The organism is Lentibacillus sp. JNUCC-1, from assembly GCF_009741735.1.
Classification (GTDB): domain Bacteria; phylum Bacillota; class Bacilli; order Bacillales; family Amphibacillaceae; genus Lentibacillus_B.
Genome location: NZ_WHOH01000003.1, coordinates 514,116 through 571,786 on the forward strand (window position 1 = coordinate 514,116; position 57,671 = coordinate 571,786).

At 44.5% G+C, this 57,671-nt stretch carries 52 protein-coding genes and 3 pseudogenes (1 of these 55 only partly in view); 41 read left to right on the forward strand and 14 right to left on the reverse strand.

Going from position 1 to position 57,671, the window contains the following annotated elements; genetic code table 11:
• Positions 1-19 precede the first annotated feature (19 nt).
• The 6 genes and pseudogenes from JNUCC1_RS13105 (at position 20) to JNUCC1_RS13130 (ending at position 4,662) form a co-directional block, all read left to right on the forward strand.
• Positions 20-733 carry a hypothetical protein gene (locus JNUCC1_RS13105; protein WP_156645901.1) on the forward strand — a complete coding sequence of 238 codons (714 nt, stop codon included), beginning with the start codon at positions 20-22 and terminating at the stop codon, positions 731-733.
• A 117-nt stretch (positions 734-850) separates the two neighbouring features.
• Positions 851-1,054 (forward strand): alpha/beta-type small acid-soluble spore protein, encoded by a 204-nt coding sequence (locus JNUCC1_RS13110; RefSeq protein WP_156645902.1) that lies wholly within the window; start codon positions 851-853, stop codon positions 1,052-1,054.
• A 237-nt stretch (positions 1,055-1,291) separates the two neighbouring features.
• A complete protein-coding gene (locus tag JNUCC1_RS13115) occupies positions 1,292-2,359 on the forward strand; it encodes an RNA-guided endonuclease InsQ/TnpB family protein (RefSeq protein WP_331713889.1) in 1,068 nt (355 codons plus the stop codon).
• A 297-nt stretch (positions 2,360-2,656) separates the two neighbouring features.
• Positions 2,657-3,342 (forward strand): annotated as a pseudogene (locus tag JNUCC1_RS13120) (gamma-glutamyl-gamma-aminobutyrate hydrolase family protein).
• A 23-nt stretch (positions 3,343-3,365) separates the two neighbouring features.
• Positions 3,366-4,313, forward strand: a complete 948-nt coding sequence (locus tag JNUCC1_RS13125; RefSeq protein ID WP_156645904.1) for a dipeptidase — start codon at positions 3,366-3,368, stop codon at positions 4,311-4,313.
• A 10-nt stretch (positions 4,314-4,323) separates the two neighbouring features.
• Positions 4,324-4,662, forward strand: coding sequence for a DnaJ family domain-containing protein (locus JNUCC1_RS13130; protein ID WP_156645905.1), 339 nt, complete (start codon positions 4,324-4,326; stop codon positions 4,660-4,662).
• Positions 4,663-4,713: 51 nt separating this feature from the next.
• Here JNUCC1_RS13130 and JNUCC1_RS13135 read toward each other — a convergent pair whose 3' ends face one another.
• Positions 4,714-5,721, reverse strand: coding sequence for a hypothetical protein (locus tag JNUCC1_RS13135; RefSeq protein ID WP_442915477.1), 1,008 nt, complete (start codon positions 5,719-5,721; stop codon positions 4,714-4,716).
• A 186-nt stretch (positions 5,722-5,907) separates the two neighbouring features.
• Between JNUCC1_RS13135 and JNUCC1_RS13140 the strand changes: the two are divergent.
• The 4 genes and pseudogenes from JNUCC1_RS13140 to JNUCC1_RS13155 all read left to right on the forward strand — a co-directional run bounded on the left by JNUCC1_RS13140 (position 5,908) and on the right by JNUCC1_RS13155 (position 12,500).
• Positions 5,908-7,523: pseudogene (locus JNUCC1_RS13140) on the forward strand (FMN-binding glutamate synthase family protein).
• A 1,217-nt stretch (positions 7,524-8,740) separates the two neighbouring features.
• Positions 8,741-10,246, forward strand: coding sequence for a sodium/proline symporter PutP (gene putP / locus JNUCC1_RS13145; RefSeq protein ID WP_331713779.1), 1,506 nt, complete (start codon positions 8,741-8,743; stop codon positions 10,244-10,246).
• Positions 10,247-10,282: 36 nt separating this feature from the next.
• Positions 10,283-11,263, forward strand: coding sequence for an agmatinase family protein (locus tag JNUCC1_RS13150; protein ID WP_156645907.1), 981 nt, complete (start codon positions 10,283-10,285; stop codon positions 11,261-11,263).
• A gap of 214 nt (positions 11,264-11,477) precedes the next feature.
• Positions 11,478-12,500, forward strand: coding sequence for an asparaginase (locus JNUCC1_RS13155; protein ID WP_156647119.1), 1,023 nt, complete (start codon positions 11,478-11,480; stop codon positions 12,498-12,500).
• Between the two features lie 247 nt (positions 12,501-12,747).
• On the opposite strand, the gene JNUCC1_RS13160 is transcribed toward JNUCC1_RS13155, so the two are convergent.
• Together JNUCC1_RS13160 and JNUCC1_RS13165 are read right to left on the reverse strand one after the other, a co-directional pair.
• Positions 12,748-13,638, reverse strand: coding sequence for a S1C family serine protease (locus JNUCC1_RS13160; RefSeq protein ID WP_197431742.1), 891 nt, complete (start codon positions 13,636-13,638; stop codon positions 12,748-12,750).
• Positions 13,639-13,811: 173 nt separating this feature from the next.
• The gene (locus JNUCC1_RS13165) at positions 13,812-14,594 is read right to left on the reverse strand and encodes an HAD family hydrolase (protein ID WP_156645909.1); all 783 of its coding nucleotides are present in this window, start codon (positions 14,592-14,594) and stop codon (positions 13,812-13,814) included.
• Between the two features lie 178 nt (positions 14,595-14,772).
• Here JNUCC1_RS13165 and JNUCC1_RS13170 point away from each other — a divergent pair, with 178 nt between their 5' ends.
• On the forward strand, positions 14,773-16,323 hold the full coding sequence (locus JNUCC1_RS13170; RefSeq protein ID WP_156645910.1) for a Na+/H+ antiporter NhaC family protein: 1,551 nt from the start codon (positions 14,773-14,775) through the stop codon (positions 16,321-16,323).
• A 114-nt stretch (positions 16,324-16,437) separates the two neighbouring features.
• On the opposite strand, the gene JNUCC1_RS13175 is transcribed toward JNUCC1_RS13170, so the two are convergent.
• Positions 16,438-16,782 carry a 2Fe-2S iron-sulfur cluster-binding protein gene (locus JNUCC1_RS13175; RefSeq protein WP_156645911.1) on the reverse strand — a complete coding sequence of 115 codons (345 nt, stop codon included), beginning with the start codon at positions 16,780-16,782 and terminating at the stop codon, positions 16,438-16,440.
• Between the two features lie 101 nt (positions 16,783-16,883).
• Positions 16,884-18,086, reverse strand: coding sequence for a dicarboxylate/amino acid:cation symporter (locus JNUCC1_RS13180; RefSeq protein WP_156645912.1), 1,203 nt, complete (start codon positions 18,084-18,086; stop codon positions 16,884-16,886).
• A 746-nt stretch (positions 18,087-18,832) separates the two neighbouring features.
• On the opposite strand from JNUCC1_RS13180, the gene JNUCC1_RS13185 reads away from it, so the two are divergent.
• Positions 18,833-19,111, forward strand: coding sequence for a hypothetical protein (locus JNUCC1_RS13185; protein WP_156645913.1), 279 nt, complete (start codon positions 18,833-18,835; stop codon positions 19,109-19,111).
• A 174-nt stretch (positions 19,112-19,285) separates the two neighbouring features.
• On the opposite strand, the gene JNUCC1_RS13190 is transcribed toward JNUCC1_RS13185, so the two are convergent.
• The 5 genes from JNUCC1_RS13190 to JNUCC1_RS13210 form a co-directional block, all read right to left on the reverse strand.
• Complete coding sequence (locus JNUCC1_RS13190) at positions 19,286-20,140, reverse strand: CvfB family protein (protein WP_156645914.1); 855 nt, start codon at positions 20,138-20,140, stop codon at positions 19,286-19,288.
• A gap of 408 nt (positions 20,141-20,548) precedes the next feature.
• Positions 20,549-21,418 (reverse strand): DMT family transporter, encoded by an 870-nt coding sequence (locus tag JNUCC1_RS13195; protein ID WP_156645915.1) that lies wholly within the window; start codon positions 21,416-21,418, stop codon positions 20,549-20,551.
• Positions 21,419-21,650: 232 nt separating this feature from the next.
• The gene (locus JNUCC1_RS13200; RefSeq protein ID WP_156645916.1) at positions 21,651-22,316 is read right to left on the reverse strand and encodes an ABC-2 transporter permease; all 666 of its coding nucleotides are present in this window, start codon (positions 22,314-22,316) and stop codon (positions 21,651-21,653) included.
• Positions 22,294-23,181: an ABC transporter ATP-binding protein gene (locus JNUCC1_RS13205; protein WP_331713780.1), complete on the reverse strand. Its 888-nt coding sequence runs from the start codon at positions 23,179-23,181 to the stop codon at positions 22,294-22,296. The genes JNUCC1_RS13200 and JNUCC1_RS13205 overlap by 23 nt, the downstream gene beginning before the upstream one ends.
• 1 nt (position 23,182) lies before the next feature.
• A complete protein-coding gene (locus JNUCC1_RS13210) occupies positions 23,183-23,560 on the reverse strand; it encodes a GntR family transcriptional regulator (RefSeq protein ID WP_156645918.1) in 378 nt (125 codons plus the stop codon).
• Positions 23,561-23,710: 150 nt separating this feature from the next.
• Between JNUCC1_RS13210 and JNUCC1_RS13215 the strand changes: the two genes are divergently transcribed.
• The 7 genes from JNUCC1_RS13215 to hpaD all read left to right on the forward strand — a co-directional run bounded on the left by JNUCC1_RS13215 (position 23,711) and on the right by hpaD (position 31,482).
• Complete coding sequence (locus tag JNUCC1_RS13215) at positions 23,711-24,217, forward strand: GNAT family N-acetyltransferase (RefSeq protein ID WP_156645919.1); 507 nt, start codon at positions 23,711-23,713, stop codon at positions 24,215-24,217.
• Positions 24,218-24,291: 74 nt separating this feature from the next.
• Positions 24,292-25,188, forward strand: a complete 897-nt coding sequence (locus tag JNUCC1_RS13220) for an AEC family transporter (RefSeq protein WP_156645920.1) — start codon at positions 24,292-24,294, stop codon at positions 25,186-25,188.
• 43 nt (positions 25,189-25,231) lie between these two features.
• Entirely contained in the window at positions 25,232-25,918 is a 687-nt protein-coding gene (locus JNUCC1_RS13225; RefSeq protein WP_156645921.1) for a GntR family transcriptional regulator, read from the forward strand.
• A gap of 159 nt (positions 25,919-26,077) precedes the next feature.
• Complete coding sequence (gene hpaI, locus JNUCC1_RS13230; RefSeq protein WP_156645922.1) at positions 26,078-27,007, forward strand: 2,4-dihydroxyhept-2-ene-1,7-dioic acid aldolase; 930 nt, start codon at positions 26,078-26,080, stop codon at positions 27,005-27,007.
• Between the two features lie 52 nt (positions 27,008-27,059).
• A complete protein-coding gene (gene hpaE, locus JNUCC1_RS13235) occupies positions 27,060-28,535 on the forward strand; it encodes a 5-carboxymethyl-2-hydroxymuconate semialdehyde dehydrogenase (protein WP_156647120.1) in 1,476 nt (491 codons plus the stop codon).
• A gap of 40 nt (positions 28,536-28,575) precedes the next feature.
• Positions 28,576-30,042, forward strand: a complete 1,467-nt coding sequence (gene hpaB / locus JNUCC1_RS13240; protein ID WP_156645923.1) for a 4-hydroxyphenylacetate 3-monooxygenase, oxygenase component — start codon at positions 28,576-28,578, stop codon at positions 30,040-30,042.
• Between the two features lie 456 nt (positions 30,043-30,498).
• A complete protein-coding gene (gene hpaD, locus JNUCC1_RS13245; RefSeq protein ID WP_156645924.1) occupies positions 30,499-31,482 on the forward strand; it encodes a 3,4-dihydroxyphenylacetate 2,3-dioxygenase in 984 nt (327 codons plus the stop codon).
• Between the two features lie 315 nt (positions 31,483-31,797).
• Here hpaD and JNUCC1_RS13250 read toward each other — a convergent pair whose 3' ends face one another.
• On the reverse strand, positions 31,798-33,282 hold the full coding sequence (locus JNUCC1_RS13250; protein WP_156643873.1) for an IS1182 family transposase: 1,485 nt from the start codon (positions 33,280-33,282) through the stop codon (positions 31,798-31,800).
• Positions 33,283-33,750: 468 nt separating this feature from the next.
• Here JNUCC1_RS13250 and JNUCC1_RS13255 point away from each other — a divergent pair, with 468 nt between their 5' ends.
• The 6 genes and pseudogenes from JNUCC1_RS13255 (at position 33,751) to JNUCC1_RS13280 (ending at position 38,307) form a co-directional block, all read left to right on the forward strand.
• Entirely contained in the window at positions 33,751-34,230 is a 480-nt protein-coding gene (locus tag JNUCC1_RS13255; RefSeq protein ID WP_331713781.1) for a flavin reductase family protein, read from the forward strand.
• A gap of 8 nt (positions 34,231-34,238) precedes the next feature.
• Positions 34,239-35,389, forward strand: a pseudogene (locus JNUCC1_RS13260) (Leu/Phe/Val dehydrogenase).
• A gap of 18 nt (positions 35,390-35,407) precedes the next feature.
• Entirely contained in the window at positions 35,408-36,091 is a 684-nt protein-coding gene (locus tag JNUCC1_RS13265; RefSeq protein ID WP_156645926.1) for a fumarylacetoacetate hydrolase family protein, read from the forward strand.
• Between the two features lie 97 nt (positions 36,092-36,188).
• Complete coding sequence (locus JNUCC1_RS13270; RefSeq protein WP_156645927.1) at positions 36,189-36,947, forward strand: fumarylacetoacetate hydrolase family protein; 759 nt, start codon at positions 36,189-36,191, stop codon at positions 36,945-36,947.
• A 20-nt stretch (positions 36,948-36,967) separates the two neighbouring features.
• Positions 36,968-37,354, forward strand: a complete 387-nt coding sequence (locus JNUCC1_RS13275; RefSeq protein ID WP_331713782.1) for a 5-carboxymethyl-2-hydroxymuconate Delta-isomerase — start codon at positions 36,968-36,970, stop codon at positions 37,352-37,354.
• 137 nt (positions 37,355-37,491) lie between these two features.
• Positions 37,492-38,307 (forward strand): ZIP family metal transporter, encoded by an 816-nt coding sequence (locus JNUCC1_RS13280; protein ID WP_156645928.1) that lies wholly within the window; start codon positions 37,492-37,494, stop codon positions 38,305-38,307.
• A gap of 45 nt (positions 38,308-38,352) precedes the next feature.
• On the opposite strand, the gene ytaF is transcribed toward JNUCC1_RS13280, so the two are convergent.
• A complete protein-coding gene (ytaF, locus tag JNUCC1_RS13285) occupies positions 38,353-38,961 on the reverse strand; it encodes a sporulation membrane protein YtaF (protein WP_156645929.1) in 609 nt (202 codons plus the stop codon).
• A gap of 129 nt (positions 38,962-39,090) precedes the next feature.
• Here ytaF and JNUCC1_RS13290 point away from each other — a divergent pair, with 129 nt between their 5' ends.
• The 4 genes from JNUCC1_RS13290 to JNUCC1_RS13305 all read left to right on the forward strand — a co-directional run bounded on the left by JNUCC1_RS13290 (position 39,091) and on the right by JNUCC1_RS13305 (position 46,341).
• Positions 39,091-41,259, forward strand: a complete 2,169-nt coding sequence (locus JNUCC1_RS13290) for a DNA topoisomerase III (RefSeq protein ID WP_156645930.1) — start codon at positions 39,091-39,093, stop codon at positions 41,257-41,259.
• A gap of 1,196 nt (positions 41,260-42,455) precedes the next feature.
• Complete coding sequence (gene ltrA, locus JNUCC1_RS13295) at positions 42,456-43,775, forward strand: group II intron reverse transcriptase/maturase (protein ID WP_442915421.1); 1,320 nt, start codon at positions 42,456-42,458, stop codon at positions 43,773-43,775.
• A gap of 648 nt (positions 43,776-44,423) precedes the next feature.
• On the forward strand, positions 44,424-45,986 hold the full coding sequence (abc-f, locus tag JNUCC1_RS13300) for a ribosomal protection-like ABC-F family protein (RefSeq protein WP_156645931.1): 1,563 nt from the start codon (positions 44,424-44,426) through the stop codon (positions 45,984-45,986).
• Positions 45,987-46,101: 115 nt separating this feature from the next.
• Positions 46,102-46,341, forward strand: a complete 240-nt coding sequence (locus JNUCC1_RS13305; RefSeq protein WP_156645932.1) for an indolepyruvate ferredoxin oxidoreductase subunit alpha — start codon at positions 46,102-46,104, stop codon at positions 46,339-46,341.
• 69 nt (positions 46,342-46,410) lie between these two features.
• Here the strand turns inward: JNUCC1_RS13305 and JNUCC1_RS18310 are convergent, their stop codons facing one another.
• On the reverse strand, positions 46,411-46,554 hold the full coding sequence (locus tag JNUCC1_RS18310) for a hypothetical protein (protein ID WP_197431743.1): 144 nt from the start codon (positions 46,552-46,554) through the stop codon (positions 46,411-46,413).
• 159 nt (positions 46,555-46,713) lie between these two features.
• On the opposite strand from JNUCC1_RS18310, the gene JNUCC1_RS13310 reads away from it, so the two are divergent.
• Positions 46,714-47,172, forward strand: coding sequence for a flavodoxin (locus JNUCC1_RS13310; protein WP_156645933.1), 459 nt, complete (start codon positions 46,714-46,716; stop codon positions 47,170-47,172).
• Positions 47,173-47,292: 120 nt separating this feature from the next.
• Here JNUCC1_RS13310 and JNUCC1_RS13315 read toward each other — a convergent pair whose 3' ends face one another.
• The gene (locus tag JNUCC1_RS13315) at positions 47,293-47,559 is read right to left on the reverse strand and encodes a hypothetical protein (RefSeq protein WP_156645934.1); all 267 of its coding nucleotides are present in this window, start codon (positions 47,557-47,559) and stop codon (positions 47,293-47,295) included.
• A 315-nt stretch (positions 47,560-47,874) separates the two neighbouring features.
• Here JNUCC1_RS13315 and JNUCC1_RS13320 point away from each other — a divergent pair, with 315 nt between their 5' ends.
• From JNUCC1_RS13320 to JNUCC1_RS13365, 11 genes are all read left to right on the forward strand, one after another.
• On the forward strand, positions 47,875-49,191 hold the full coding sequence (locus tag JNUCC1_RS13320) for an ABC transporter substrate-binding protein (RefSeq protein ID WP_156645935.1): 1,317 nt from the start codon (positions 47,875-47,877) through the stop codon (positions 49,189-49,191).
• Between the two features lie 93 nt (positions 49,192-49,284).
• Entirely contained in the window at positions 49,285-49,791 is a 507-nt protein-coding gene (locus JNUCC1_RS18770; protein ID WP_231784216.1) for a carbohydrate ABC transporter permease, read from the forward strand.
• On the forward strand, positions 49,788-50,150 hold the full coding sequence (locus JNUCC1_RS18775; protein ID WP_231784217.1) for a carbohydrate ABC transporter permease: 363 nt from the start codon (positions 49,788-49,790) through the stop codon (positions 50,148-50,150). The genes JNUCC1_RS18770 and JNUCC1_RS18775 overlap by 4 nt, the downstream gene beginning before the upstream one ends.
• Before the next feature lie 107 nt (positions 50,151-50,257).
• Entirely contained in the window at positions 50,258-51,004 is a 747-nt protein-coding gene (locus JNUCC1_RS13330) for a carbohydrate ABC transporter permease (protein WP_231784218.1), read from the forward strand.
• Positions 51,005-51,018: 14 nt separating this feature from the next.
• Positions 51,019-52,587, forward strand: a complete 1,569-nt coding sequence (locus JNUCC1_RS13335) for a glycoside hydrolase family 3 protein (protein ID WP_156645936.1) — start codon at positions 51,019-51,021, stop codon at positions 52,585-52,587.
• A gap of 12 nt (positions 52,588-52,599) precedes the next feature.
• On the forward strand, positions 52,600-53,748 hold the full coding sequence (locus JNUCC1_RS13340; protein ID WP_156645937.1) for an exo-beta-N-acetylmuramidase NamZ family protein: 1,149 nt from the start codon (positions 52,600-52,602) through the stop codon (positions 53,746-53,748).
• Between the two features lie 13 nt (positions 53,749-53,761).
• On the forward strand, positions 53,762-54,664 hold the full coding sequence (murQ, locus tag JNUCC1_RS13345; protein ID WP_156645938.1) for an N-acetylmuramic acid 6-phosphate etherase: 903 nt from the start codon (positions 53,762-53,764) through the stop codon (positions 54,662-54,664).
• Between the two features lie 47 nt (positions 54,665-54,711).
• Positions 54,712-55,581: a MurR/RpiR family transcriptional regulator gene (locus JNUCC1_RS13350; RefSeq protein WP_156645939.1), complete on the forward strand. Its 870-nt coding sequence runs from the start codon at positions 54,712-54,714 to the stop codon at positions 55,579-55,581.
• Positions 55,582-55,641: 60 nt separating this feature from the next.
• Positions 55,642-56,628, forward strand: coding sequence for an N-acetylglucosamine kinase (locus JNUCC1_RS13355; protein ID WP_197431744.1), 987 nt, complete (start codon positions 55,642-55,644; stop codon positions 56,626-56,628).
• Between the two features lie 2 nt (positions 56,629-56,630).
• Complete coding sequence (locus JNUCC1_RS13360) at positions 56,631-57,605, forward strand: GNAT family N-acetyltransferase (RefSeq protein ID WP_197431745.1); 975 nt, start codon at positions 56,631-56,633, stop codon at positions 57,603-57,605.
• Positions 57,602-57,671 carry the 5' end (the start) of a serine hydrolase domain-containing protein gene (locus tag JNUCC1_RS13365; RefSeq protein WP_156645941.1) on the forward strand. 980 nt of this gene lie beyond the right edge of the window, so only the first 70 of its 1,050 coding nucleotides appear in the window; it begins with the start codon at positions 57,602-57,604; the stop codon falls past the right edge of the window. The genes JNUCC1_RS13360 and JNUCC1_RS13365 overlap by 4 nt, the downstream gene beginning before the upstream one ends.

Consider the following 57,671-nt stretch of genomic DNA (forward strand, 5'->3'; position numbering starts at 1 on the left):
AAGAAACAGAGGTGAAACCATGGACGTAAAAAAAGAAGCCATTGGCATTGCGGCTACGCTTTTACTGCTGATTCCACTCGGAGTAGGCGGTTTTTGGATTTTTAAAAGCCTGACATCCGCACCAGTCAGTTCCGTGACGACTGATGACGCACAGATCCGTGCAGTAGCACTGCATCATGAGCACTTATCTTATTTACATATGAAACCTGATGCAGGGGAAAACTTTTATCAAACCAAAGAAGCGATGGAACTGGCGGAAATAGAAGATGAGATTGCAGCGGAAGAGGACATGCTGTCGGACGATTCGGATGTTGAAGAGGTCACAGAGCAGAAGACTTATGAGACAACAGAACGTACAGAGACGACACAGCCCTCCTATTCATCTGGTTCAAGCACAAGCAAAAAACCAGTCAATAAGACCGGAAATCAAAACTCAGGTGTATCTGTGGAAACTGGAGGAAGCAACAACCAGAAAGTCGAGTCAGACAAACCTCAAAAAGAAAAGCCTGACAAAGATAAACAAGATCCTAAGCCACCTAAAAAAGAGGAAGACCAACAGGATCCACCTGATGCGGACAAACCTGAAAAGCCAAAACCAAAGCCAGAGAAGCCACCAAAAGAGGATCCGCCATCAGAGGAACAGCCTAAAGATCCTAAGCCTGAGAACCCGGGCGAGGGTGAAGGTAATGACAATTCCAATGGCAACGATAATGCCAACAACAATGCTTCATGAAAGCATATGACATGATTTCCGTTTTTTACAAGGGCTAAGACGATCCGTTTGGGTAAAAGCTAAGCAAGAACAGATGGGAATCTGTTTGCTTTTCAATAACCCAAGGAGTGATCAGTCATGGGCGACAACAGAAACAGACGTAATGATTTGTTGGTGCCAGGTGCAGACAATGCCGTCGACAAAATGAAGACGGAAATCGCAAACGAGTTCAACGTTGAGCTCGGAGCCGATACAACTGCACGAGAGAACGGATCAGTGGGCGGCGAAATGGTCAAACGCATGATCAAAATCGCTGAGGAAAGCATGAACAATAGAAAATAATTGAAGTACATGGAGGGTCTCGTTTTTGAGGCCCTTTTTTTGAATGGGGAAAAACCCCCGCCCAGTCTGCACATCCACATCATTTCCTTACCGTACTAATGAGCGGGGAAGCCCATTCCTTCAGGTGTGGGATGAGAGCGAATATATTAAAACATGAACTTAAAAGGTCTAAACAATTAAAGTAAAAATAGAACTTATGTTCCCTTTGTGATATAATATATATGAGGAGGTGAAATGGTGCCAACAATTTCTCTGAAAGTAGAATTGCTAAAGCCGACAATAGAAAAACAAAATGTGTATCAAACAATGACACAAACAAACACGGATTTCGCTAATTGGCTTTTGACTTATGACGATCTGAACAAAGCGACATCCAAAGTTTTCAAGCTGTTCTCATCCAACAAACAACTGCCCTCAGCAGTTGTTAATCAAACGATTCGGGACGTGAAAAGTCAAAAGAGACACCAAAAAGTGAAAAAATATAAAAGACTTTGGTGTGCTTTCAATAACCAAAACGCCAAAATAGAATATGATAGGCTTTATAAAATCAGCTTCCCGACACTTGAAAAACGTATCGGCGTGCCTTTGGTCGTCCGACCGTTTCAGCAAAAATGGCTCGATAAGATTTTAAACGGTGAAGCCAAACAAGGTACGGTTGACCTTTTTAAAAAGAGAGGACGCTGGTTTGTGACAATTGCCATTTCCTATGACGTAGAAAAAACGACCAATGAGAAGGTATTGGGTATTGACCTTGGGTTGAAAAACATCGCCACATGCAGTGTCGGCACGAAAAGTTTATTTTTTAAAGGCAATCAAATAGCCTTCAAAAGAAGAAGATTTTCTTCAAGAAGACGTAAGCTGGGCAAGCTGAAAAAACTTCAAGCTATCAAAAAGTCAAAAGATAAAGAGTCGCTTTGGATGAGAGAAATGAATCATACTATATCCCGTCGAATCATACGCTTTGCCAGGTCCAACGGTGTTGGACTGATCAGAATGGAAGATTTGACAGGTATTCGCATGGCTAAATCAAAAAAAGAGGCAGGCAGAAACCTGAACAATTGGAGTTTCCATCAGCTTCAGACATTCATTCAGTATAAAGCAGAAATGGCAGGCATCACGGTTGAATATGTCGTGCCAAATTATACATCGCAAACATGTAAATGCGGAAATTGTGACAAGAAAAACCGCAATGGTTTGAGGTTCAAATGTAAAAAGTGCAGCTATAAAAACCACGCGGATTTAAATGCAAGCATCAATATCGCAAAAGCCCTGTCAGGCATCTCCAAACATAAACAAGTTATATAACTCGTGTACCGGTAACAGGTATACCGCCAATTGCGGTACAATTCATAACGCAGTTGGACGGGGCCATGGCAGCCCCCTTAACTTGAGGCTAGTTCAAAACCGAAAGGGACTGCGAACGTCTTAGCACTCGAGAATCCCACTGCTTTAGCTGTGGGAGTGTCAAAGCCAATATAATTCACTTCAAAAATCCGCCGCGTTTCTATATAGTTGTTGTAAGACATATACATGAAACCAAACGGCATCAATTAGATGGACAGGGGGAGACGCATGAAACCGATTATTGGAATTACGACGTCAATGGAACTGGATGAAGCGTATTACAAAATTGCCAACGCAAACGTAAAAGCCATTTCTGAAACCGGGGGCATTCCCGTGATCTTACCGCATTACTTAAAGGAAGCAGACATCGAGGAAATGGCTAACAGACTTGATGGGCTGTATTTAACCGGGGATATGACATTGACCCGACGTTGTTTGGAGAAGAGCCGCATCCGAATCTCGGGACGATTATTCCTTCTCGTGATGCTTTTGAAATGGCGATGATCAAACGGATGCTTGATCTGGATAAGCCGGTTCTGGCTGTCTGCCGTGGGATTCAAATTCTGAACATAGCGATGGACGGGGATATGTATCAGGATATTTATACGCAAATCGACCGCAGCCTATTGCAACACAGTCAAAATGCCCCACTTGGTCACGGTTCCCATTTTGTTGAGGTAACTGCAGATAGTTTACTTCATCGATTGACTGGTATGGACACACTCAGAGTGAACAGCCGGCACCATCAGGCGAACAGACGGGTGAAAGCACCATTGAAAACAAGTGGCCTGGCAAGTGATATGATCATTGAAGCAGTCGAGTCAGAAGCCCACCGCTTTGTGCTCGGTTTGCAGTGGCATCCGGAGAATATGCTCACATCAGGTGACGAAGCTTCTCGCCAGATTTATAATGGATTTATAGAAGCCTGCAAAAGTCAATCTTAAAAACATAAAGGAGAATCTGTTTTATGATCATCGATACACATTGTGATGCACTGCTGAAATTACAATTGGCAAAACGAGGCGCAGCATACGGTCAAGACCTGCTTGACTTCAAAAACGCACCTGAACTGGATACGAGTCTGGCCCGACTTAAAGAAGGCGGTGTAAAAGTCCAGTTCTTTGCCATCTTTATCGAACCGGATGTGCCATCAGAAGAAAAATGGCAACACGCGCTTGAACAAATTGATCTTTTTTATACAGAGATCATTGATAAGAATCCCGAAATGGTACATATTCGCAAATGGGAGGATCTTTCGTCACTAGAGGATGGGCAAATTGGTGCTGTCCTGACCCTGGAAGGCGCAGATGCGTTCGGCAACGATCTCGTGAAACTGCGGCACTTGTACAGACTTGGTGTGTTGTCGATCGGCATGACCTGGAACAACGCCAATCTGTGTGCTGATGGAGCGGGTGAACCACGTGGCGGCGGTCTGACACTGCTTGGTAAAGAAGTCGTTAAACTCAACAATGAACACCGCGTATGGACCGATGTTGCACACAGCACCGTTCAAGGGTTCTGGGATATACTGAAACACGCGGACTATCCGTTTGCCAGCCACTCCAACGCCCGCGCCATCTGTGACCATCGCCGCAATCTGTACGATGATCAAGCTAAAGCCATGTTCGAAAAAGGCGGTCTCATTCATGTCGTCTTCAATCCGCCTTTTATTAACGCAGACCGTGACGAAGCATCGATTACTGACCTCATCCGCCACATCGATCATTTTTGCAGCCTCGGCGGGGAACATCACATCGGTTTTGGATCTGACTTTGATGGCATTTCATCATTCGTAAAAGGGCTTGAAAATGCAGGGCAATATCCGAACCTCATCAACGAACTGCAAAAGCATTACAGTGAAACACAAGTAAAGAATTTTGCTTACCAGAATTTTATGGACCATTTGCCCAGTTAGGGGGAAACGAATGGATAGGGAATACAACGATTTGATAGGAGATATTTTAGAAGCATCTGGTGAAAAAGATAACTATAGTGGTGAGGGAAAAGGAAAACCAATCCCTAAAACCTACTTAAAAAGAGATCTCTTCCAAAACTTCCAAGAAAAGGCAAAGGACGCAGGCTTTTTGCCGCCTTGGTTAGAGATGCAAAAAGAAATAAGCGCACTAATACATGCTGCTGAAACTGAAAATGATGTTAAGTTGGTCAATAAAAAGATTAAAAAATATAATACAACATGTCCTCCACCTATGCAGAAACCACCCATCACGCTACAAAGTTTGGAGAGGGCTAAAGAAGTTTGGTGAAAAAGACAACAGCACGCATTGCTGCGATCAGTAACGCGTGCTGTTTCTTATTTAAAAATACTGTCTGGCAAGTTCTGCTATGGCCTCGGGTTTTTTGTAGGACAGTGGTTCATGATGCAAGGCCTGGAAGAAATTGATGTCGCTTGTGCCGATGTTTCCGAGATTCAAGCGCGGAATCAGTCTGGCATATGCCGGTGACCCGTCATGGTGAAATGTCAATGACAGGTTAAAGCTTGCCATACCTTGCTCAGTTAAGCAGGCGAATATTTGCGTCAACCCTGTTGCGAAGTGTTCCCAGTCCGTTTCGGTGACATCTTCAATATTTGAACGGTTTCTGAAGACGGCCAGATAATCATTATGACTTTTCGGTGCAAAAGCATGCATCCAAGCAACCTCACCATGCTCGCCAATCCAGCGTTCTTTTTCACTGAACTCATGCTTATAAAGATATTCAAAGTAATGCTCTCCATAGCGATCATGGAAGGATTGATTATGATGGGCGATCAACTGTTGTTCATTTGTTGCAGTTTCAGAGACAATGACATGCAGGTGCGGATGCAAGATGCTGCCACCTGAAAAAGGCAGGTAGTTCCAATTAATAGAAACGAACGATTCATGGTGGTCCTGAGCCAGTACACTTTTGACATACGTTTGAGCGGCAACAAAGGCGTTCTTGATTTGTTCAACCGAAAAATCTTCCAGTCTGAGAAAATGCTCTCTCGTCATCACAACAACACCATTATGCTTGCTGTACGGAAATAGATTGGGAGCGACAATCGCTTCTCCTTGTGAAATTCGCCCGTCTTCCGCAACTTCTTCTGGGAATGTAGGCGTCATTTTATAGACGTTTTCCGGACAGAATGGACAGTTTTTACCGCTTGTTTGCTGAACAGCTTCTGTGTAATCCGGTATATGAAATGCCATTCCGGGATCAAACACAATCCGCGAGGTCTCGCCTGTTAATGGGTCAAACCGAATTTCCGTGGGCCGTTCAATCTGCTCGCCTTCACCTGTGAAAAACACACTCGTTTCTTCTTTCTTCTGAAAAAAATGCCGCAAAGTCATCACTCCTTAACTATCATTATATTGTTAATTATAAATGAACAGTCAACGTTTGATAAGGAAATTGAGCCGCTGATAGATGGATCAGAAAAATATCGTCATTTTTGAAATAATCGCAAACGCTCTCATCATTCTGTATAGTAGTAGTTAAGAGTTAGAAAAAGAAGGAGGCTTTTACATCTTATGAACGTAGCAGAGATTATTATCTTAATTGGTGCCCTCTTAGTAGCGGGGATCGTTTTGGGCGCCCTGGGGATATTTACATTTTTATATATGACAGACCGGAAACAGAAGCAGCATCCTGTCCTGCGTAATTACCCCGTTCTTGGGCGAGTTCGCTACTTTTTTGAAAAGATCGGACCTGAATTTCGTCAATACTTATTTAACGATGATCATCAAGGAAAACCATTTTCGCGTTTGGAGTATCAGCATATTGTTAAAAAGGCCAAGTACAAACGTGATGTGCTGGGTTTTGGATCAGAAAGGGACTTCCAGGAGCCAGGCTATTATATCCGGAACTCATTGTTTCCAAAATTAACCGAAGAACTTGCTTTCGACCGAGAAATCAAGTCCAAAACAGAACGGTATCTTTTAATCAATGACCCATTGTTTACTCAACGTGAAGAATTTATGGAACCGGATGAATCACCTGCTTATCTGCTGAATGAAGCAGATTCGATTGTGATTGGTGAACAAACAGCGGCACAGCCTTTTAAAGTTAAGGGCCAGATTGGCATGTCTGCAATGAGTTATGGTTCACTTGGAAGCAAGGCTTTGACAGCTCTTTCAGAAGGTCTTGGTATGGCGAAGGGGACTTGGATGAACACAGGAGAAGGCGGCTTATCAGAATATCATCTCAAAGGTGGCCAGGACATCATTATGCAGATTGGTCCGGGCAAATTTGGCGTTCGCGATCTTGCCGGCCATTTTGATTGGGATGAATTGCTGGAAAAAAGTAAACTTCCTGAAGTAAAAGCTTTTGAACTGAAGCTCGGACAAGGGGCCAAAACACGAGGGGACATATTGACGGTGAAAAAGTAACTGAAGAAATTGCCCGTATCCGCAGAGTGGAACCCTTTAAATCAATTGACAGCCCCAACCGTTTTGAAGAATACAGTGATTTACCTTCTCTGTTTAAATTTATGAATCAGATTCGTGAGCACACAGGAAAACCTGTTGGCATGAAAGTGGTGATCGGCAGTCATTTTGAGGCCGATGAACTGGCTGAAGGATTAAAAACACATCATGGCGGTCCCGATTTCATAACGATTGACGGTGGTGAAGGAGGAACAGGAGCATCCTATCAGGAACTGGCAGATGCAGTTGGCCTGCCGATCCACTCCGCACTGCCGCTTGTTGATCATGCCTTGCGAAAACATGGTGTGCGCGACCGCGTGAAACTGATCGCCTCCGGAAAGTTGTATTCACCAGACAGAGTAGCAGTTGCACTTGGTATGGGAGCTGATCTGGTTAATATTGCAAGAGGGTTTATGATTACAGTCGGCTGTATTCAAACACTGAAATGTCATTCCAATACGTGTCCGGTCGGGGTGGCCACAACAGATCCTGAACTGGAAAAAGCACTCGTCATCGATGAAAAGAAACACCGCACAGCCAATTACGTTATTACAATGAGAAAAGGCCTCTTCCGCCTCGCAGCAGCTGCGGGAATTGATTCACCAACTAAATTTGAAGCAAAACATATTGTCTATAAAGATGAAAAAGGAAAAACCTGGTCCCTATCAGATATTTACGACTCGATCGTACAAACTGGAAACACCGAAGCACGAGAAGCTTAAAGGAAAGCATCCAGTCTTATAAAAAAGCAGATGAACCAACAAATACGTGAAAGTTCATTTTAGAGGGTCGAAACGTCTGGCATAAGACGTTTCGACCTTTCCATTTATTATTAAGTAAAAATCATCATTTCTTTCCTATGAATCTTGTTCCAACTCTTTCCCGTACATCCCCTTGCCTATCATAACAAGACACAATTTCCGTAGACTGCGACATAAGTGAGGATGTTATAAGTGCCTCGCCCCACCGATCTCCGGGAAAACACTGCGCTTTCCATGGGCGCTGATGAGCCTCCTCGTGCTCCGCACTCCGGGGTCTCATCGAGGCTTTTGCTCCCATAGGAGTCTCCGTGTTTTCCCGGAGATCGGTGAGAGTATGTATTATACTTTTTTAACTGAGCACGTAACTTGGTGTTATGATGATTCAATCAAAATGAATTGCACACAAAGTTAAGGGTTTTAGTACAGAACCGTCCAAGCTTCCGAATAAGATGAGGGTGATTGGAGAGAAGGACAGTCGACTCCTGCGGGAATAGCATGAGTCCGAAGACCCCACAGTGAGCGGTACATTAGGGAGGGTCGACTAAGAGCGTCCTTTGCGGACAACGTCGACATACCCCTTGCCGGGGCAAGGAGGCTGAGGCCGTGCCCGCGGAAAGCGACTTCTCGCAGCGGAAATCACGACGCTCTAACAAACATATATGGTTCAATTTGGATATATCGGAAATTATGCATGTGATATCGGAAATTCTGAGGTTATATCGGAATTTTTGAAGTGTATATCGGCGTTTTTAACTCATATATCGGAAAATCACATGAAATTGCCATATAAGTCGTAACTTAAAACTTCCCTGAGAACTTTTATGTAGGTTTATAAAGTTTTCACTGGTTCGCAGTTTGTGTCTACTGTTCGTTAAAAGTTTTAACTGCAAACAGCTTTTTTGAAAAGACACCCATTCCTACTTATGCATATTTCAACCTAAACGGAATAAAGTGAAATATGTCCCTTTGATGATGTTTAAGTTTGGGACTTAAGTGGTACGCGGTATGTAGGGTGGTTTTTCTAATTTACTAAATTCGGGGAACCATTTAAATTTTGGGGAGGGATTTATTGTGGAGCATACGCTCGATGGCTGGACGTTTTTCTGGTTTTTCATTCCGATGCCATTGTTACTCATCTGGGCGATTATCACGTATTACACCGATCGGAGTGATAAATCGTGAATTTAGAACCGGTGCACGTCACATTTATCATTTATTTACTTATCATGATCGGAATAGGATTAGCGACATTTCGCATGACACATACACTTTCGGACTATGTTTTAGGTGGCCGGCGACTAGGAAGCTGGGTAACGGCTTTCTCAGCCACTGCAAGTGATTTCAGTGGTTGGCTGCTCATTGGCTTGCCGGGTGCCGCATACGCCTCAGGGATGGGGCAATCCAGTTTGTGGCTTGCGCTCGGACTTGCGATAGGGGCTGTGATCAACTGGACATATGTGGCCAAACGGCTGCGTCTCTATACCAAATATGCCGGTGATTCGATCACTTTGCCACAGTTTCTTGAAAATAGATTCAGAGATAAATCGCATTTGTTACGGGTTGTGTCAGCAGCTTTCATATTGGCTTTCTTTCTGTTTTACACAGCATCTGGCCTTGTGGCGGGAGCCAAGTTGTTTCAGGGTACATTTGATGCAAGTTATCATACGGCCCTCATTGTCGGCGGGCTCATAATCGTATCATATACGTTTCTTGGCGGATTTCTCGCTGTCAGTGTTACGGATTTAATTCAAGGATTATTGATGTCAGCAGCCTTAGCATTTACAGCCATCTATGGATTGGTGGAAATGGGTGGCTTCGCTGAATTGTTTAATGCGCTTGGTTCTATTACACCAAGTCTGATCGATGCCTTTGCCGCCACAGATTATAATCAGCCTGAAGGGATTTTATGGACAGCTGCCGGCTCCATCGGCGCTGTTGGTATTATTTCTTCCTTGGCTTGGGGACTTGGTTATTTTGGTCAGCCTCATATTTTAGCACGTTTTATGGCGATTCGTTCCCATAAGGAAATACGTAAAGCAAGACTGATCAGTGTTGCTTTAGGCCTTGTGGTCCCTTTATATGGTGCGTTGATTGTCGGGATGCTTGGGATTGTGACATTTGAACAGCCACTTGCAGACCAAGAACAAGTTTTTATTCAACTCGTTCAAATTGTTTACCATCCCTGGATAGCAGGTATTTTGCTGGCAGCAGTTCTTGCAGCAATCATGAGTACAGTTGACTCACAGCTGCTCGTGTCTTCAAGTGCCCTCTCAGAGGATTTTTACCGAAGATATTTCCGGAAAAATGCCAGTGATAAAGAACTTGTCTGGATTGGACGCTTTTCAGTATTGCTCATTGCCTTGATCGCCCTTGCGATTGCATGGAATGAATCAAGTTCGGTGCTCGATCTTGTATCATATGCTTGGGCTGGATTTGGTGCTACATTTGGACCGCCACTCCTATTTTCCTTATTCTGGCGGCGTACAACACGAAACGGTGCCCTAGTTGGTTTAATTGTCGGTGGTTTAACCATTTTCCTATGGCCATTAACCGGATCGGAATTGTATGAAATGGTGCCAGGCTTTATTCTGGGAAGCATAGCAATTATTCTGGTAAGTTTAATTGGCGGCAAACCATCACAAGAAATGCTGGATGAATTTGATGAAGTGGCAAAAGTCGATTAAAACGTAATGTGAATATGTTTAAGGTGGCATGAAACAATGACAAATATATTATATGGTAATACACCCTGTTTTCTTGATGGAAAAAAAGTATCTTTGAATGATGAAAGTATAGCAGACCGTGATGTGCTTGTTTACGGCGTGCCTTGGGAAGGGGCGGTAACATGGGGCGATTATACAGGTTGCGAACTGGGCCCCAAAGTCATCCGTCTGAATTCGGCCCGATATTCCGGATATTTGCCGGAACTGGACCATCTAGATGTGCTTGAACATTATCAGATTGGTGATCTGGGTGACGTGGATGTTGTTCCGGCCAATACCATAGAGACGATGGATCGCATTGAACAATTTGCAAGCAATGTCTGGAAAACCGGCAAATTTCCGGTTGCTTTCGGTGGAGATCACGGGATCACCTATCCGATTATGGAGGCACTTAGCAAAAATGTGGATGGGAAAGTCGGCATCATTCATTTGGATGCGCATTATGACAACCATCCAGATTATGAAGGGGATTTATACGCGAGAAGTACGCCTTTCCATCGGATGTACGAAAGTGATGGCATTCGTAATGAAAGCATTGTTCATATGGGAATTCATGGCCCTCGTAATAAACCAGAGACTGGAAAATATGCACAGTCTGTCGGGGCAACAACCATATCGATTCGTGATGTGCGGCGTTCAAAAGATCTTGCAGCGCTTGCCAAGCAGGCTTACAGTATCGCCAGCAAAGGAACAGAGGCCGTGTACCTCAGCATTTGCAGCGATGTGCTTGATTTTGCCTTCAATCCGGGTGGACCGGTTGATGGCAATGGCTTGACATCGTATGAATTATTGGAGCTCGTTTATGAGTTTTCCAAATTGGGCATCTGTGGAATGGATTATGTGGAGGTTTATCCGCAGCAGGATACGAATGACAATTCATCCCATTTTGTCACATATGCGGTTCTGTATGCATTGGCAGGACGCATTTGGCACGAACAGCATGGTCATCAGCATCAGCACGAAACAGCCTGGACTTGAAGTAGGATAGAGACCACTGGATTCTCCGTGTTTCCCCTTCGCTGGAACGAAAATCCGAACACCTTACTTAGTTTTGTATAGGTGTTCGGATTTTTTTACTTTCTTTGGCTTCAGTTATTATTATAAAGCAAATAAATTTTCATCTATCATGTTGATCGTGTTACTATAGTTAGAGTGTGAATGACGAGAAACTCAACAGGAGGGACCGATGACGATGGACCAGTCAACGAAACCGATTCACGTTTATAGAGGGAAATATATTGAAAGTGCGCATGATGTACATATTGCAGTTGTTTCTGCAAAAGGGGACTTGCTCGCTTATTATGGGGATCCAGTCCGTCAGACATTTGCCCGCTCATCGATGAAACCGTTTCAAGCTTTGCCGGTCGTTGAAACAGGAGCAATGGAAGCTTATAATCTGACTGAACGAGAGCTGTCTTTATTTTGTGCCAGCCATATCGGGGAACCGTACCATAGGGAGTCGGTTATGGAGGTGCTTGGCAAGATCAATCTGCCGGAGGACAAGCTGCAGTGCGGCACTCACATTCCGAAAGATACCGAGAGCTACAAGCGTCTGGTTCAATCAGGAGGCGAGCTGACGCCTGTGTACAGCAATTGTTCCGGAAAGCACTCTGGCATGCTGGCAGGTGTCGCACAGCAAGGCATGGATGTGGACACCTATCATGAACTGTCTCACCCGTATCAGCAGCAAATCATAGATGGCATTGCAAATGTCAGTGGCTATGAGCGAGAAAAAATCATGACCTCTGTCGATGGGTGCGGCCTGCCTGTTCACAGAATGCCGCTTTATTACAACGCGCTCATGTTCGCGCGGCTCGCTGCTCCCGACAAGTGGACAGATGGAACCAGCGAGCGCCAATCTGCGTTGGGGCGTATCCGTGATGCTATGACAAGTTATCCGGAAATGGTCGCCGGCACGGATCAATTTGATACGGATTTGATGAAGGCATATGAAGGTCGGATTGTGGCAAAAGGAGGCGCAGAGGCCGTGCATTGCTTTGGTGACCGGGAAACCGGGATCGGAGTCGCTCTGAAAATCTCTGACGGCAATCCGCGCGCCACAACGGCTGCTTCGATGGAAGTTCTGCAGCAACTCGGCATTGGTAATGAAAAGATTTTTGCAGATCTTGACGATTATCATTATGTGCCAGTCAAAAATATGCGCAAAGAAAAAATCGGCGAAGTTAAACCGGTCTTTAAATTGAATCGGATTTAAACGATATTCCGGCACTATCGGAGTGAGCGCACGGTCTTGCAGCTTAAAGATTCGCTGGGAATTATCATTTTTCCGATATCTCATGTTAAATCGCCGATATATGGGCTGAAATTTCCGATATACGACTTGGAATTTCCGATATCCGCAACATAATTTCCGATATAAATCAAATGAAGGTTTCAGACCACTCTATAAAAATAACTCCCCTGCCACCCATGGATGATTTCCAGGTGGCAGGGGAGATTTTTTAAGGGGTTAATTCTATATCAGTTTGTTCTTCCCTGGTGCTCGTATCGATATTGTCTGCTTCGTCAAATAGAAAGGAAACTTCAGTTTCGTTCATTGGGTGAGCAGACCAATCGCTGAGCAAGTATGCCACTTCATAAAGCGGGAGGCTGTAACCGATAGAATCATCATCAATATTTTCAGCGGAATTAATAGCAAAGATTTGACCGTGTGTCTCTGAAATTAAAGGCCCGCCGCTGCTGCCTTCCGAAATATCAGCATTCATTTCATAGAGATTGGTATATTGATAGGAACCAATCGAAAAGTTTATGTAGTCATCTAGGATGGTGCCGGTCGAAACCGCTTCATGGTCATTGGGACTGCCGAGTGCGATCACACTGTCACCAAGCGGCAAATGATCCGTTGTGTTAACTGGAAAAGGCGTATGGCCAATGAGTTCAGGCACCCTGATCAGAGCAATGTCCGTCTCAGAAGAATATCCAATGACTGTGCCAGGATACTCATTTCCATCGTGTGATTTGATCAGTGCGCTGGTATTGCCTTCTACAACATGAGCATTTGTAACAATGTCGCCTTTGGTGTTGTACAGAAACCCGGAGCCCTGGTTGGAACCGGTATAGATTGTATAAACAGTCGCTTGCGCTGAAGTGATCATTTGCTCGCGGGTAAGAGTTGGCGGATCTGATCGGTCGTCAAGTTCTTGTTGCACGGCAAAATTGAAGGTATCAGTATCTTCTTCAATTGACGGTGAAAATGATTCTTTTAGACCGTGGCTTGTTTGCACAAGGCTGGTGCCGGCAAAGAATAATATGCCAAATCCAAACAGCGCCAGCATAAAACTGGCGATCATTGCTGAAATGGAGATAATTAAGCCCGTGTGACGCTTTTTCAAGGCCCCACACTGGGCACAGAAGTCTGCCTGAGGACTCAAATGGTACCCACAATACTTACACGTCATAAACGACCAATCCTCTGTAGAGTGATACTATAATTATAGCATGTGGCCTCTATTCGTGGTAGACTGTGAGACGTGAAAAATGCTAAGGCTTTAGACTCAATTTTTTATTATTCGATGACTTTCAGCATCTGCAAACCATGTCTGATACCTGAATCGGTAACGGTTGCGGTACGATGTGTGCAATACTGGAAAAGTTCCGGATGGGCATTCCCCATGGCAAACCCCGCACCGACACTTTGCAGCATCTCTTTATCATTCATGCCGTCTCCAAAGGCAATCGCTGCTTCTTTCGGAATATCCAGCTCTTTAAGGATTTTATTGATCGCCTGCCCTTTGTTCACTTCTTTTCTGAGAATGTCGTAACTGTCCGAAATTCCGTTTACAGTGACAGGTGCAAGACGCAGCGAAGGGTCTTGCTGTTCATAATGAAGTGGATTTTCTGTACGCATCAACGTCGCCCCAAGGACATCATTGATCCTGGATGGGTCCCACTTGGCATTATGCTTCAGTTGAAAGGTATCGATGAAGTTTTGTGCCGACGGGTGTGCCGGATCGGTGAAATAGTTTGCCCCGTTCGTATACATGATCAATTCATCATCAAAAGCTTCCGCTGTTTCCAGTATTTGTGTCATTTTATTGCTTTCAATCGGTTCATTAACCAGCGTTTCTCCTTCATACACAGCATACGCGCCGTTATAGCCGATAAAGGCATCCACGTCAAGTTCTTCCGCCAATCCGGCGATCTCGTGAATTGGCCGTCCTGTCGCCAAAAAGACGTGGAGTCCTTTAGCTTTTACCTCAGCAATTGCCGCTTTTGTTTCAGGTGTATATGTATGATCTGGTTTTAGAATCGTGCCATCAATATCAAGAAATACAATTTGGTATGTCATGGTCTGAGCTCCTTTATGTGTAGCATCCATAATGATTTTAGCATAAATCCGGTTTTGAGTCAGAAGATAGATGGGAGGCTTTTTTTAAAAGAAGGACATTTTACAGTGGATAGGGAAATATACTATAATGAATATTCGCCATATTTAATGGTGCCAATAACTGGAGAGGGAGATGAACATGGAATTTGGAATTTGGTCTTTACTTCCGCCGCTAATTGCCATTGTTCTAGCATTATTTACCCGAAATGTAATTCCAGCGCTTTTTGCTGGGGTGTGGGTTGGGGCCACAATGATGAGTGGGGGAAACCCATTCGTTGGATTATACGCAACGTTCAGCGATGTGATCCTGCCAAATCTGGGGGATGAATGGAATGCGACTGTTCTTGCTTATTGTGGTCTGTTTGGTGTATTGGTTGTATTTTTACAGAAAACAGGCGGGGCTACAGCAATCGCTGAAGCCATCTCCAAAAAAGTAAAGACGCCAAGAGCCGCTCAAGGCACTACGATGCTGTTCGGGATTATTATCTTTTTTGAGGATTATTTTAACGCTTTGACTGTTGGCAGTGTCATGCGGTCGGTAACAGATAAGATGCGTGTCTCCAGGGAAAAATTGGCTTATATTGTAGATTCAACTTCTGCACCTATGTGTCTGCTTGCACCCGTCTCGACCTGGGTTGTATTTGTAATGGGACTGATTGGTGCGCAGTTTGTTGCACTTGGAATGGACGGGTCTGAATACTTGACTTATATCGCTACAATTCCATTTAATTTCTATTCTATACTTGCTATTTTGCTCGTTGGGTTGGTAATTTGGAGAAAGTGGGATTTCGGTCCAATGGCTAAAGCCGAACACAGAGCACGTACAACTGGCAAGCTTATCCGAGATGGCGCTGAGCCGCCGACAGATGATCAGATGTCAGATGTTGAAATGATTGAAGGCCATACGCCGAAAAAGCGCAATATGATTGTGCCAATTGTTGTATTGCTCGCATTGATTCCGCCATTGTTTTTATGGACAGGTGGTTATCCAGAGAACGACATTGTCACAGCTGTCGGAGAGTCAGATGGCGCTATATCGATATTAATTGCAGCATTTGTTGCTGGAATTGTTGGGCTGTTTATGGGTATCGGACAAAAGCTGTTTTCTTTTAAAGAAGCGATGAGCTTATACGTCAGCGGGTTCCGCAGTATGATGATCGTCTACATTATTCTTGTGCTTGCATGGTCAATCGGAACCGTGACACAGGAGCTTGGAACAGCAGCTTATATTGTTGAATTTGTTCAGCGAACCACTGCTCCTGGCATCATTCCAGTATTATTGTTCCTGTTTGGAGCTGTGATTGCTTTTACCACAGGAACGTCTTACGGAACATTTGCCATCCTAGTGCCGATTGCGATGCCAATCGCGGCTTCACTGGACGGTGTATCGATGTCCTTGGCCATTGCGGCTGTTCTGAGTGGCGGGATATTCGGAGACCATTGTTCACCGATCTCTGATACGACCATCTTGTCCTCGGCTGGTTCTGCCAGTGACCATATTGACCACGTCAACACACAGATTCCTTATGCAATTACAGCAGGGATCAGTGGTGTGCTGGCGTTTTTTGCAGCCGGAATGACAGGTTCAAGCATCGCAGGCATTGTTGCAGGCGTTGTGTCGCTGGTCGTCTTCGCCTATGTCTTGCACCGGATATGGGGGATGGATGTACCTGAGGAACGCGTGGCTTAATCAGTTCAGTGGAGAACTGATCTAGGAAAATTTTAAATTAAAAGATCCGAACAAGATTCATGCTCAAATGAATCTGTTCGGATTTTTTTAATGGGAAATGACTGTGTGGCCAATTCAATGATCCTCCTGCTGCTGTTTAAGGAGAGCATTAATGCGGGCACGGTATGGGTCTTGTGGGATATGCGCTGTGACATGGCCGTACACTTTGGTCTGGCAACTGAGCCGCATTCCGCTGCTGATATTGGCATCACCCAGTTTGTAATGTTCTTTATGATTCGGCTCGGAAATTTGGCTTTGGTCAGCGATATTCACCTTGCATGTCGTGCAAGAGGCCCGTCCGCCACATTTATGACGAAGTGGCACATGGCCTTGCCGAGCGGCTCTTAATATCGTATGTCCTTCTTTAATATGGATTGTATAGGTGCGATCGTTTTCTCCAATGAAAATAACGTGTGCCATTTAATCCCTCATTTCTACCTCAAGATAAGCGTATCATAAGTATCGTGAAAGAAAAACCCGCTCTCTATATATGAGAGCGGGTTTTTAGATATGAACTGTGATCACGCTTGTTCTGGTGTATGTTTTGCCTCAGACGTATCGACAACAACACTTGCTGATGCGTCACCGATGACGTTGACGGACGTTCGCATCATATCGAGGATCCGGTCGATTCCAGCAATAAGAGCGAGCCCTTCCAGCGGCAGGCCGATCGCTGTCATGACCATAGTCAGCATGATCAAACCAGCACCGGGTACGCCAGCCGTTCCAATCGAAGCAAGCGTTCCAATCAATACGACCGTTGCCAACTGGGCAATGGTCAGGTCATGGCCAAAATACTGGGCGATAAAGACGACCGCAAGCCCCTGATAAATCGCTGTTCCATCCATGTTAATCGTCGCCCCCAGCGGCAAGACAAAGCTGCTCGTTTCCTTGGATACGTTTAAATTATCCTGAGCGCATGTCATTGTCACAGGAAGGGTGCCCGAACTGCTGCTGGTCGTAAAAGCCACTGTCGCTGCTGGAAAAATTCCTTTTAAGAACGTGATGGGATTTGTTTTCCCAAGCGTTTTGACGGTTAGCGAGTACACGATAAGGACATGTAGCAAGCACGCAATCAGCATAGCAATAATCAGCTTAATCAGCGGCATCAGCACAGAAGCACCGTATTTGCCGACAATCGGTGCAAGCAAACCGAATACCCCGATCGGCACAACGGTCATAACCATTCCAGTGACCTTATACATCACTTCTGCAAAACCATCAAAGAACTGCTGAACCGGCCTTGCTCTTTCCCCGACAAGTGTAATGGCAATTCCGATGAAGATTGCGAAGAAAATAATCTGCAAAATGTTTCCTGTCGCCAGTGATTCAAGCGGATTGGTCGGAATAATATTTAAGATGGTTTGGACAACGCCTTCCGTTTCATTTGGCGCCACCTGTTCGCCATCCAATGTCACCCCAGTATCTACCCCAGGAGAAAAAACATACCCCGCCAATAGCCCGATCGAGATCGCAACAAGGCTGGTTGCCAGATAGTAGGTGATGGTTTTACCCCCGAGACGCCCCAGCTTTTTAACGTCACGGGTACTTGTGACACCGACAATAAGGGTTGAAAGAATCAGTGGCACAATAATAAATTTGATCAGTCTCAGAAACAAGTCCCCAAGCGGCGCGACAATCTCAATGCGTTCACCGAATATCAAACCGAAAATAATAGCAAGAACAAATGCCCCGACGATCTGCCACACAAGATGTTTCTTCATCAAATCCCCCTTTCAAATATAGAAGGGAGGCAGGCTATTCCACGGAAAAACAGCGCTTACATTTTTCGGACCAGCAAACCTCCCCCTTAAAAATGTATATGCTAGGGTTTTCCGGAAAATTATAAAAGACGAGAGGAACAACAAAGAAGCACGTGAGCGCTCCAAATAAAGTGATGAGCGCAACAAAAAAGCATGCGAGCGCTCTAATTAAAGTGACGAGCGCAACGAAAAAGCACGTGAGCGCTCCAAATAAAGTGACGAGCGCAACAAAAAAGCATGTGAGCGCTTTAATAAAATGACGAGCGCAACAAAAAAGCACGTGAGCGCTCCAAATAAAGTGACGAGCGCAACAAAAAAGCATTCGAGCGCTCTAATTAAAGTGACGAGCGCAACAAAAAAGCATTCGAGCGCTCTAATTAAAGTGACGAGCGCAACAAAAAAGCATTCGAGCGCTCCAAATAAAGTGACGAGCGCAACAAAAAAGCATTCGAGCGCTCTAATTAAAGTAATGAGCGCAACAAAAAAGCATGTGAGCGCTCTAATAAAATGACGAGCGCAACAAAAAAGCACGTGAGCGCTCCAAATAAAGTGATGAGCGCAACAAATAAACTAACGAGCCCCGATAAATAATTCACCGACACCATTAAGGAAGTTTTACACGGTTGAAAAAGGACTTTCATTGACTTTAAACCGTTTCAATAATAAACTAGAAGTATACTTATGAATACTGTCATTGAGGTGATATTGTGGTAGGAACAACGCTTTTGGCAGGCGGAGTTATTTTGGCTATTTTACTTGTACTGGGTTTCATTATGAACAAAAGTACCTCAAAAACAAGCTATGCAGCCTTTTATCCATCTTTTCTCATGGTAGCTGTTGGTCTGGTTTTGCTCCTTTTGGCAACAATGACCAAGGTTGATATCATGGGCGCAGGTTACGGTGGATGGGGAATCGCATCCTTGTTTGCAGCGGCCATTACGATGATCGTCTTGTCGATTATTCAAACAAAACCAGATACCAATTAAAAAAGAGCGGATATCCCGCTCTTTTTTCGTTTCTTAGGAAATTATATAACCTCCGAGCTGTTGATCAACATCGCGAAGGGCCACGTCCAACTCCTACGCGTATCCTCGCAAATCAGAAGCAATAACATTCCGAGGTGAAAACTGCCTTCTTGACTGAAAACCAAAATGCTGGCGTTATTTTAAATATGTCCATCCTTCACGTTGTTCAATCTGTCCCTCTTTCATGAGCTTGCCCAGCGCGCGTTTGAAAGCTGCCTTACTGATGTTGAAAGTACTGCGGATTTCATCTGGATCGCTCTTATCACTCAATGGGATTTTCCCGTCATATGCCTCAAGATGGGCGAGAATCTGCTCAGCGTCTTCTCCCATGCTATGCTGTTTGAGAGGTCGAAGCGACACATTTATTGTCCCATCGGCTTTGACTTCAATAACGCGGCCTGTCACGTGTTCACCCACGCGGGGTTCTTCTTTGCGTTCCGTATGGTGGATGAAACCGCGGTAGTGATCATCGGTAATGATGGCAGCACCTTCACGGCTTGTGTGGTAGACATAACCGGAAACATTGTCATTGAGTAGTTCTTCTGGAGCAACATCGATCAGATGCTGGATGACGCTCTCAGTCGCTGGAAGAGCAAGAAGGCGATTTCTCCGATCCAGCCCGAGCGTAACGTACAGGCGATCGCCAGGCTGTGGCCATGCGCGCTCAAACAATGGCAAATCATCTTTCGAAATAAGCATGTCTTTCGTTGTTCCGATATCAACAAAAGCACCCAGATTGGGAATGACCTCTACAACCTCACTCCAGCCATAGGTGTCACGCGTAACAGCCGGCACTTTTGTTGTGGCTGTCAGCTGTTCTTTTTTATCCGTATATAAAAATACGTCCACAGTCTCTCCTTCAGCAAGCTCTTGTTCAGTTTCATTCACGTGCAGCAAAGCTTCTGTTTCTTCATCACCTACGACATATCCCGTGTCAATTTTGCGTTTTACAGTCATCGATCGAATCGATCCAGCTCGCGTTTCATTCATGTTATGACCTCTTTCTGTATTAAAATTAAGTATTGGAAAAGGGGCAACCTATTTATGAGGTTACCCCTTTGTTCGGTAAAGTAACATATAAGTTTTTTAAATCCCAGTTAAACATGGGAGAGAAAATCTTTGTCTGTAAACGGGCAGGATTACCGAAGCCCTGTGTTTACATGATTGTTATGGCGTCCTTTAGACCAGGACGGTTCCGTTTCTTCAGCCGCGGCACTCATTCCACTGTAAGCCTTCTAACTTAAACAACGCAAGCCCTAACCTGCTCTTGCGTCCTTGCGACCCTGTAGCCGCGCCAGTGCGAATAAGCTTCGTCAAAAACTTTGCAGAATGCCAGCATACTCACATGTTACTTTTCTGCTGCAACGCTCTGTATCATCTCATGCGAATGTAAGTTTGTCAAGTTTGTTGTGTTTTCCTAGATTGTTGCCGCCCTTTAAGAAACATATACACCATGGCACTGAGAATCACCACATAGCCAATCAAACTGTAGACATCCGGTACCTGTTCAAAAAACACGATACTGATAATAGTGGAATACAGTACGGTCGAATAGAAAAAGATCGAAATGTCTTTGGCCGGCGCGAATTTATACGCGAGTGTAATGCCGAATTGTCCCATCGTTGCAAAGACCCCGGCCAGAAGCAGGAAGGTCAATTGCTTCCATGACATCGGTTCAAAAAAGGCGATGAGAAATGGTAACAGCACCACTGTGGAGAAAAATGAGAAATAGAATACGATCGTATAATATTTTTCCCGATTTCCCAACACACGTAAAAATGTGTAGGCAGCCGCTGCAAATACAGCTGACAAAAAGCCCAATAAATACGGAACGACATCTAATGAGAATGCAGGCTTAATGATAAACAACATGCCCGCAAATGCGATAATGACCGTAATAATCTGGTAAGGCATTGCTTTCTCTTTAAGAAAAATGGCAGAGAAGATGATGAGCAAAAACGGACTCATTTTATTCAGCATATCGGCATCTGAGAGTACTAGATGATCGATGGCATAGAAAAAACAAACAATTCCAAGCGTGCCGAACAAAGCTCTTAGCAGAAGCACTTTTTGATTTTCTTTTTTTCCAAACAAGCTTTCCCGATTATAAATGACAAATCCAAGCGCAATAATTGCTGATACAAAATTCCGGAAAAACGTTTTTTGAATGGACGGCAAATCTCCCGCCAGTTTAACAAACGCCGCCATGATGGAAAAACCAAATGCGGACAGGAGCAGAAGAAGAATCCCCTTCATCGTATCGTTCATATGCAAATCACTCCCAGAAGCAAGATCAAATCAATGATTTATTATGACACGACAATAAGAGGAATTCCATAAAAGTGTATTGTGACAAGGTAAATGACTCCCTAATAATGCGCGCCATGCAGCAACTACACAAGGATTTCAGCAGCGCCCATGGAAAGCGCAGTGTTTTCCATGGGCGAATGCCAGAAGCAGTTACAAAAATATCAGCTGGCCTTCTAAAACTACCCAAGAGTCAATGGTCTTGCTGCATGAATTTCCATTCCGTCAGCTTCATGGATAGCAGAAACAATAAGGCGGCACAAACGGGAAGAGTGATATAGGGCATGAACGGAATGCGGTTTTCCACAAGTTGCGTCAGTCCGTTGTCCAGCTCACTGATCATCACCCAGCCGTCTTTCATGGCCAGCGGGGCCAATAAAGCAATACTCGTAAAAACGAGTGCTATATATATAATGGACGTGACCATTGCGGATACTGTGAACGAGCGAAAAAAATGATTGATTGGAACGACCAAAGCTGTCCCAATTACAATGCCGCTCAGTATGATGATCAAATCCATCCACGTATAAATGAAATACGTATTTCCTCCGACAAGCTGGACAATCACCCCTGCAGCTGCCCATTGATACAACATGGCGAACACATGAATACCAATCAAATACACATACCGGCTTCTGATGATCTGCTTAGGTGAGAGAGGCAATCCGTGCAAAAAACGGTCAATGTTTGCCTTGTCATCGTAATAAAACACGTTAATCGCCAATGCCGGAAATACGATGCCTAAAAGTGTATAAACAGGAGGAATGCCAACAAGGTAAACGAATGGAAGACCCAGCAAAATTAAGAATACATGTGACTGCCAGTTCAGGAACAGGTCACGCTTGATGAGTGAACGCATTAGATTTTCCTCCTTTAAGGGGTTTTTTTATCAAAAAATACATAATGTCTTCTAGGGATGCTTTTTCAATGATGACTTCCTCCCTGTAAGGTTCAAAAGTATCAGGCTGGCCTTCATATAAAGCGGTAAAGCCGACGTCTGTAATTTCAAGACCGGCAAACAGCTCCTTGGTATCTGCATCCACCATGTCAGCGGGTCCTTTTACAATATGAAAAAATTCATCTATGTCATTCATGCTTCTATTCAGCAAAACCTGTCCTTCATGCATGAAAATGATATAGTCAGCAATACGATCCAGGTCAGAGGTGATATGACTAGCCAGCACAATCGTCTTGCCGGTTTCAAGCATCAGCTCCTGAAAAAGATCCAGCAATTCTCTGCGAAACACAGGATCCAGGCCAGAAGTTGGCTCATCCATGATAATCAGATCAGGTTCATGCGCAAGGGCAAATAACAAGCCACACTTCATCTTCATCCCTTGGGAAAATGTTTTGAGTTTCTTTTTATAAGGCAGTTCAAACAGCATCAAATAATGCTGAAACAGATTGTCATTCCACGTTTCATAAAGCGGCGCTATAAAAGCTTTCATTTTTTTAATGGTAAAATCCTGATACATATACAGCTGATCGTGCACGAAACCAATTTTTTGTTTAAGACTGTGGTCATTATGCGGTTGACCGAATATCTGAATCTGTCCATGGTCCGGTTTTATGATATCCATCAGCATGTGCAGGGTGGTCGTTTTGCCGCTGCCGTTTTGCCCGATGATGCCCGTGACAAATTCTGTGGGTATGGATAGGTTAAGACCATTCACAGAGAAATCAGGGCGTTTTTTTGTAACATTGACAAACTCAATGGCATTCACATTAATCAACTCCTTCATAAAAGATATCCAGACGCTCGATCACGTCTGATTTGGTCAGGCCTATCTGTTTGCCTTTTTCCAGCACGTCTTCCAACTGATTTTCAAATTCCCTTAGCTGCCATTCACGGAGTACATGGGGTTCTTGACCAGCAACAAAAGTGCCTTTCCCAACGGCAGATACCAGATAGCCTTCGTTTTCCAAATCTTCATAGGCGCGTTTTGTCGTGATGACACTGACTTTGAGATCTTTTGCCAGAGCCCGGATAGATGGCAGAGCATCTCCCTCCATTAATTCTCCGGAAAAGATCTGGTTCCGAAGTTGTGTTTTAATCTGGCTGAACAAAGGCTCTTTGCTCGTGTTGGAGATGAGAATATTCATGGCGGCCCTCCTTTTTGTCATCATTGTATATATACACTATATACAATATATACACGCTGTGTGAAAAAGTCAAGGCTTTGTGAGTGGCCGTGTTAGGTGTGTTTTTGGTATCATATGCATGATACTTTATGTCATAAAGGAGTTTACAACATGAGACAGGAAATGCATTTGCGCGTCATGGAAAAAGACGATCTCGAATTTCTTCATAAACTGAATAACGATCCGGCAGTGATGGATTATTGGTTTGAAGAACCGTATATGTCACTGGAAAAATTAAAAGATTCCTATGAGAAGAACCTTGATTCGGAAAGACACAGACAGTTTATTCTGACCCAAAACGGCGAAAAACTCGGATTTGTCGGGTTGTTTGGTATGAATCAGCGTGATCGTAATGCGGAGTTCGCCATTATGATTGACCCGATTCATCAAGGGAATGGTTATGCGAAAACGGCCACCCAGCTTGCTTTGGAATATGCTTTTGATCGCCTAAACCTTCATAAAGTCTACTTAATTGTAGATAAGGAAAATGAAAAAGCCGTGCATATATATGAAAAAGCAGGCTTTACTGTGGAAGGCACGATGAAGGAACATTTTTATGTGAACGGCAGGTATCATGATGCCGTGTCCATGTGTGTTCTGAAGCAGGACTTTCAATAATTGAACGAGAAATTGTTAGAACAGCCCGGTGAAATTTAGGTAACCGGGCTGTTTAAGGTATTGGAGTTGTTTGTATGGGATTGTTTTTTTCAGTGATTTTACCCATTGTGGCTGTGTTTGGAGCAGGATATGTGCTGCAGCGGGTTAGAATGCTCGATGTCAAGTCGATTGCGCCATTATCGATTTATATCTTTTTGCCGGCGCTTGTATTCACTTCTTTATATGAAGCCGATTTCAATGCGGGCTACTATATCATTATTGTATTTGCGTTCGCCCTGATGTTTGCCATGATCTTGATTAACAAAGTGTTGGCATGGGCATTTAAATGGAAACATTCTGTGGAGAGTGCTTCTATTTTGACGACCGCTTTTATGAACGGGGGGAATTATGGTGTCCCGGTGATTCTGTTCAGTGTCGGGGAGAAAGCCTTGCCATATGCGATTTTTTATATGGTATTGCAAACGTTAATCATGAACTTTTTCGGTGTGTATTATGCTTCCAGAGGGACAGGCGGTACATGGATGGCCCTTCGCAAAGTGATGAAAATGCCGGCAACATACGCGACGATTGCTGCGTTTGTCATGCAGCAGGTGCCAGTCGTAATTCCGGAATCTGTATACGGAATGCTGACACTGCTGGGAGACGCTGCGATTCCGTTAATGATGGTGCTTTTGGGGATGCAGCTTGCTTCCATTCAATCACTGAAGTTGAACTGGGAAGTGATCCTCTCGGCGACGAGTGTACGCATGATCATTTCACCGCTCCTCGCAGTGCTATTTGTGTGGCTTCTGGATGTTGATCCGATCATCAGTTCTGTTTTGTTAATCGTATCGGCAATGCCAAGTGCGGCAACCACGACCATGTATGCGATTGAATTCGATTCAGAGCCGGATCTTGTGTCAAGCGTTACTCTGGTCACGACCCTCTTCAGTATTGTGTCTGTGACGGTCTTGCTGCAATTTATCTCGTGAACGCATTGACATCATATATGATTTTATATAAGATTGAGACATTATGAAAAAAGAAAACAAACAACAAAAAGCCTATCGGATGATTAAAGCACGCATCATTGAGCGGATTTACGCCCCTGGCCAGCGGATCGTGATTGACCAGCATGCCAAAGAATTTGAAACGAGCCAGATTCCGGTTCGTGAGGCGTTAAGACAGCTGGAGGCAGAAGAACTGATTGTTTATAAACCAAATATCGGCCCGGTTGTCGCAGAAGTGAATGAGTCTGATTACTCGGATGCCTTACGAACGCTTTCTGTTTTGGAAGGCTATGCCACTGCGCTCGCTGCCGGTCAGTTATCTCAGGAAACAATTGGTTATTTAAAAGAAAAGCATATCCACATGAAAGAGGCGCTTGAGGATTTTGACATTTTGCGGTACGCCACTTTAAACAGTGATTTTCATCAACTGATCACGGACGCATGCGGCAATCCATACCTGATACGTCTGATCAGGGATACCTGGCAGCGTTTGGATTCCATCCGCGGACCAGGTTCGATGATGTATTCCGGGCGTGTGAAAGAATCCGTCGCGGAACATCAGCAGCTGATCAACATGCTTGAGACCAACGCTTCTCCTAATGAAATTGAACAACTCGCCCGTCATCATAAATTGCGGACGGCTGAGAACTTTGAAAAGCGCCGGATGAAAGACGATCAAATAACTACTGATGAGCTGTCACCCCTTGAATAAGGGCGTGACAGTTTTTGTTTGTCGAGAATGATGTCGAACGATTTTTCAAAAAACGCGTTGACATCATATCTCAAATCATATATGATTTATGTGAGATTTTTATTTATCAGAAAATTTGCAGCGGAATGGTAGTTGAACTCTGCTGGAAAGGAGCCTTATATGACTAGGATGACAGAAGCTAAAGCGCGTCTCAAGGGTTCTATTGCCCCTGTCATTACCCCATTTCATGAAGACGAAAGCATTGATTTTGATACGTTCCGTGAGTTGATTCATTGGCAGATCGATGAAGGGAGTCATGGGATCTCTGTCACAGGCACGTCAGGGGAGCCGAGTTCTATGACGGTTGAAGAACGTGAACAAGTGATGGAAACTGCCTGTAAAACTGTTAACGGCCGTGTTCCTTTTGTTCCCGGTACAGGATCCGTGAACCATAACGAAGCACTCCGACTGACAAAAGCAGCACAAGAAATGGGAGCGGACGGGGCCCTGGTGATCGTGCCCTATTATAACAAGCCGAATCAACATGCTTTATACAAACATTTTAAAACAATTGCTGATGCAGTTGATATTCCGCTCATATTATACAATATCCCGGGGCGAACAGCGACAAATTTGGAAGCGGATACAATTGCTGCGCTTGCTGCTGATTGCCCGAATATCATCGGTGTTAAAGAATCAAACAAAGACTTTGAACATGTTAATAAAGTGCTGCTTAAAGCAGGACGCGACTTTAATTTGTATTCCGGGATTGAGGTGCTCTGCTATCCGATGCTGGCCATTGGCGGCGCCGGCCATATCAGTGCCACGTCGAATGTCGCACCAGCGAAAGTGGCCGACATATTCAATGAGTGGGAAGCGGGTAACGTAAAGTCAGCCCAAGCGCTTCACTATCAAATGATGCCGCTGAACGACGTTTTATTCCGTGATACAAACCCCGCTCCGGCAAAAGCTGCTCTCGGCATGATGGGCAAAATCAAGCCGGTTTTGCGCAAGCCGCTTGATGTGCCGTCAGACTCCATACAACAGGAAATTCATGACGTACTTGAATCATACGGGTATATCCGGCCAAGTTACGCAGATCCAGTATGATAAACGTTAAAATTTTTCATAAAAAGCAGGTGAAGAATTGGCACATGTCGAAATGAAAGATATTCAACTTTATATTAATGGAGCCTTTGTCCCAGCACAGAACCAAGCCATGTTTGATAATTTAAATCCTTACACAGAACAGCGAATAAACCAAGTGGCTTCCGGGGGCAAGAAAGATATTCAGGCGGCATGCGCGGCTGCAGAAGCTGCATTCAAAGATGGGCCCTGGGGTCACATGAAGCTGAAAGACCGGATGTCCTATATTGAAAAGATTGCCGATTTGATTGATGACGCTGTTGATGAGATCGCTGTTATGGAGTCACATGATACTGGCTTGCCCATTTCTCAAACACGTAAAATGGTCGCCAGGGCTGCGGAAAATTTTCGTTTCTATTCGCGCATGGTACAAACCCATTTACACGGTGACGCCTATCAAGTCGATGATACGTTTATTAACTATACCGTGTACCAGCCACTTGGGCCGGTTGGGCTCATCACGCCATGGAATGCCCCATTTATGCTGACGACTTGGAAGGTCGCACCGGCTCTCGCCTCAGGTAACACAGTTGTTTTAAAGCCTGCAGAACTGTCACCGCTGTCAGCCAACAAACTCGCTGAGATTATTGATGCAGCAGGCGTTCCAAACGGTGTGTTCAATGTGGTGCATGGGTACGGAGAGACAGCTGGGGCAGCACTCGTTCAAAACACCAAAGTGAAAGCGATTTCATTTACTGGCGAAACGGTCACCGGTAAAACCATCATTCGGAATTCCGCTGATTCACTTAAGAAAACCTCAATGGAACTTGGCGGAAAGTCGCCGATTATTGTGTTTGACGATGCCGATTTTGACAGAGCCCTTGATGCGGCGGTCTGGGGGATCTTTTCCTTTAATGGGGAACGCTGTACAGCAAATTCCAGATTATTTATCCATTCCGCGATCAAGGAGCCGTTCATCAAGGCACTCAAACATCGTGTGGACCAGGTAAAGATGGGGGACCCGATGGACGACTCGACTGAACTTGGACCATTGATTGACCACGGTCATTTCTCCAAAGTATCGGGTTATATCGATAAGGCTGAAATAGAAGGCTGTGAGGTATACCAGGGGGCGTTACCATCTGGGATTTCCAAAGGCCACTTTGTACCGCCGACCCTGTTATTAAACGCTCGAAATGATATGCAGGCCTCACAGGAAGAAATTTTTGGCCCAGTGATGTCAGTGATTGAATTTTCCAGTGAAGAAGAAGCAATTCAGCTTGCAAACGAGATCGAATATGGGTTGGCAGGATACGTCTGGACGAATGACATTAAGCGCGGTCATCGTGTGGCACAGGCGGTTGATGCCGGGATGCTGTGGGTGAATGCCCAAAACGTGCGTGATTTGAGAATTCCGTTTGGCGGCATGAAATCCAGCGGCATCGGACGAGAAGGCGGGCATCATGCACTTCTTGAATTTTACACAGAACCAAAAGCAATTCACGTGTCGATTGCGGACCATCCCATCCCGCAATTTGGCAAAGCGTATTGAATGAACGAGAGAACGCATATCATTTAAGGAGGGACAATCTATGGGAGCCAAGACAGGTGAAGCATATATCCAACGGTTGAAGGAAGCGAAAAACAATGTGTATATCCACGGAGAAAAGGTTGACGACGTTACGACGCATCCCGCATTTGCAAATGTGGTTCAGTCCATGGCCAAACTCTATGATCTCCAGCATGAAAAGCCGGAAAAAATGCTATATACGTCTCCTACAAGCGGTAAACCAGTAGGCATGACATTTATGCAGCCGAAAACAATCGATGACTTGATTAAACGGCGGGAGGCCATGGTGGAATGGGCGAAAACGAGTGGTGGCATGATGGGCCGCTCGCCTGATTATTTGAATGCCGACGTGATGGCAATGGGTATGAATAACAGTATTTTTGCCGAAGCCAATCCCTATTTCGCCGAGAACGCCCGCAACTATTATGAATACGCCCGGGAAAATGATATCAGCTTAACGCATACCCTCATACACCCCCAAGTCAACCGGGCTAAAATGCAACACGAGCAAAAAGATGCCAATGTCGCCCTGCATCTCGTTGAAGAGCGGGACGACGGGATCATTGTAGACGGCATCAGATTGCTCGCAACCCAAGGCGCCATCACCGATGAATTGCTCGTATTCCCATCAACTGTGAAAAAATCAGGGGAACTTGATGACCCTTATTCCTTGGCCTTTGCAATACCGAACAACACCCCAGGATTAAAATTTATCAGCCGTGAATCGTTTAGTTATGATAAAAATCCATGGGATCACCCGCTTGGTGCGCGCTTTGAAGAAGGGGATACCATTGTGTCTTTTGACCATGTCTTTGTGCCATGGGAGCGCGTCTTTGTCTGCGGTAACTCTTCAGTGTGCAACCGGACGTTCACAGAAACGAATGCTGTTGTCCACATGGCCCATCAAGTCGTGGCGAAAAACATTGTCAAAACAGAATTTGTGCTTGGGGTCGCCTTAAGTATGATGGATGCGATTGGCATTGATCAGTTCCAGCACGTAAAAGACAAAGGATCAGAAATCATGCTGGCACTCGAAACAATGCGCTCCCACCTATATCGAGCGGAGCATAATGCAAAACTTGACGCATCCGGGACCATGACCCCGGACTTTAATGCACTGAATGCCGCCCGCAACTGGTATCCGCGCGTGTATCCGCGGCTTGCAGAAATTATCCGGATTCTAGGAGCATCGGGCTTGATGGGGATTCCGACAGAAGCGGATTTTCAGCATGAGGAGATCGGTCCTATTATTCACCGCGGTCTGCAAGGCAAAAACCTCGAAGGCTATGAACGGGTGCAATTATTCCGCCTTGCCTGGGACATGACCCTCAGCGCATTCGGCTCACGCCAGACCCATTACGAATACTACTTCTTCGGTGACCCAATCAAAATGGGCATGGCCTACTTCGACGGATATGACAAAGAACCTTATAAAAACTACATCAAAGACTTCCTGCAACAAACTAAAACCACAACGAGAGTACACTAACATTTTGTTTTTATATGAAAAGCCGCTTGTCTTCAGGATCGAAGGGTCATAATGGAGAGCGAATGTGCATATCAGCAATTGAATGTGCAAATATCGAAACGAATGTGCATATCTGCGATTGAACGTGCAAATATCGAAATGAGTGTGCAAATCCGCGATTGAATGTGCAAATATCGAAATGAGTGTGCATATCTGCGATTGAATGTGCAAATATCGAAACGAGTGTGCAAATCCGTGACTGAATGTGCAAATATCGAAATGAATGTGCAAATCCGGGATTGAATGTGCAAATATCGAAACGAATGTGCAAATCCGCAAATGAACGTGCAAATACAGAAACAAGTGTGCATATCTGAGGATAAAAACGCATAATCGAAAACTTGCTTCTCTGCTCTCAAACTACGAAGTTGTAATTTGAAAGGTAATCTGCTTGTTTTTCTGGGGGGATGGATATAGATGGACGTTAATATTATTCGATGTGCCCGAACGGTTTTGCATGTGAGGGATCTGGAAGCATCTCGCCGGTTTTACGTAGAGGCGCTTGGGTTTATTGAAACTGAATCAGATGGGTCGCACCTTTACCTTCGCGGACTTGAGGAACATTGCCATCATAGCATTGTTTTAAAAAAGAAAGCAGAACCGGCTGTGGAAGCACTGGGATATAAAGTCTCATGCGCCGAGGATCTGGATCGCTTGGCCGCTATGTTTTCCGAAAAAGGCCATGCTGTTTCATGGCTGGAAAAAGGAAGTCAGAAAGCCATGGGACGTGCGCTACGTGTGATGGATATAGTCGGATTGCCACTGGAGTTCTTTGCGGAGATAGAGCCTGCTGAGCGTATGTTGCAGCGGTATGATCTGTATAAAGGCGCACGTGTACAGCGGATCGATCATTTTAATTGCATGGTGTCGGACGTTGGAGCTGCACAGGAATTCTATCAAAATGAACTTGGTTTCAGGTGTTCTGAATACACGAATACACCTGAAGGCGATGTGTGGGCGACTTGGTTGCACCGGAAACAGACGGTCCATGATGTGGCTTTTATGAATGGGCCTGGTCCACGTCTCCATCATATTGGATTTTGGCTGCCTGATCCACTTGCGATTATTCATGCATGTGATGTGCTCGCCTCAATGGGATATGGAGACCAGATTGAACGCGGACCCGGCCGACATGGACTGTCCAACGCCTTTTTCCTATATTTAAGAGATCCTGACGGGCACCGGATTGAGCTGTATAACGGTGACTATTTAACAAGCGATCCGGATTTCAAGCCTATCCGCTGGGATATCAACGATCCCATGCGGCAAACCTTTTGGGGCCACGCCGCACCCGACAGCTGGTTTGAAGAAGCCATGCCGGTTTTGGATATACAGACAGATAAACCAGTCCCCTTGAACCCGGGGAAATTAAAGCAACATAAACCAACCTTTGTCATCTAGCAGTCTTATAAAATAGATTAAAAAGCTCTTTAATATAGTCTCTCTTAAAAAGTTATAATCCCTAACGAATATTAGAAATAAAAAGCGGACCAAAGAAAACTTGGAATAACTGCTTCTGGCAACCGCTCGGGGGAAACACTCCGCGTCCAGTGGGCGCTGATGAGCCTCCTCGCGCTGCGCGCTGTGGGGTCTCATCTAGGAGTCTGTCCGACGGAATGTTATTTAAGGGGTCAGATTTAACTTTTTGAGCATATTTCTCCAAAAAAACGCTATTTTGAAGTGAATAGTGTTTAAATCCAGCCTTATCCGTGCCCTTTATGATAACTTTTTCAGATTTTGGACAGACTTATCCCTTGTTTGCTTTAACACATTTTTTGGATGCTTAAGAAAATGAAGCTTCCTAAGGTTATGAGCCAACGCAAGCAGCACAAATTCACCCGAAACTTTTTCTTTTCCGCGGAGGTGAAATTGCCGAAAGCCTTGACACGCTTTCAGTTGCCCAAACACCGGCTCTACAATTGCTTTACGTTTCTTGTAAATGTCTTTCCCTTCGTCACTTTGAACTTTCGTTCTCATAGCTTCACGTATTGGATCAGCTTCTGTACGTTGTATAGTTCTTTTGCCTGTTTTAGATTTTACACACTCACTTTGAAAGGGGCAGTCTAAGCATGCTTGACCTTCATAAATCCATGTTGTAGGTCTGGTCTCATGATGGCGGTATTTAACTTTTTTAAGCACCATGTTTTGACCAATAGGGCAGATATATGTATCTTGCTCTTGGTCATAAGTGAAATTCGACTTGTCATAAGGATTACCATTTTGTTTGCCTTCTTTGGTTGCTGCAATATAGGCATCTACTCCATAGGTTTCGGCTTGTTGAATGTTGGCTGCACTAAAATAACCGGCATCTGCTGTAACAATCTCTGGCATGGCACCCATATTCTCCCGAATGGAGGATAAGACATTTTCAAACTGTTGTTGATCACTGGAATTATTACTCATGGCCATTCCAACGATAAATCCACGGTCTGAATCAACTGCAACTTGTGGATTGTAGCCTTGTATCACGCCTTGTGTCCGGGTGTTCATAATTCGTGAATCATCGTCCGTAAAATTAGCCTGGTCCTTGTCAGCTGTTGCTAAAGCTGATTCAGGTTTGCGTTCTTCTAGTTTTTGTAATGCTTCCTTGATCGTTTCCAGGCGCTTTTGATAATCTTGTATACCTCGACTTGTGGGTTCCGTTTGTTCATCTTCGATGGCATCTTGCAGCTGGGCTTCGTTCAAGTGATCGGCAATAAGCTGTTCCATACGCTTAATTTCTTTTTTCATATAGCCGCGTGTCATCGCTTTGTGCTTTGAAGCATTAGCCTTGAACTTTGAACCGTCAATGCTTACATGTGCCATGGATACATGACCTAATTCTTTAGCGATTAGAATAACCTGACTAAATAAAGGGGCCAAATTATTTATGTTGTTTTTTCGAAAATCACTAATAGTGCGGTGATCAGGCTTCTGGCCACCGGCCAGCCAGCGAAAGGGAATGCTTTCTTGAATTGCCGTATGCAATTTACGGGATGAAAACACACCCGTTTGATAGCCATAAAAGAGAATCTTAATCAACATCTTCGGATGGTAAGCTTCTTGACCACGATTTTTATAGTGAATTGTCATATGAGAAATATTTAGTTCATCAACAATGTCGTTAACAGTGCGAGCAAGGTGATCAGAAGGAATCAAATCCCCAAAATACGTCGGGATTAGCTCTCCTTGTTCCACTGAATAAGGCTTAAATGGTGCCATGGTGGAATGCCCCTTTCTTTTTCCGTTCAATCTTCACTTTGTAATATTAATTATACATGAAAGTCCGGCATTCCACCCATTTATCTGGTAATACTTTCATTCCGTCGGACAGACTCCTAGGCTTTTGCTCCCACAGGAGTCTCCGTGTTTCCCCCGAGCTGGGTGAGGTGTATGTTCCCTCCGTTTTTAATAGAGACATTCACTGTTCTTAGCAGGGTATAAACGTTACAAAAATAGGTGGCACACATATAGCGGAGAGAATACATGAAGACTCCTGCGGGAACAGCACGAGTCCGAAGACCCCACAGCGGTGGTCTTTCCGCGAGGAGGCTGAGGCCGTGCCCGCGGAAAGCGAAATGTATTTTCGGAGCGACGTCTTCCTTTGTACAAGGTTAGTTACTTCGCAGTTTACGGAAAATTTGATTCGAAAATAGCCATTGAAAAAACATGACGGAAAGGAGGGATTGTTTGCTGGATGATCGACTGTTCCGGACGGCGATGGGAAAGTTTACGACAGGGGTGACGATCATTACTGCGCAGGTGGGGGAAGATGTACGGGGAATGACAGCGAACGCCTTTATGTCTGTTTCACTGGAACCAAAGCTGATCCTCGTATCTGTTGACAGAAAAGCAACGATGAACAGCTATATAGAAGGTTCGGGTGAATTCGCAGTGAGTATTCTTAATGACCAGCAACAGGACATGTCAGCTTATTTTGCCGGTCAGATCAATGATGAGCGCTCCATTAACTTTGAATGGTTCCAAGGGGTGCCAACGGTCCAGGGGGCCATTGTCAGATTGATTTGCAATGTCTACACCATGACAGAAGCAGGCGATCACATTTTATATGTAGGCCAGGTGAAAGATCTTCAAGTTGAAGACGGAGATCCGCTGGTGTTTTACGGAGGGGAATATCGACAAGTCATAGACCGGATCAAGGCGGAATAGAAAGGAGCATGTCCGTGAAACAGCTTGAACATTTATACGAGACAGGAAGCAGCGAAGCACTCTTTAACAGCATGCAGACACACGAGCAGGTCATATTTTGCAATGACCCGGCGACAGGCTTACAGGCTATTATTGCCATTCATAATACGACCCTTGGGCCTGCACTTGGCGGAACACGCATGTATCCCTACGCCAGTGTGGAAGATGCATTGAAGGATGTACTGCGGCTGTCAGAAGGCATGACAGATAAATGCGCGGCCGCAGACATTGATTTTGGTGGGGCTAAGGGTGTAATCATCGGCGACCCCAAACATCACAAAACGGCTGCTATGTTTCGGTCATATGGTCAATTTGTGGAATCCTTAAACGGCCGTTTTTATACAGGGACAGATATGGGAACCACAATGGACGATTTTGTTCATGCAGCAAAAGAGACCAATTTTATTAACGGCCTTCCTGAAGCTTATGGGGCGGGGGCGATTCCTCCATACCGACAGCAAGAGGGGTGGTCTATGGTCTTGAGGCGACTAATCGTTTCTTGTTCGGACAGGAGGATTTCAAAAATCGCTCATATGCGATCCAAGGGCTCGGCAAGGTTGGGTTTAAAGTGGCTGAACATCTGCTTGAACGCGGGGCAAAAGTGTATGTGACAGATATCCGTGAAGAATCTGTTCAACTGCTGCAAAAACAAACTCAAAATCTCCCCGGAACAGTGCATGCTGTCAATCAAAACGAGATATTTGATGTGGAGGCTGATGTGTTTGTACCTTGTGCACTTGGCGGTGTTTTAAATGATGCCACGATACCGCGGCTGAAAGTGAAAGCTGTCGTCGGATCGGCGAACAATCAGCTTGAGACAAAACGGCATGCCCAGGTACTTGACCAAAAAGGTATCTTATATGCACCTGACTTTATTGTAAATGCTGGCGGCTTAATTCAAGTGGCTGATGAATTATACGGGCCTAACCCTGAGCGTGTCTTGAATAAAACAGCTGCGATTCATGACGCCCTTTTATCGATCTATGAAATGGCAAACCTCGAGGGGATTACGACAAATGAAGCAGCAGACTTAAGGGTTCAAGAGTGTATGAAAGAACAGGCGGTGCGTAACAGCTTTTTCAATAGAAAACGGAGTCCAAAGTGGAACATAAAGGAATGATGGGAGTGAGGTTTTAACATGCGACATGCGAAGGCTTTGCTCACTCACGGGCAGCACTATGAACACATGTTAACAGACGGTGACAATGCCGTTGAATGGAATGGAACGCAGTATGATTTAGATGCACTTAGCTGGGCGCCTCCAATCAAAGGCACAGTTTATGGCACTTTGTTTAATTTTAAGGGCGAAGTGACAGAAATCGATTTTAACAAGGCACCTTATCAAAAACCACCCGAACATGTGGTGATGTATATAAAACCTGCCAATACCATCAACCAGCATATGGGCGCCATACCTTTGCCTGAGGGTATAGATGAAGTTCAAGCAAGAGCAGCACTAGGCATAGTCATTGGAAAAACAATGAGCCAGGTGCCGGAGCATGATGTGTTTGATTATGTGGCAGGTTACACGGTAGTCAATGATGTCACCGTACCCCACGACAGTTACTTCAGACCTGATATTAAAAATAAGACACGGGATGGTTTTTGTCCAGTAGGTCCCTGGATCATGGAACGGTCAGAAATAGAAAACCCGGATGATTTGGAGATTCACGTGTATGTGAATGAAGAACGTGTTCAGACGAACCATACTGGGAATCATATCAGGCCAGTCTCCAAGCTGCTTGCAGACATCACAGCATTTATGACCTTGAGTCCTGGTGATGTGGTGCTGACTGGAACACCTGAAAATCCCCGCTTATAAAAGCAGACGATCATGTATTGATTGAGATTCCGGGCGTCGGTAAATTGGTGAATACAGTTGTCTCAAAAACGGTTGCCGGTGTTGGAGGTGGTAAGCGATGAAGCGCGCACGTGTTGCCTGTTTTGGCGCAGTTCATGATGCGGTTGAATTTGAAGGGAAGTTAAAGCTTGCAGATGGAAGAGTGGTTGAACCAGAAGATGTGGTATGGCTTTCGCCTGTTGAAGCGGGCACCATTTTTGTTCTTGGCTTGAATTATGCCGATCATGCCAGTGAAATCAGCTTCAATGCCCCAGATGAACCGCTCGTCTTTTTAAAAGGGCCGAATGCACTTATTGGTCACAATGCCTTCACCCGACGACCAGATGATGCGATCCATATGCATTATGAATGTGAACTTGCTGTAGTGCTCGGTCGCACTGCGCGTGATGTTTCTCAAGCTGATGCCTATGACTATATTGCAGGTTATACAGTTGCCAACGACTATACAATACGAGACTATCTGGAAAACTACTACAGACCGAATTTGCGCGTGAAAAACCGTGATACACTGACACCAATCGGGCCGTGGTTTGTTGATGCGTCAGGTATACCTGATCCGATGAATCTAGCGGTAAAAACGTATGTGAACGGCGAATTAACCCAGGATGGATGCACGAAAGATATGGTATTTGATATTCCCTACTTGATTGCGTATCTATCAAGCTTCATGACGTTGAGAGAAGGCGACATCATTTTAACCGGAACTCCTAAAGGAACGGTTCACGTTTATGAGGGGGATGAAGTCGTTACGGAAATAGAAGGCATCGGTGCTTTAAAGAATACAATAGTTGGAGACGTGGCTTTTGCGAGAACATAAATGAGACAGAGGGGGATTGCGTGGCCCATATTATCGTTGAGTATACGGATAACTTAAAAGAACAAGGAGATATTCAGGGATTGCTGAAAAAAATAAACACTGTATTGATTGCTCAAGACGGGGTCTTCCCCACTGGAGGCATCAGGTCTCGTGCAATTGAACTGAAAGATTATTATATTGCTGACGGAGAGGGACCTGATGATGCTTTTGTCCATGTAACATTCAAAATGGGCGGGGGACGGTCGGAAACAGTGAAAAAAGCAGCAAGTGACGCCCTGTTTGAAATGATTGAACAGCACTTCGCTCATATATTCGAGCAACGCCCGCTCGCTTTATCCATGGAACGGTATGAATTTGGTGGAGCTGGAACCTATAAAAAAAACCGCATACATGATCGATACGGCTGATGATACCTATGAATATGGAATAACTTCCAAAAACGCACACAAACTAAATGGTGTGCGTTTTAAATTTTATGTTTATAAAATGCTCTTAACGTCTATTGAGACCTATTGAGGTTTTTAACAAACAGGGAGGTGCAGACATGCTAGAAAGTTTATCACAATATGATCCAGTACTGCTGACGATCCTGGCTTCTTTATTTACTTATGGAATGACAGCGCTTGGTGCCGCTGTTGTTTTTGCGAAAAAGGATATGGGTCAAAAACTGCTGGATGGGATGCTTGGTTTCGCTGGAGGTGTTATGATCGCAGCAAGTTTCTGGTCCCTCTTGGCTCCAGGGATCGAAATGGCTGAAGATGGACCTGTCCCATCGTGGATACCAGCAGCAATCGGATTTCTTTTGGGTGGTTTCTTTTTGTGGGGCGTGGATAAGCTGCTCCCACATCTTCATCCTGGTTTATCCATAGATGAGGCTGAAGGCATTCAGCCAAATAAAAAGAAAAGAAGTACATTGCTCGTATTTGCGATTACACTTCACAATATCCCGGAAGGTCTTGCGGTTGGTGTTGCTTTTGGTGCCGTGGCATCTGGCGTCGAATCAGCCTCCATTGCCAGTGCAATTGCTTTGGCGATCGGGATTGGACTGCAAAATCTTCCAGAAGGTGTGGCTGTGTCCCTGCCATTGAGACGTGAGGGCATGTCACGTGGAAAGAGTTTTATGCACGGGCAGTTTTCAGGGATGGTAGAACCCATTGCAGCTGTCATAGGGGTGCTGGCTGTAACCTTTATAGACCCGCTTCTGCCCTATGCTTTAAGCTTTGCAGCAGGTGCTATGATTTTTGTCGTTGCAGAAGAGGTCATTCCGGGATCACAAGAGAATGGCAATAAAGATTTGGCCTCGATCGCTCTCATGATAGGTTTTACTGTTATGATGATTTTGGATGTTTCTTTAGGCTAAAATATACGCTCCATTAAAAGCAGACACACGCATTGTGTGTCTGCTTTATTTGAATACATTAACCATGCCAATGATCATCAGCAGGACTGGCGGGATGTAGGTCAGATTCTTCAACAGCCTCTTCTGTGAAAGAATGATACCAATACTGATACCTAAATAAACGAACACACCGCTCATAAGACCGATCAGACCTGCAGTGAGCCATGGTGAATAACCGATCATAGCTGCTCCAAGTCCTGCCCCGAAAGCATCCAGTGCAAGTGCTGATCCCAGCAGCAACGCCTCCCGAGCTGAGATCGACCCTGACTGATCAAGGTCGGCTGCATGCGGATCATCTAAGATTGACTTTAATACATGCGTGTTTTTCCCTTTTGACGTCGAATCTTTTTTCGAACGTAAGATGTTATAGAGGGAGAAACACCCGAGAAACACAAGAATTAACCCGCCTAGAGCGGTTGTATACATTGGGTCAATATACGAGCGTAAGACGTCTCCAATTGTCATTGACAACAGAACCATGGCACCAGAACACAGCATTATGATGACAGTGCCGAATAAAGGGAGACGTATTTTTTGCATGCCATATGTGATGCCAACTCCAAAGCCATCGATGCTGACGGCAATAACCAAAAACAATAATCCAGTGAGTGCCATTGCAGATCAATCCCTTGATCGTATTCTTCATTATTGTATGGTGTACCATCCTTTGTGTGAGAAAAGATTACGACCCAGGGGCAGTTGTGTTAAAGTAAAGAGAGGAACTTTTGAAAGGACTGTCTTACAATGAAAACTGTCGTACTCGCTGAAAAGCCCTCCGTCGGTCGTGACTTGGCCCGTGTGTTAAAATGCACGAAAAAAGGCAACGGCTATATGGAAGGCTCTGCACATATTGTCACTTGGGCACTCGGTCATCTGGTGACCCTTGCTGACCCTGAAGTATATGATGACAAACTTAAAACATGGAATCTTAATGATCTGCCAATGCTGCCGGATCGCTTGAAACTGGTTGTCATTAAGAAAACCGGTAAACAGTTCAGCACCGTAAAGGCTCAGCTCAATCGCAAAGACGTGAAAGACGTGGTCATTGCAACAGACGCCGGTCGTGAAGGGGAACTTGTCGCGCGGTGGATTTTGGAAAAGGCCCGCGTCAACAAACCGGTTAAGCGCCTGTGGATTTCGTCCGTCACCGATCAGGCGATCCGTGATGGATTCAAACATCTGAAACCTGGAAAGGCCTATGAGAACCTGTATGCCGCTGCTGTTGCGCGTTCTGAAGCAGATTGGTATGTCGGTTTGAATGCAACCAGAGCCCTGACAACCAAATATAACGCACAGCTCTCAACTGGGCGGGTGCAAACCCCAACCCTTGCGATGATTGCCAGTCGTGAAGAAGCAATTAAAAATTTTAAGCCAAAGACTTTTTATGGATTAAAGCTTAAAACCAAGGACGGCTTGACGTTTACCTGGCAAGATCATCAAAACAATACCCGGATGTTTTCCAAGGAAAAAGCGGAGGACAAAAAAGCTGCAACTGCCAATCAGCCAGCACAAGTGGTAAAGGTTCATAAAAAGCATAAAAAGTCATTTGCGCCGCAGTTGTATGATTTGACTGATCTCCAACGAGATGCGAACCGGATTTTTAATTTTTCAGGGAAAGAGACGCTTTCCATTATGCAGCGGCTTTATGAGCAGCATAAGGTTCTCACCTATCCGCGAACAGATTCCCGGGTGATATCATCTGACATCGTCCCAACCCTGAAGACACGGGTAAAGGCTTGTGGAATCGACCAATACAGCAAACATGCCGCATCGATTTTAAAGAAAGATTTCAAACTCGGCAAAAACGTGGTTGATAACGCAAAAGTATCGGACCACCATGCAATTATTCCAACTGAAGAAACCCCTCGTACAGCCGATCTCTCAAGCAATGAGCGTAAGATTTATGATCTGGTTGTGAGCCGCTTTCTCGCCGTTCTATCAGATCCTGAAGAATTTGAGGAAACGACAATTACGGCTGATATTAAAGGCGAGACCTTTATGACAAAAGGGAAAGTCGTGAAAAAAGCTGGTTGGAAGTCGATCTACCGGAACACGAATTATAATGAAGATGACGAACAGATGAACCGGCTTCCGGTAATTCAGGAAGGGGATCAGCTGCGCGGTGCTGCAGTTGAAATGACTGAAGGCGAAACAAAACCGCCTGCCCGTTTTACAGAAGGCACTTTGCTTCAAGCCATGGAAAACCCGGTTAAGTATATGGCTTCAGATGAGCGGCACCTTGCGGGAACCCTTTCTGACGCAGGCGGACTCGGAACAGTTGCGACGCGCGCTGATATCATTGAGAAGTTGTTCAACACCATGTACATTGAAATGCGCGGCAAGTTTATCCATTTGACGTCTAAAGGAAAGCAGCTTTTGGAACTGGCACCGGAAGAATTGCGTTCCCCGGCACTTACAGCCGAATGGGAACAAAAACTGAGCGCCATCGCTGAAGGAAAGCTGAAAAAAGATCAATTTATTTCCGATATGAAAGGGTATGCCAAAGAAATTGTCCAGACGATTAAGGCAAGCGATGCCACCTTTAAGCATGATAACCTGACCGGCACCAAATGCCCGGAATGCGGGGAACTTATGCTTGAAGTCCGTAATAAAAAAGGCCGTATGCTCGTGTGCAAGGACAGATCATGCGGGCATAAGAAGAACATCGCCAAGCAAACCAATGCCCGTTGTCCAAACTGTCACAAGCGCATGGACCTGCGCGGGGAAGGGGAGGGCCAGATCTTCACCTGTGTTTGCGGTCACCGCGAGAAGCTTTCCACATTTAACGCACGAAAAGACCGTGAGAAAAAACATAAAGTCTCGAAAAAAGACGTTAATAAATACCTGAAGAAACAAGACGACGGATTTAAAAACAACGCCCTCGCTGAGCAACTTGCAAAACTAAAAAAATAAAACAACAAAAACGCATGGCCAAAAGCGCCATGCGTTTTTAATTCCACTCTCTCCAATTGATTCAACCTAATAAAACCAACAACATAAAAGACATCAGACATAAAATGCGAACTAGCGAAAACTTAGCCCATGCTGAAGGGTGAGAGGCTCGTGATTTGCGCTGCGGGAAGTCGCTTTAACTTTATCACAGCTCAAGTGCGACATCTGTTCAAGAATCCCACTTTCACAGTGTCCTCTAGCCAAGGGGCCTGCAGGACGCAGGTCGTTCGATGTTGGCGCAGGACGCGCCGGTTTTAATCGAACATCCCCTGACGCCTCCTTGCCCCGGCAAGGGGTATGTCGACGTTGTCCGCAAAGGACGGTCTTAGTCGACCCTCCCTAATGTAACGCTCCGGGGTCTTCGGACTCGTGCTGTTCCCGCAGGAGTCGACTTTCCTCCGCTCCAATCACTCTATGTTAATCAGTGGCTTGGACGGCTCTCCTCAAGAAATCGAGTATGAACGTGAAGACTTCTTGAGCAGGCTGCTAATAGGTATTATCCCTGGTTTAGTCGTACTCTCGGCTTACTTATAGGTATTTATTTCCGTTTATAGTTTTTTCCATATATGCCCATTCATACTTTCATCGGTTCTGCTCACGAAAGCGAGAAGAAAGATGAACACTTCTCAACTAGCTCGGGGAAACACGGAGACTCCTGGTGCGGCCGAGCATAGGTCGTAATATATAACGGGTGGAATCCCCGTCGAGAAAGAACTAGCCATTCGCTCGTAGCGAGTCTTGGACGGCAAATGGTAACATTTGCCCTTAAGCGTAGACAGCGAGGTGATGGGCCGTAAGCCAAGCGGTTGAAGGGATTGAGCTCCGAAATTCGTGCTTTCAGGAAGGTCGATATGCTCAGGAGCATAGAAGGCAACATTGCTATGATCGACAAGGCAAGATCATAACAGCTTCCTCGGGGTCGGTGACCTCGGCACGTCACACATTGATATATTACGGCAACTCGGGAGGTCCTTTAGATCTCTTCTGACGAAGAGTAATGACGAACAAGCGATAATAAAGTAAGGGCTGTCAGATGTCTAAAGGAAGTCGGATAGCGGCATAGTACCAAAGAAATCGGGTAACTCCGATGGAGGGAAGGCCGCTACCTGTCATCGACCTTGAAAGGGAAACATTATCTACACCCAGAGGTGGAATTAATGATGGAAACGAAACTAACAAGGATAGCAGAATTAGCTAAGAAAGATAAGAATATGGCGTTTACGTCATTGGCACATCTCTTAAACGTGAACAATCTTAAACAATGTCATTATGAATTGCCTAGTGAAAAAGCCAGAGGTACAAAAGGAATTTCTAAGGAAGGCTACGGCGATAACCTCAATGAAAATGTCGATGATCTGGTCAAACGGCTTAAGAACAATGCTTACCGCCCTGTACCAGTCAGACGCACTTACATTGATAAGCCGGGCTCGAGAAAGAAAAGACCTTTAGGTATCCCTGACCATGAGGATAAGATTGTTCAACGGGCTATAGGGAAGATTCTTAATGCCATATATGAGAATGATTTTCTTGAAAGCTCTTTTGGCTTCCGCCCTAACAGAAACTGTCATGATGCGTTGAAAATCCTGAATGTATATATTGAAAAGCGCCCCACCAACTTTGTGGTGGATGCTGATATTAAAGGATTCTTTGACAATGTCGATCATGACTGGATGATGAAGTTTCTGAACCATCGTATCAAAGACCCGAACCTCTTAAGAATCATCCGACGCTTCCTTAAGGGAGGTTACATGGAGGAAGGAAAGTATTTTGATACGGATAAAGGGACTCCGCAAGGAGGGATCATTTCCCCCATTTTAGCGAATGTGTATTTGCACTATGTACTAGACCTATGGTTTGAGAAACGGGTCAAGAAGCAATGCAAAGGACATGCATACATCGTGCGCTATGCCGATGACTTTGTATGTTGTTTTCAGTATGAGGACGAAGCAAAAGCTTTCTACTCAGCATTAATTAAAAGACTAGCCAAATTTGGCTTGGAAATAGCTGAAGACAAAACAAGTATCATTTCATTTGGTCGAAACGCTGGAAATGGAGGATCTGGAAAGCCATCTACATTTGATTTTCTTGGCTTCACGCACTATTGCAGTAAAAGCCGAACCGGTAACTTTCGTGTTAAACGCAAGACCAGCCGCAAGAAAATGAAAGCCAAGCTAGCGAATCAAAAGGAGTGGCTGAAAGCCAATCGAAACAGAGATATTCAAGAGATTATGGCAAGACTCGATCGGTCACTTAAAGGATATTACAACTATTATTGTATTACAGATAATACGTTGGCGGTGGAGGAATTCCTCTACCGGGTCAAGCAATTGTTATTTAAGTGGATGAATCGACGGAGTCAAAGGAAATCTTTTAGTTGGGATAAATTCAACTTATTCTTAAGAAAATACCCCTTGCCCAAGCCGAAAATGAAAGTGAACATTTATGAACTAAGAAACGAGATTAGCTATATTTTGTAAATGATAATAGGAAGAGCCGTGTGCGGTAATACTGCACGCACGGTTCTGTGAGGAGTGAGGAATACTCTCGAAAACTAGAGAGTATTCCCGCTTACTCGACCGGGATGCAAAGCCTCGGTGAGACCCCGCAGGTCGTCAGACCGAGGAGGCTCAGCAGCGCCCGCGGAAAGCGCAGTGTTTCCCCCGAGCGGCTGCGTGAGGCAGGTACAAGTTAGTTCGCAGTTTACGCATACTGTGTCGTGCTGATGTGGATTTGATAAAGATCCTCTCTGTTGCAGCCTGGTTGACATTTTATTTTAAATTGAATATAATTTACTTATTATTTTCGGAAAGGGTGACCAATGGGCAGATGAGCAACTAATCCTGTTTTAGATGTGAACCGAAATTTTTGCGCGAACAGGCTGTGACCTGTGTTATTCACTATGCGCTAATATCGGACACAAAGAATGGGATGTTCTGCCTTGTTGGCACTTTTGAGATGCAAAGCACATAAGCCTTTATTTGGCGTGAGCAAAGTTTCGAACGTTGGAATAGTTTGCTGTGCACGACCATACTCAATTGTTTCACAAGCACATTAACGTCCTATTCATTGTGAATGGGGCGTTTTTTTATTGCCCCGAATTACCAAAAAAGAAATGAGGGCTAATTATGCAGTTATTGAATATAAATGAAGTGACTCATGATATCAACGGTGAGCGTTTGCTTAATATTGACCAACTTCAGATCAGAACAGCCGACCGAATTGGGGTAGTAGGTAAAAATGGAAGCGGAAAAACGACCCTTATGAATCTTTTGAGCGGCGAAATAGAACTTCAAACAGGTTTTATTGAAAAACATGGAAGCTGCCAGTTGCTTCCACAAATTAAAAATGATCACGCCTTTAAAAGTGGCGGTGAGATCACACAAAGCTATATCGACAAAGCAGTGGCTGCAAAACCAGATATTCTTTTAGCTGACGAGCCAACTGCAAATCTTGACACATCGCATATCGAGAAGCTCGAACAGCAATTCGACCGCTGGCAAGGTGCGCTGGTGATTGTATCGCACGATCGAACATTTCTCGATAAGTTATGTAATAAAATCTGGGAAATTGCAGATACAAAAATAACGACTTATACAGGGAACTATTCGGCTTATGAAGCAGAACGCGAACTTGCACTCAGGCACAAGGAAGAGGCGCATCATGCATACGTACAAAAAAAGAAACAATTGGAGCGCGCTTTGGAGCTCAAAAGAAAAAAGGCTGCTCAGGCAACGAAGAACCCTGAAGCACATCAGGCACGCGCGACACCTTATTATGCTAAAAAACAAAAGAAGCTGTATACGACAGCTAATGCTATTCAAACAAGAATAGACAAGTTAGAAAAGGTGGAGAAAGTGAAAGAAGAACCACCGCTTCAAATGAGTCTGCCGAATGCTGAGACATTGGGAGACCGCATCATCATCCGCGTGAATAACCTTGAAGGCTTCGCAGGGAATAAAGAATTGTGGAAAAAAACAACCTTTCACATCAACGCTGGAAATAAGGTCGGGATCGTTGGCAAAAACGGCACAGGAAAAACAACTTTTCTTAAACAACTTGTTCAAGAGAAAGAAGGGATCACAGTCTCACCAGCTGTTAAGATGGGATACTTCAGTCAAAACCTGGATATTTTAGATCAGGAAAAGTCTATTTTAGAGAATGTGAAGGGAACTTCTGAGCAGGACGAGACGCTTATTAGGGTTGTACTAGGCAGGCTGCATTTTTTTCGCGATGATGTGTTTAAACCAGTCAAAGTACTTAGTGGAGGAGAACGGGTCAAAGTCTCCTTTGCTAAAATCTTTCTAAGTCAAATCAACACCTTGGTTCTTGATGAGCCGACAAATTTTCTTGACATTCAGGGTGTAGAAGCACTGGAATCTTTGTTAGAAGATTTTCCTGGCACAGTTATATTTGCAAGTCATGATCGGCGGCTTTTAGAACGTGTTGCCAAACGTCTGCTAGTGATTGAACAGCAGCAACTTTCTATTTTCGAAGGGGATTATGTGACCTATCAAAATGAGGAAACAATTGAAAAACCTGATAAGATTAACACAGAGCAAATGATTATTGATAACAAAATAACCGAGGTCCTGGGCAAGCTTAGTTTTGAATCGTCTCCAGAACTGGAAAAGGAATATCAAGAGCTCTTGGAGCAAAAAAGAAATATACAATTGAGTCATGAGCTGTAAATTCAACTGGTGTTAGCATGATCGGTGTAAAGCGGTTTACTTGTGGCATGGCTTTCATGTATCATGGATATGTAGACGAGATCTAAACTTACTTTTATAAGGAGGTTTCATATAAATGGCGTTTGTCATTCTTGACCCTTGCCAGGGGGAAAAGTCAGGTGAATGTGTGACCGTTTGTCCGGTGGATTGTATTGAAGAAGGTCCGGATCAGTTTTACATAGATCCTGACATTTGCATAGATTGTGCCGCATGTAAGGCCGTTTGTCCAGTTGACGCAATCGAGGAAGAGTACGATTTGTCATCTGACCAAGAAATTTTTCTTGAAAAGGCAGAGGAATTTTTCGCGAACCGGTAAGCACATAACAACATATAAAAAAAGCGTCCGTTTTCATTGATGAGAGCGGACGCTTTTGTTTGCCTTTTATTAATCGTCATTGTCAGTTGCTTCCTCAGCCAGCTTGGCGGCGAGCCAGCGTTGCGCTGTGTCTTCGTCCACTTCATAAACCTTGCCTGCCCTGAGCAAATCTCCGTGATAAGCTGTTTGAACATTCATCTTTACTTTTACCATTAAACCGCTCCTTTTACACATTTCTATTTCAGTATAATATATATTCCTCTTAATTGACACGACTTAGACACAAAAAGCGAGCTTATTATGTTGATAATAATAATCAATTTCAATTAAGATAGAAGTAACCGAATGATATTAAGAAAGTGTGGGATGAACATGTCCAACATATTGATGATATATGCCAGTACGACCGGGAATACAGAGTTGATGGCCGAAGCGATAACGGATTATCTCGAAGCATGTCATCACACAGTCGAGATCCGAACGTTTGATTTTGATCCGATTGATGTGGAAGACTTGATTGAATACGATGCGGTGTTAATTGGAACACACACATGGGATGATGGAACACTTCCTTATGAGGTCGAAGATTTTGATGAGGAGCTTAACGAGACCGATATCAGAGGTCCGGTATATGGCGTGTTTGGTTCGGCTGATTCTTTCTATGACACTTATGGCGGTGCGGTCGATATCCTTTGGGAGCATATCAAAGATCTTGGCGGGCATGTTATCCCCCAGAAGCTAAAGGTCGATCTCACGCCTGATCAGGAAGACATTGAACGCTGCCAGGCTTTCGCTGCAGAAGTATGCAGGTTATTGGATAAGGCCTCTTAAATACACATCCCCTTTATCAAAGCAGGCAACAATCGCGGCTTTGCTAAAGGGGATTCTTGTTTTGAAATTAAATTGAAGGTCAATTGAGGAATTGAGGGGTTCCGGGATCTAGGAGCATTTTTAACCGTAAAGTTTTTTAAAAATGCCAATATCACGTTCATGTTGATATTGCTTTTCCCAGATTAAATCATTATCTGCTTTTAATGCCCTTAATTGATCCAATACTTGTTTGTGGCGCGTATCGCTTTCCTCTTTTATAGAAGTTATATCTTCCTTCATAGAGCTTATATCTCTTTTCATGCTTGTTTGTTCTTCCATGATCGTTCCCACTGTTTGAACAATTGTCTCAAGCATTTTTTCAATATGATCGGCTTGCTCAGGACTCATCTGTATTCACCTCCTTAACAGCTATTATACGTCATGTCGGGATCTATTACGATATGAAAATATAAGAAACATAACTGAAATAATATTTTAAAAAATACCATTGACTTATGGAATATATTTTTATATAATTCATTTGAGCGAAATAAAAGGGCTTTCATTTAAACGTGTAAGTCATTTATTTTTGATCAGTTGTAAAGGCTTACTTTTAACAAAAGGGAGGGCACTGGTTTTCGTTTATTTGTCTACATATTGGAAAATTTAAGCCTTGTCAACATGAAATCGTATTACAAAATAAGAGAGGGGTCTATTCATATCATGATTAAGAAAAGTTTAACAGGTTTATTGTTGTTGATGGTTTTACTCGTTTTTTCCGCTTGCGGCGGTAATGACGATAATTCATCTTCAAAAGGTGATAATGCTGAAGGTAATACGAACGAGGGGTCTGAACAAACTGAAATTGAATTTTGGACAATGCAGCTGAAGCCAACATTCACCGATTATATTGAAGGTGTCATCTCTGACTTTGAAGAAGAAAATCCTAATATTACAGTTAAGTGGCTGGATGTTCCGGCAGCAGATCTTAGTCAGAAGATCTTGACGTCTGTAAGTTCCAACACTGCCCCTGATGTGGTGAACCTGAACCCTAACTTCGCGTCACAGCTGGCAGATTTGGATGCCCTGGTTAATATGGATGAAGCAGTTCCTGAAGAAGACCAGAAGCTTTATGTAGAAGGCGCTTGGGAAGCCAATCAGATCAATGGAACAACATTTGCGATTCCATGGTACCTGTCTACAGAAGTAATGCTGAATAACACAGCCGTTTATGAAGAAGCAGGTCTTGATCCTGAAGAGAATTTCCCTGAAACATATGAAGATGCTAAAGAATTGGCTAAAACTGTTAAAGAAGAAACAGGCAAATATGGTTACTATCCTTCACTTGATTTGTCCTTAGTTCTGCAGCACATGGTGAAAATGGGCGCAGAATTGACAAACGAAGATGGTACAGAAGCTGCATTTAATACAGAAGAGGGCCTTTCAACATTTGAATATTTCACAGACCTCTATCAGAACGACCTGATCCCGCGTGAAGCTTTGACAGGTGATCAGAGAAACACAATTGATATGTATCAAGCAGGTGAAGTGGGTACATTTATTGGATCACAGTTCATTTCACAAATTAAAGAAAACGCACCTGATGTTTACAAGAACACAGTACCATCTAAAGGTATTACTGGTAAAAGCGGTAAGAAAACAATTGCTGTTCAAAATATTGTCGTGCCAGAACAAACAGAAAGTAAAGATGCAGCTGTTAAGTTTGCACTCTTCCTCACAAATGGCGACAACCAGCTTGAGTTTGCCAAGTTGACACCAATTATGCCTTCAAACGTTGAAGCATTGGAAGATCCATACTTCCAAGATGCTGGAGAAGATGCTGAGCCGATTGATATGGTTCGTATTACCTCTGCATCACAGTTGGACGAGTCAGAGCTTTTAATTAAACCAATGAAAAATTATGATGAACTCAGACAAGCTATGCATGACGCCATTTCAGAGGCCATGCTCGGCAACATGAGTCCACAAGAAGCACTCGATCAGGCAGAAGCAGAGTGGAACAATATTCTAAGTAAATAAACAAGTTTGGAGGGGGAGAAGGTTAACTTACCTCCCCTTCTTTTTTTAAGACATCATATCGTGATCTGATTTTTAGAATGTGGGGTGAAATATGTGAAAACAAACAAGCTTACACCATACTTGTTCCTGCTGCCTGGTTGTGTCATATTAGGCGCGTTTATTTTTTATCCGATGCTGCAGGCATTTTGGATGAGTTTGACGGATTATAATATGATTACAGATCCTGAGTATGTGGGTTTTAGCAATTATGAGACGTTGTTTCAGGATGGTTTGTTTTGGAAAACCTTAACAAATACCTTTATCTATTTGATAGGTGTTGTGCCAGCATTGGTGGTTATACCTATATTTCTGGCTGTTCTGGTGAATCAGAATCTGAGAGGAATTGGTTTCTTCCGTTCAGCCTATTATATTCCTGTGGTCACCTCACTGGTTGTTGCCGGTATTGCTTGGGACTGGGTCTATAAAGAAAATGGGCTGCTAAACTATGCACTGGACGTGCTGAATATTATCTCAGAACCGATCCACTGGTTAACCTCGACGCAAACAGCTATTTTTGCCGTTATGGTCGTAACCGTGTGGAAGGGCTTGGATATTATATGATTATTTATCTGGCCGGCTTACAGTCAATTCCTACTGATCTTTATGAAGCTGCGGACATTGACGGAGCCAATTGGTGGCAAAAGATTACCAAGGTGACGATTCCAAATTTGATGCCATTCGTATTGATTGTCTCCATTATGTCATCGATTGCGGCAATGAAAGTGTTTGAAGAAATTTATATTATGACTGGTGGCGGGCCGCTGCACAGTTCCGAAACGCTCGTATTCTACATATATACGGAAGCATTTGACCGTCTCAATATGGGGTACGCAAGTGCAGCAGGGGTTATTCTATTCCTGCTTACATTGATTCTATCAGCTATCAATATCAAAACAATGGGCAAAGACAACACAGCGTAAGGGGGAACTTGAATGGCAAGCAAATCATCTGACAAATCCATTGTAAGAAAATTGTTTTTGTATCTTCTGTTAATTGTTGTAACACTTTTTATGATTGGTCCGTTTTTATGGCTGTTGTCAACGGCATTGAAGTCAGGGAGCGAAAATATATTTCAGTATCCCCCAAGCTTCTGCCCGAAGAGCCAACTTTAATGAACTTTGTGAAAGTCATGGACACGTTCCCGTTTTGGCGCTACCTATTTAATAGTGTCGTAGTTGCTTTTCTAACGGTGTTTTTAAATGTTTTATTCTGTTCTTTAGCCGCTTATCCACTGGCTAGAATGAAGTTTAAAGGCCGGAATACAATTTTCATTCTGGTGCTCACAACCATGATGATTCCATTCCAGCTTTTAATGATTCCAGTTTACATTATTTCTTTAAATCTTGGCTTGCAAAACACCTATCTGGGTATGGTCCTCCCGCACGTCACGACGGCATTTGGTGTGTTTCTTATGCGACAGGCCTTTATCACCGTCCCAAACGAACTTGACGAATCGGCGCGAATGGATGGTGCCAATAGTTTTCAGATCTGGTACCGCATTTTAATGCCGCTTGTGAAGCCATCGATGGTAACGTTAATGATCTTCACGTTTGTATCGGCATGGGGCGACTTCCTATGGCCATTAATCATCGTGAATGATCAAGACATGTTTACACTGCCACTTGGGTTGAATATGCTCCAAGGCACATTCACCTCGGACTGGCGTCTCATTGCAGCAGGTGCGATCATTTCAATGATTCCAATCATTGTTTTCTTCCTGTTCTTGCAAAAATTCTTTATCAAAGGCGCTATGAGTGGTGCGATTAAAGGTTAAAGGAGGGTCCATTCATGAAGTCTGCTGAACTGCAGAAGAAAATTGGTCATTTGTTTGTAGTAGGATTTGAAGGAAAATCTGTTCCGGATTATATTCGTAAAATGATTCATGATGATCATATTGGCGGCATCATATTGTTCAGCCGAAACATCGGCACGCCATCGGAAGTTCTCGAACTGACGACTGAATTGCAATTGGAAGCCAAACGTGCCGGTTATGAGCAGCCTTTGCTCATCTGTCTTGATCAGGAAAACGGCATCGTCCGCCGGTTGGGTGAGGGTACAACACTGTTCCCTGGTTCGATGGCCCTCGGTGCAACTCACAATGCAGATAATGCCTACCAAGTTGGTCTTGCAACAGGCAAAGAGTTAAAAGCGCTTGGTATTAACTGGAACCTTGCACCAGATGCAGATGTTAATAATAACCCGAGAAATCCTGTGATTGGTGTAAGGTCTTTTGGAGAGTCAGCCGGCAAAGTTGCCGAGTTTGCTCAGGCAGCTATGAAGGGCATGCAGGACGCTGGCATTATCACCACATTAAAACATTTCCCGGGAATTGGTGATATGGATATAGATCCCCACCTTGATCTGCCAGTCATTTCTCATGACAGAGAAAGACTTGACAGCGTGGAATTGCACCCTTTTAAAACCTGTATTGATTCAGGTGCAGATACGGTCATGACAGCTCATATTTACTTCCCGGCCATTGATGATGAAACCGGGCTGCCTGCAACCTTATCCCGAAAAGTGATAACCGGCCTTTTAAGAGAAGAAATTGGTTTTACCGGGGTCGTCACAACCGATTGCCTCGAGATGAAGGCTATTGCGGATGGTGTCGGGACTGAGCAGGGCACCGTACACGCCATCCAAGCGGGGGTTGACCTTGCTATGATTTCACATACCGAACAGACTCAGAAAGCAGCGCTTCAAGCGGTATATGACGCCGCTGTGAATGATGAAGCGTTTATGAACGTGATTGATGCTGCAGATCAACGGATTTATGACCTCAAGGCAAAATATCTTCGCTGGGAAGATCTGCAGCTGGAGAAGTCCACTGCCCAAATAGACGTAGCTCAACACTGTGATCTGGCTGAACGCATTTACAGAGATAGTGTCACAATTGCCAAGAACGATGGTATCCTGCCATTGAAATTAAATAAAGAAAGCACCGTACTTGTAGTGGATTCTGACGAGGCATCTTTCAGCTTGGCTGAAGATCAAAGCAACACAGACTTTTCATTTGGACAATACGTACAAACACACCACCCGAACACAACGGTTGTCCAGCTGAATGCTATGACGGAAGAAGCAGATATGTCCCAATACGAGTGCGTCGTATTGTGCACAAGAAGTTTAAATCCAAGTGAGAAAGTTTTGACCCTGGCAAACGATCTTTATGAAACGGGTGTGCCGTTTGTTGTGGCAGCCCTAAAAAGTCCGTATGAGCTTTCCAGGTTTCCGAAAGCTTCTGCGCATATTTGCACCTATGAGTCAACAACCACTGCTATTGAAATCGCCGTTGCTGCCATGTTTGGTGAAGTGAGCGTTCAAGGACGCTTGCCTGTAAATTTGCCGGATGTGTGAGAGGGGGATTGTATGAAAATTGGACTCGATGTATTTTTGACGCACACATATAAATCCTTTAAAGGTGAGCGGATTGGTTTAATTACAAACATGACAGGTGTGAATCAAAACCTCATTCCTGCCATTGATCTGTTTAATCAACATCCTGATATTCATTTAACCGCTTTATATGCCCCTGAACACGGTATACGCGGGGACGCAAGAGAGGGTGAGCAGATTGAATCTGCGGTCGATCCTTCGACAGGTCTTCCGGTTTATAGTTTGTATGGGGATACTCGAAAACCAACTGAAAAGATGCTGGAGTCAGTTGATGTGCTTGTGTTTGATCTCCAGGATATTGGTGCGCGTTATTACACTTATATTTACACAATGGCCTATGTCATGGAAGCGTGCAAAGAACATGACAAGAAGCTGGTTGTGCTGGACCGTCCAAACCCTGTGTCTGGTGCTCAAGTCGAGGGAAACCTTGTGGAAGAATCTGTTCGTTCTTTTGTCGGCCTATTTCCTATTCCGAACCGACATGGCATGACTGTGGCTGAGCTGGCATTGATGTTTAAAAGTGAATTCGGCTATGACTGTGATCTTACCGTCGTTCCGATGGAGGGTTGGGAACGCAGGATGTACTATGACGATACAGGACTTTTCTGGGTACCGCCTTCACCGAATACCACCCATACAGATATGACGATATTGTACCCTGGCACATGTCTCATCGAAGGGACAAACCTGTCAGAAGGAAGAGGCACCACCAAACCATTCGAACAAATCGGGGCTCCGTTTATAGACGGTCAGGAGCTGGCTCATGCTTTTAATCAGAAAAACATACCCGGTGTTCTCGCACGGCCAACTTCTTTCATTCCTTCGTATCAAAAATATGAAAATGAAGTGTGCAGCGGTGTACAGCTGCATGTTTCAGACAGAGATCAACTGAACTCATTTGAAGCAGGAATTAAACTGCTGGACACGGTAGCAATGCTATACGAAGATGCGTTCAGCTTTTCAGAGAATGACAACGGCAAATTCTTCTTTGATCTTTTAGCAGGGACGAAACGGTTGAAATCCTTGATACTGGAAGGGGACACTGCTGAATTCCTTGAATTATGCAAGCAGCAATCACAGGATTTCCGCAAGCAAAGAGAACGTTATCTTTTATATGATTAGGATGGGGAAGCGGATGAATCTAACACATTTAACGACAGAAAAGAGAAATGAGCACACGATGCATATCGATAATATGTCGACACACGATATGCTTAAGGTGATGAATCAGGAAGATATGACGGTCGCTCAAAGTGTTCAAAAAGTGCTGCCGGAAGTGGAAGAGACGGTTAAAGCTGTTTCTCACGCTCTCGCTAAGGGTGGGAAGCTGTTCTATGTCGGTGCTGGCACAAGTGGGCGCATAGGCATATTGGATGCCGTGGAATGTCCGCCTACATTCAGCACACCTCCCGAACTGGTGCAGGCAGTGATGGCCGGCGGGAACGATGCATTCGTTCAAGCCGTAGAGGGCGCGGAAGATGAGGAAGCACGCGGCAGAGAAGATTTGGCGAAAAGAGATCTGACAGAGCTGGATGTTGTGGTGGGGATCGCTGCAAGCGGGCGGACACCTTATGTCATTGGCGCTTTAAAATATGCTGAAGAAACAGGCGCAGATACAGTGAGCCTCTCTAGTAATGCTCATGCTGCGATCAGTGATTTTGCGCGAATCAATATCGAGGTCATCACTGGGCCTGAAGTGTTAACCGGATCAACGAGAATGAAAGCTGCAACAGCTCATAAGATGATTTTGAATATGATTACGACAGCCTCCATGATCAACATTGGGAAGGTGTATGAGAACCTGATGGTGGACTTGAAGGTGAGTAACAACAAGCTGAAAGAACGTGCCAAGAACATGTTGTGCACGATTGCCGGTGTATCATATGAAGAAGCTGAAGCCGTACTGGAAGAGACAGGCTATGAAGTGAAGCCTGCGATTGTCATGATCAAAGCACACGTCACTCTCGCTGAAGCACAAAAGAGAATTGATGAAGCACAAGGCTTTGTGCGTAATGCCATCGAATCTCCCAACGAATAAGAAAATGGTGTACCATATACATAAATACCCATAAGCGAGCTGATCGTATGACCACTACTGGCGGAATTTTAATACTGACGGAAATGCTTCCGAAACTCCCCCCGTCCGAAAAGAAAATAGCATCCTATATTATTGAGCATCCTCAGGAGTCGATCTCTTTGACAGCTAATGAATTGGGGAAGCGGAGTTCCACGAGTGGTGCCGCTGTGATCCGTCTTTGCAAATCGTTGAATTTGCAAGGGTTTCAAGATCTCAAATTGAGAATTGCGGGGGATTTACAAAAACCCGATGATTATGTTGGCTATCAGGATATCCAGCCAAACGAAACGGCGAGTTCTATCATAAAGAAGATGACAGATAATACAGTGCAGACGATCCGTGAAACGGCTGAACTGCTTAATACAGAACAGTTACAAAAGGCCGTTGACGTTTTAAGAGTCTCAAGACGGATTCATTTCATAGGTGTGGGGGCCTCAAGCATTGCTGCGGAAGACGCTCAGCAGAAATTTCTCCGTATAGATAAAACCGCACACGCATTTAAAGATATGCATATGGCAGCGACATTGGTCGCAAACGCTTCCGATAAAGACGTAGTGGTGGGTATCTCTTTCTCTGGGGAAACGCCAGAGATTGCGAAGATCCTGCAACTGGCCAATGAAAACAATGCAGCAACGATCAGTTTAACCAAATATGGCAAATCGACCGTCGTTGACCATGCGGATATCAATCTGTTCACCTCGGCTACAAGTGAACCAACCTTTAGAAGCGGTGCGACTTCATCACGTATTGCTCAGCTGCAGGTTGTAGATATTCTCTTTATGTGTGTGGCATCTCTCCAATATGAAGAAACGGTCAGACATTTAGGGGCCACGAGAGACGCGGTTGACTTCCTGACGTTAAACGGTAAAAAAGGGTAAATGATCATAAAGGGTTAGCTCGTCAAGGGTTAATCCTTTTCTTTAATGGAGGCGAACTTGATGTATTTTTTAGGAATTGACGGGGGCGGCACCAAGACAAAAGGTGTCATTACAGATGGACATGGGCATGTGCTGGCAGAAGCCTTGGCCGGGGCAACAAATCCCAATGGGGTGCCGCTCCAAAAAGTAGAGGAAGCATTTAAGCAGTTGTTCGGTCAGCTGATGAATGACTCAGGCCTTCATGCAAACGACATAACTCAAGTCTTTGCAGGACTCTCCGGTGTGAGCAGACCTGATGACCAACAACAGATGCGTCAGATGCTCTCAAGTTTACTGGACGGGCAATGTGAGGTCGAAGTGGATAATGACGCTGTAACGGCTTTGTATTCAGGTACTCTGGGAGAGCCGGGTGTCGTTCAGATCTCCGGGACAGGATCGATTACATACGGTATAAATGAGGGAGGGCTCCATAACCGTGTTGGTGGCTGGGGACATTTTATTGATAAAAAGGGCAGCGGCTTTACACTTGGGAAAGACCTATTGGATGCCGTATTTCGTGCATATGATGGCTTGAGCGGCCCTACGTCTTTGCAAGAGGCTGTGCTTGATCATTTTAACGAGAAACAGCTGCCGAATCTCATACCTCATATCTATCAATCCGATAACCTTAAAGTCACTGTTTCCGGCTTGGCGAAGTTGGTTTTTACTGAAGCAGACAAAGGTGATCCGGCTTCCTGTGCCATCATAACGGAGCATGCACAGGCGATTGGGGCGTCCATCGCTTGTTTAATCGATAAACACTTTACAAGAGAGACGGATGATCAGATTCCTGTCGTTTTGGCTGGCGGTATTTTTAACCGGATGGACTTGTTCCATGAGCCGATTGCAGCAACGCTTGACAGGCATGGGATAGATGCGAAACTGATTAAACCTGAACTTGAACCTGTCGCAGGGGCAGTGGTTGGGGCGATCACACATCAGCACTTATCGATAGAAAAACAAACCTTTTTTGAAAACTATCAAACGTCCATGAATGAGGTGAATTGAGTTTGAAGATTGCAAAATGGAACGACGCTTATTTTGATGATCTGGTTAAGTTGTGGAATCAGGAACTTGCCGATGAATTCCCAATGCGAAAAGCGCTTTTTGAACAAAACAGTTTCAAAGATAAAAATATCTCCTGGGAGGGTTCGGCTGTAGCTTTGGATAACTTTGAGCAGGTTATCGGATTTATTGCTGCAAAGCAGTGGCAGGAAGAATTGGCTGTGGACATGCCGGCGACAACAGGCTGGATCCAAGTGCTTTTGGTTGACCAGGAGCACCGAAATAGAGGAGTGGGTACGCAATTACTCAAACATGCAGAGTCCGTATTGCAGTCTCATGGTGCCCGCGAAATCTTGCTAGGGCGTGATCCGTGGCATTACTTTCCTGGAGTCCCCAACGACTATTCTGACACGAAAGATTGGTTTGAAAAGAAAGGCTATCAAGCATACGCCAACGAATATGACCTGTTGCAACACTATGGTAAAAATGAACCGATCACCCACCCTGAATTTCCAGAAGCCGACGTCTCTCTGCTGAAGCAAAGTGAAAAAGAGGCGTTTCTGGCGTTTTTAAACCGCTGTTTCCCTGGACGCTGGGAATATGAGGCGATAAAATACTTTGAGCAAGGTGGAACAGGCCGTGAGTTTGTGATCCTCAAAAAAGCAGGGAATATCATTGGCTTTTGCCGGGTGAATGATCCGGATGCGCCTCTGATTGCTCAAAATACATATTGGGCACCGCTGTTTGAAGGAGATCTTGGGGGTGTAGGCCCGCTTGGGGTAGATGCCTCAGAGCGCGGCCAGGGCTATGGTCTGGCCATCGTGGAGGCAGGTATTGCTGAACTCAGAAGACGCGGCATACAGGACATCGTCATCGACTGGACAGGTTTGGTCGACTTTTATAAAAAATTAGGTTACGACATTTGGAAAAGCTATGTCTCGTATAAAAAACCTTTGAATGGACTGGAGGAGGCGCGATGAAAGCACAAGTGCTTGAGTTTCTGCAACAGGAAATTGACCTTAACCATATTCCGGGTGCCGTCATCC

Excerpts from the sequence above, each read along its gene's own strand:
- JNUCC1_RS13105 (WP_156645901.1), top strand. The coding sequence starts at position 20 with ATGGACGTAAAAAAAGAAGCCATTGGCATTGCGGCTACGCTTTTACTG.
- JNUCC1_RS13110 (WP_156645902.1), top strand. The coding sequence starts at position 851 with ATGGGCGACAACAGAAACAGACGTAATGATTTGTTGGTGCCAGGTGCA.
- JNUCC1_RS13125 (WP_156645904.1), top strand. The coding sequence starts at position 3,366 with ATGATCATCGATACACATTGTGATGCACTGCTGAAATTACAATTGGCA.
- JNUCC1_RS13130 (WP_156645905.1), top strand. The coding sequence starts at position 4,324 with ATGGATAGGGAATACAACGATTTGATAGGAGATATTTTAGAAGCATCT.
- JNUCC1_RS13150 (WP_156645907.1), top strand. The coding sequence starts at position 10,283 with ATGACAAATATATTATATGGTAATACACCCTGTTTTCTTGATGGAAAA.
- JNUCC1_RS13155 (WP_156647119.1), top strand. The coding sequence starts at position 11,478 with ATGGACCAGTCAACGAAACCGATTCACGTTTATAGAGGGAAATATATT.
- JNUCC1_RS13165 (WP_156645909.1), bottom strand. The coding sequence starts at position 14,594 with ATGACATACCAAATTGTATTTCTTGATATTGATGGCACGATTCTAAAA.
- JNUCC1_RS13170 (WP_156645910.1), top strand. The coding sequence starts at position 14,773 with ATGGAATTTGGAATTTGGTCTTTACTTCCGCCGCTAATTGCCATTGTT.
- JNUCC1_RS13175 (WP_156645911.1), bottom strand. The coding sequence starts at position 16,782 with ATGGCACACGTTATTTTCATTGGAGAAAACGATCGCACCTATACAATC.
- JNUCC1_RS13180 (WP_156645912.1), bottom strand. The coding sequence starts at position 18,086 with ATGAAGAAACATCTTGTGTGGCAGATCGTCGGGGCATTTGTTCTTGCT.
- JNUCC1_RS13190 (WP_156645914.1), bottom strand. The coding sequence starts at position 20,140 with ATGAATGAAACGCGAGCTGGATCGATTCGATCGATGACTGTAAAACGC.
- JNUCC1_RS13195 (WP_156645915.1), bottom strand. The coding sequence starts at position 21,418 with ATGAACGATACGATGAAGGGGATTCTTCTTCTGCTCCTGTCCGCATTT.
- JNUCC1_RS13200 (WP_156645916.1), bottom strand. The coding sequence starts at position 22,316 with ATGCGTTCACTCATCAAGCGTGACCTGTTCCTGAACTGGCAGTCACAT.
- JNUCC1_RS13210 (WP_156645918.1), bottom strand. The coding sequence starts at position 23,560 with ATGAATATTCTCATCTCCAACACGAGCAAAGAGCCTTTGTTCAGCCAG.
- JNUCC1_RS13215 (WP_156645919.1), top strand. The coding sequence starts at position 23,711 with ATGAGACAGGAAATGCATTTGCGCGTCATGGAAAAAGACGATCTCGAA.
- JNUCC1_RS13220 (WP_156645920.1), top strand. The coding sequence starts at position 24,292 with ATGGGATTGTTTTTTTCAGTGATTTTACCCATTGTGGCTGTGTTTGGA.
- JNUCC1_RS13225 (WP_156645921.1), top strand. The coding sequence starts at position 25,232 with ATGAAAAAAGAAAACAAACAACAAAAAGCCTATCGGATGATTAAAGCA.
- hpaI (WP_156645922.1), top strand. The coding sequence starts at position 26,078 with ATGACTAGGATGACAGAAGCTAAAGCGCGTCTCAAGGGTTCTATTGCC.
- hpaE (WP_156647120.1), top strand. The coding sequence starts at position 27,060 with ATGAAAGATATTCAACTTTATATTAATGGAGCCTTTGTCCCAGCACAG.
- hpaB (WP_156645923.1), top strand. The coding sequence starts at position 28,576 with ATGGGAGCCAAGACAGGTGAAGCATATATCCAACGGTTGAAGGAAGCG.
- hpaD (WP_156645924.1), top strand. The coding sequence starts at position 30,499 with ATGGACGTTAATATTATTCGATGTGCCCGAACGGTTTTGCATGTGAGG.
- JNUCC1_RS13250 (WP_156643873.1), bottom strand. The coding sequence starts at position 33,282 with ATGGCACCATTTAAGCCTTATTCAGTGGAACAAGGAGAGCTAATCCCG.
- JNUCC1_RS13265 (WP_156645926.1), top strand. The coding sequence starts at position 35,408 with ATGCGACATGCGAAGGCTTTGCTCACTCACGGGCAGCACTATGAACAC.
- JNUCC1_RS13270 (WP_156645927.1), top strand. The coding sequence starts at position 36,189 with ATGAAGCGCGCACGTGTTGCCTGTTTTGGCGCAGTTCATGATGCGGTT.
- JNUCC1_RS13280 (WP_156645928.1), top strand. The coding sequence starts at position 37,492 with ATGCTAGAAAGTTTATCACAATATGATCCAGTACTGCTGACGATCCTG.
- ytaF (WP_156645929.1), bottom strand. The coding sequence starts at position 38,961 with ATGGCACTCACTGGATTATTGTTTTTGGTTATTGCCGTCAGCATCGAT.
- JNUCC1_RS13290 (WP_156645930.1), top strand. The coding sequence starts at position 39,091 with ATGAAAACTGTCGTACTCGCTGAAAAGCCCTCCGTCGGTCGTGACTTG.
- ltrA (WP_442915421.1), top strand. The coding sequence starts at position 42,456 with ATGATGGAAACGAAACTAACAAGGATAGCAGAATTAGCTAAGAAAGAT.
- abc-f (WP_156645931.1), top strand. The coding sequence starts at position 44,424 with ATGCAGTTATTGAATATAAATGAAGTGACTCATGATATCAACGGTGAG.
- JNUCC1_RS13305 (WP_156645932.1), top strand. The coding sequence starts at position 46,102 with ATGGCGTTTGTCATTCTTGACCCTTGCCAGGGGGAAAAGTCAGGTGAA.
- JNUCC1_RS18310 (WP_197431743.1), bottom strand. The coding sequence starts at position 46,554 with ATGGTAAAAGTAAAGATGAATGTTCAAACAGCTTATCACGGAGATTTG.
- JNUCC1_RS13310 (WP_156645933.1), top strand. The coding sequence starts at position 46,714 with ATGTCCAACATATTGATGATATATGCCAGTACGACCGGGAATACAGAG.
- JNUCC1_RS13315 (WP_156645934.1), bottom strand. The coding sequence starts at position 47,559 with ATGAGTCCTGAGCAAGCCGATCATATTGAAAAAATGCTTGAGACAATT.
- JNUCC1_RS13320 (WP_156645935.1), top strand. The coding sequence starts at position 47,875 with ATGATTAAGAAAAGTTTAACAGGTTTATTGTTGTTGATGGTTTTACTC.
- JNUCC1_RS18775 (WP_231784217.1), top strand. The coding sequence starts at position 49,788 with ATGATTATTTATCTGGCCGGCTTACAGTCAATTCCTACTGATCTTTAT.
- JNUCC1_RS13330 (WP_231784218.1), top strand. The coding sequence starts at position 50,258 with ATGGCTGTTGTCAACGGCATTGAAGTCAGGGAGCGAAAATATATTTCA.
- JNUCC1_RS13335 (WP_156645936.1), top strand. The coding sequence starts at position 51,019 with ATGAAGTCTGCTGAACTGCAGAAGAAAATTGGTCATTTGTTTGTAGTA.
- JNUCC1_RS13340 (WP_156645937.1), top strand. The coding sequence starts at position 52,600 with ATGAAAATTGGACTCGATGTATTTTTGACGCACACATATAAATCCTTT.
- murQ (WP_156645938.1), top strand. The coding sequence starts at position 53,762 with ATGAATCTAACACATTTAACGACAGAAAAGAGAAATGAGCACACGATG.
- JNUCC1_RS13350 (WP_156645939.1), top strand. The coding sequence starts at position 54,712 with ATGACCACTACTGGCGGAATTTTAATACTGACGGAAATGCTTCCGAAA.
- JNUCC1_RS13355 (WP_197431744.1), top strand. The coding sequence starts at position 55,642 with ATGTATTTTTTAGGAATTGACGGGGGCGGCACCAAGACAAAAGGTGTC.